The organism is Aquabacterium sp. T101, assembly GCF_057219775.1.
On sequence record NZ_JBXVVZ010000004.1, the window covers coordinates 222,062 to 276,912 of the forward strand.

At 71.9% G+C, this 54,851-nt stretch carries 53 protein-coding genes (2 of these 53 running past the window's edge); 16 read left to right on the forward strand and 37 right to left on the reverse strand.

Annotated features, from left to right (window positions below; genetic code table 11):
- On the forward strand, positions 1-314 hold the end of the coding sequence (locus AC2EAQ_RS12700; protein ID WP_484644376.1) for an amidohydrolase family protein. The gene continues 562 nt to the left of window position 1, outside the view; only the last 314 of its 876 coding nucleotides appear in the window; its start codon lies beyond the left edge, outside the window; its stop codon occupies positions 312-314.
- A 94-nt stretch (positions 315-408) separates the two neighbouring features.
- Here the strand turns inward: AC2EAQ_RS12700 and AC2EAQ_RS12705 are convergent, their stop codons facing one another.
- Positions 409-864, reverse strand: coding sequence for an SWIB/MDM2 domain-containing protein (locus tag AC2EAQ_RS12705; RefSeq protein ID WP_484644381.1), 456 nt, complete (start codon positions 862-864; stop codon positions 409-411).
- A gap of 332 nt (positions 865-1,196) precedes the next feature.
- Here AC2EAQ_RS12705 and AC2EAQ_RS12710 point away from each other — a divergent pair, with 332 nt between their 5' ends.
- Positions 1,197-1,553 (forward strand): phage holin family protein, encoded by a 357-nt coding sequence (locus AC2EAQ_RS12710; RefSeq protein ID WP_484644385.1) that lies wholly within the window; start codon positions 1,197-1,199, stop codon positions 1,551-1,553.
- A gap of 61 nt (positions 1,554-1,614) precedes the next feature.
- Here the strand turns inward: AC2EAQ_RS12710 and AC2EAQ_RS12715 are convergent, their stop codons facing one another.
- Positions 1,615-3,237, reverse strand: a complete 1,623-nt coding sequence (locus AC2EAQ_RS12715; protein ID WP_484644389.1) for a M48 family metalloprotease — start codon at positions 3,235-3,237, stop codon at positions 1,615-1,617.
- A 51-nt stretch (positions 3,238-3,288) separates the two neighbouring features.
- Here AC2EAQ_RS12715 and moaC point away from each other — a divergent pair, with 51 nt between their 5' ends.
- Entirely contained in the window at positions 3,289-3,795 is a 507-nt protein-coding gene (gene moaC, locus AC2EAQ_RS12720) for a cyclic pyranopterin monophosphate synthase MoaC (protein ID WP_484644394.1), read from the forward strand.
- Positions 3,796-3,824: 29 nt separating this feature from the next.
- Here the strand turns inward: moaC and AC2EAQ_RS12725 are convergent, their stop codons facing one another.
- Both AC2EAQ_RS12725 and tfpZ read right to left on the reverse strand, forming a co-directional pair.
- On the reverse strand, positions 3,825-5,543 hold the full coding sequence (locus tag AC2EAQ_RS12725; RefSeq protein WP_484644396.1) for a PglL family O-oligosaccharyltransferase: 1,719 nt from the start codon (positions 5,541-5,543) through the stop codon (positions 3,825-3,827).
- A gap of 4 nt (positions 5,544-5,547) precedes the next feature.
- Positions 5,548-6,321: a TfpX/TfpZ family type IV pilin accessory protein gene (gene tfpZ / locus AC2EAQ_RS12730; protein ID WP_484644398.1), complete on the reverse strand. Its 774-nt coding sequence runs from the start codon at positions 6,319-6,321 to the stop codon at positions 5,548-5,550.
- An 83-nt stretch (positions 6,322-6,404) separates the two neighbouring features.
- On the opposite strand from tfpZ, the gene AC2EAQ_RS12735 reads away from it, so the two are divergent.
- From AC2EAQ_RS12735 to AC2EAQ_RS12745, 3 genes are all read left to right on the forward strand, one after another.
- Positions 6,405-8,660 carry a tetratricopeptide repeat protein gene (locus tag AC2EAQ_RS12735; RefSeq protein ID WP_484644401.1) on the forward strand — a complete coding sequence of 752 codons (2,256 nt, stop codon included), beginning with the start codon at positions 6,405-6,407 and terminating at the stop codon, positions 8,658-8,660.
- 116 nt (positions 8,661-8,776) lie between these two features.
- The gene (locus tag AC2EAQ_RS12740) at positions 8,777-9,181 is read left to right on the forward strand and encodes a pilin (protein WP_484644407.1); all 405 of its coding nucleotides are present in this window, start codon (positions 8,777-8,779) and stop codon (positions 9,179-9,181) included.
- Between the two features lie 105 nt (positions 9,182-9,286).
- A complete protein-coding gene (locus AC2EAQ_RS12745; protein ID WP_484644412.1) occupies positions 9,287-9,613 on the forward strand; it encodes a hypothetical protein in 327 nt (108 codons plus the stop codon).
- A 25-nt stretch (positions 9,614-9,638) separates the two neighbouring features.
- Here the strand turns inward: AC2EAQ_RS12745 and AC2EAQ_RS12750 are convergent, their stop codons facing one another.
- From AC2EAQ_RS12750 to recA, 12 genes are all read right to left on the reverse strand, one after another.
- Complete coding sequence (locus AC2EAQ_RS12750) at positions 9,639-11,321, reverse strand: methyltransferase domain-containing protein (protein WP_484644416.1); 1,683 nt, start codon at positions 11,319-11,321, stop codon at positions 9,639-9,641.
- Positions 11,322-11,343: 22 nt separating this feature from the next.
- Positions 11,344-13,053: a tetratricopeptide repeat protein gene (locus AC2EAQ_RS12755; RefSeq protein ID WP_484644421.1), complete on the reverse strand. Its 1,710-nt coding sequence runs from the start codon at positions 13,051-13,053 to the stop codon at positions 11,344-11,346.
- A 16-nt stretch (positions 13,054-13,069) separates the two neighbouring features.
- Positions 13,070-13,759 carry a glycosyltransferase gene (locus AC2EAQ_RS12760; RefSeq protein ID WP_484644426.1) on the reverse strand — a complete coding sequence of 230 codons (690 nt, stop codon included), beginning with the start codon at positions 13,757-13,759 and terminating at the stop codon, positions 13,070-13,072.
- A complete protein-coding gene (locus tag AC2EAQ_RS12765; RefSeq protein WP_484644430.1) occupies positions 13,756-14,256 on the reverse strand; it encodes a DUF2919 family protein in 501 nt (166 codons plus the stop codon). The genes AC2EAQ_RS12760 and AC2EAQ_RS12765 overlap by 4 nt, the downstream gene beginning before the upstream one ends.
- Positions 14,257-14,288: 32 nt before the next feature.
- The gene (locus AC2EAQ_RS12770; protein WP_484644436.1) at positions 14,289-15,065 is read right to left on the reverse strand and encodes an MBL fold metallo-hydrolase; all 777 of its coding nucleotides are present in this window, start codon (positions 15,063-15,065) and stop codon (positions 14,289-14,291) included.
- 88 nt (positions 15,066-15,153) lie between these two features.
- Positions 15,154-15,846, reverse strand: a complete 693-nt coding sequence (locus AC2EAQ_RS12775) for an FHA domain-containing protein (RefSeq protein ID WP_484644850.1) — start codon at positions 15,844-15,846, stop codon at positions 15,154-15,156.
- A gap of 32 nt (positions 15,847-15,878) precedes the next feature.
- On the reverse strand, positions 15,879-16,667 hold the full coding sequence (locus AC2EAQ_RS12780; RefSeq protein ID WP_484644851.1) for a Stp1/IreP family PP2C-type Ser/Thr phosphatase: 789 nt from the start codon (positions 16,665-16,667) through the stop codon (positions 15,879-15,881).
- A gap of 170 nt (positions 16,668-16,837) precedes the next feature.
- Positions 16,838-17,770 (reverse strand): serine/threonine-protein kinase, encoded by a 933-nt coding sequence (locus AC2EAQ_RS12785; RefSeq protein ID WP_484644439.1) that lies wholly within the window; start codon positions 17,768-17,770, stop codon positions 16,838-16,840.
- Between the two features lie 136 nt (positions 17,771-17,906).
- Positions 17,907-18,800 carry a succinate--CoA ligase subunit alpha gene (gene sucD, locus AC2EAQ_RS12790; protein WP_484644443.1) on the reverse strand — a complete coding sequence of 298 codons (894 nt, stop codon included), beginning with the start codon at positions 18,798-18,800 and terminating at the stop codon, positions 17,907-17,909.
- 9 nt (positions 18,801-18,809) lie between these two features.
- Complete coding sequence (sucC, locus tag AC2EAQ_RS12795) at positions 18,810-19,970, reverse strand: ADP-forming succinate--CoA ligase subunit beta (RefSeq protein ID WP_484644446.1); 1,161 nt, start codon at positions 19,968-19,970, stop codon at positions 18,810-18,812.
- A 98-nt stretch (positions 19,971-20,068) separates the two neighbouring features.
- The gene (locus AC2EAQ_RS12800) at positions 20,069-20,593 is read right to left on the reverse strand and encodes a regulatory protein RecX (RefSeq protein ID WP_484644448.1); all 525 of its coding nucleotides are present in this window, start codon (positions 20,591-20,593) and stop codon (positions 20,069-20,071) included.
- 28 nt (positions 20,594-20,621) lie between these two features.
- Positions 20,622-21,665: a recombinase RecA gene (gene recA / locus AC2EAQ_RS12805; protein ID WP_484644451.1), complete on the reverse strand. Its 1,044-nt coding sequence runs from the start codon at positions 21,663-21,665 to the stop codon at positions 20,622-20,624.
- 138 nt (positions 21,666-21,803) lie between these two features.
- Between recA and AC2EAQ_RS12810 the strand changes: the two genes are divergently transcribed.
- Both AC2EAQ_RS12810 and AC2EAQ_RS12815 read left to right on the forward strand, forming a co-directional pair.
- Positions 21,804-22,475, forward strand: a complete 672-nt coding sequence (locus AC2EAQ_RS12810) for a response regulator (protein WP_484644457.1) — start codon at positions 21,804-21,806, stop codon at positions 22,473-22,475.
- A gap of 4 nt (positions 22,476-22,479) precedes the next feature.
- Positions 22,480-23,952 (forward strand): sensor histidine kinase, encoded by a 1,473-nt coding sequence (locus AC2EAQ_RS12815; protein WP_484644461.1) that lies wholly within the window; start codon positions 22,480-22,482, stop codon positions 23,950-23,952.
- Between the two features lie 7 nt (positions 23,953-23,959).
- On the opposite strand, the gene rodA is transcribed toward AC2EAQ_RS12815, so the two are convergent.
- Genes rodA through AC2EAQ_RS12840 form a run of 5 tightly spaced genes read right to left on the reverse strand, consistent with a single transcriptional unit; the run spans position 23,960 to position 29,657 of the window.
- The gene (rodA, locus tag AC2EAQ_RS12820) at positions 23,960-25,117 is read right to left on the reverse strand and encodes a rod shape-determining protein RodA (RefSeq protein ID WP_484644466.1); all 1,158 of its coding nucleotides are present in this window, start codon (positions 25,115-25,117) and stop codon (positions 23,960-23,962) included.
- 13 nt (positions 25,118-25,130) lie between these two features.
- Positions 25,131-27,101, reverse strand: a complete 1,971-nt coding sequence (gene mrdA / locus AC2EAQ_RS12825) for a penicillin-binding protein 2 (protein ID WP_484644471.1) — start codon at positions 27,099-27,101, stop codon at positions 25,131-25,133.
- Positions 27,102-27,103: 2 nt separating this feature from the next.
- The gene (gene mreD, locus AC2EAQ_RS12830; RefSeq protein ID WP_484644476.1) at positions 27,104-27,625 is read right to left on the reverse strand and encodes a rod shape-determining protein MreD; all 522 of its coding nucleotides are present in this window, start codon (positions 27,623-27,625) and stop codon (positions 27,104-27,106) included.
- A gap of 52 nt (positions 27,626-27,677) precedes the next feature.
- Positions 27,678-28,598 carry a rod shape-determining protein MreC gene (mreC, locus tag AC2EAQ_RS12835; protein WP_484644479.1) on the reverse strand — a complete coding sequence of 307 codons (921 nt, stop codon included), beginning with the start codon at positions 28,596-28,598 and terminating at the stop codon, positions 27,678-27,680.
- A gap of 15 nt (positions 28,599-28,613) precedes the next feature.
- Positions 28,614-29,657, reverse strand: a complete 1,044-nt coding sequence (locus AC2EAQ_RS12840) for a rod shape-determining protein (RefSeq protein WP_484644483.1) — start codon at positions 29,655-29,657, stop codon at positions 28,614-28,616.
- A 160-nt stretch (positions 29,658-29,817) separates the two neighbouring features.
- Here AC2EAQ_RS12840 and gatC point away from each other — a divergent pair, with 160 nt between their 5' ends.
- Genes gatC through gatB form a run of 3 tightly spaced genes read left to right on the forward strand, consistent with a single transcriptional unit; the run spans position 29,818 to position 33,058 of the window.
- Entirely contained in the window at positions 29,818-30,117 is a 300-nt protein-coding gene (gatC, locus tag AC2EAQ_RS12845; protein WP_484644489.1) for an Asp-tRNA(Asn)/Glu-tRNA(Gln) amidotransferase subunit GatC, read from the forward strand.
- Entirely contained in the window at positions 30,114-31,610 is a 1,497-nt protein-coding gene (gatA, locus tag AC2EAQ_RS12850; protein WP_484644494.1) for an Asp-tRNA(Asn)/Glu-tRNA(Gln) amidotransferase subunit GatA, read from the forward strand. The genes gatC and gatA overlap by 4 nt, the downstream gene beginning before the upstream one ends.
- Entirely contained in the window at positions 31,607-33,058 is a 1,452-nt protein-coding gene (gene gatB, locus AC2EAQ_RS12855; RefSeq protein ID WP_484644496.1) for an Asp-tRNA(Asn)/Glu-tRNA(Gln) amidotransferase subunit GatB, read from the forward strand. Before gatA ends, gatB begins: the two co-directional genes overlap by 4 nt.
- Before the next feature lie 21 nt (positions 33,059-33,079).
- On the opposite strand, the gene AC2EAQ_RS12860 is transcribed toward gatB, so the two are convergent.
- Both AC2EAQ_RS12860 and pyrE read right to left on the reverse strand, forming a co-directional pair.
- Positions 33,080-33,811: a hypothetical protein gene (locus AC2EAQ_RS12860; RefSeq protein ID WP_484644500.1), complete on the reverse strand. Its 732-nt coding sequence runs from the start codon at positions 33,809-33,811 to the stop codon at positions 33,080-33,082.
- A 22-nt stretch (positions 33,812-33,833) separates the two neighbouring features.
- Positions 33,834-34,523: an orotate phosphoribosyltransferase gene (gene pyrE / locus AC2EAQ_RS12865; protein WP_484644502.1), complete on the reverse strand. Its 690-nt coding sequence runs from the start codon at positions 34,521-34,523 to the stop codon at positions 33,834-33,836.
- A 22-nt stretch (positions 34,524-34,545) separates the two neighbouring features.
- Between pyrE and AC2EAQ_RS12870 the strand changes: the two genes are divergently transcribed.
- Complete coding sequence (locus AC2EAQ_RS12870) at positions 34,546-35,331, forward strand: exodeoxyribonuclease III (RefSeq protein ID WP_484644506.1); 786 nt, start codon at positions 34,546-34,548, stop codon at positions 35,329-35,331.
- 29 nt (positions 35,332-35,360) lie between these two features.
- On the opposite strand, the gene AC2EAQ_RS12875 is transcribed toward AC2EAQ_RS12870, so the two are convergent.
- Together AC2EAQ_RS12875 and AC2EAQ_RS12880 are read right to left on the reverse strand one after the other, a co-directional pair.
- Positions 35,361-35,750 (reverse strand): phosphopantetheine adenylyltransferase, encoded by a 390-nt coding sequence (locus AC2EAQ_RS12875; protein WP_484644508.1) that lies wholly within the window; start codon positions 35,748-35,750, stop codon positions 35,361-35,363.
- Positions 35,747-36,031: a hypothetical protein gene (locus AC2EAQ_RS12880; protein ID WP_484644510.1), complete on the reverse strand. Its 285-nt coding sequence runs from the start codon at positions 36,029-36,031 to the stop codon at positions 35,747-35,749. The genes AC2EAQ_RS12875 and AC2EAQ_RS12880 overlap by 4 nt, the downstream gene beginning before the upstream one ends.
- A 109-nt stretch (positions 36,032-36,140) precedes the next feature.
- Between AC2EAQ_RS12880 and AC2EAQ_RS12885 the strand changes: the two genes are divergently transcribed.
- The 3 genes from AC2EAQ_RS12885 (at position 36,141) to AC2EAQ_RS12895 (ending at position 38,409) form a co-directional block, all read left to right on the forward strand.
- Positions 36,141-36,881 carry a helix-turn-helix domain-containing protein gene (locus tag AC2EAQ_RS12885; protein WP_484644512.1) on the forward strand — a complete coding sequence of 247 codons (741 nt, stop codon included), beginning with the start codon at positions 36,141-36,143 and terminating at the stop codon, positions 36,879-36,881.
- Positions 36,882-37,019: 138 nt separating this feature from the next.
- A complete protein-coding gene (locus AC2EAQ_RS12890) occupies positions 37,020-37,697 on the forward strand; it encodes a helix-turn-helix transcriptional regulator (RefSeq protein ID WP_484644514.1) in 678 nt (225 codons plus the stop codon).
- A gap of 61 nt (positions 37,698-37,758) precedes the next feature.
- The gene (locus AC2EAQ_RS12895; RefSeq protein ID WP_484644516.1) at positions 37,759-38,409 is read left to right on the forward strand and encodes a Crp/Fnr family transcriptional regulator; all 651 of its coding nucleotides are present in this window, start codon (positions 37,759-37,761) and stop codon (positions 38,407-38,409) included.
- A gap of 27 nt (positions 38,410-38,436) precedes the next feature.
- Here the strand turns inward: AC2EAQ_RS12895 and AC2EAQ_RS12900 are convergent, their stop codons facing one another.
- From AC2EAQ_RS12900 to AC2EAQ_RS12910, 3 genes are read right to left on the reverse strand one after another with little or no spacing between them, the layout of a single operon-like run.
- Positions 38,437-38,940, reverse strand: coding sequence for a hypothetical protein (locus AC2EAQ_RS12900; RefSeq protein ID WP_484644518.1), 504 nt, complete (start codon positions 38,938-38,940; stop codon positions 38,437-38,439).
- Positions 38,937-39,929: a phosphatase PAP2 family protein gene (locus AC2EAQ_RS12905; protein WP_484644524.1), complete on the reverse strand. Its 993-nt coding sequence runs from the start codon at positions 39,927-39,929 to the stop codon at positions 38,937-38,939. Before AC2EAQ_RS12905 ends, AC2EAQ_RS12900 begins: the two co-directional genes overlap by 4 nt.
- Positions 39,930-39,986: 57 nt before the next feature.
- On the reverse strand, positions 39,987-41,762 hold the full coding sequence (locus AC2EAQ_RS12910; RefSeq protein ID WP_484644528.1) for a hypothetical protein: 1,776 nt from the start codon (positions 41,760-41,762) through the stop codon (positions 39,987-39,989).
- Positions 41,763-42,103: 341 nt separating this feature from the next.
- Here AC2EAQ_RS12910 and AC2EAQ_RS12915 point away from each other — a divergent pair, with 341 nt between their 5' ends.
- Positions 42,104-44,860, forward strand: a complete 2,757-nt coding sequence (locus AC2EAQ_RS12915) for a hypothetical protein (protein WP_484644530.1) — start codon at positions 42,104-42,106, stop codon at positions 44,858-44,860.
- A gap of 48 nt (positions 44,861-44,908) precedes the next feature.
- On the opposite strand, the gene AC2EAQ_RS12920 is transcribed toward AC2EAQ_RS12915, so the two are convergent.
- The 9 genes from AC2EAQ_RS12920 to AC2EAQ_RS12960 form a co-directional block, all read right to left on the reverse strand.
- Positions 44,909-45,877: a Bug family tripartite tricarboxylate transporter substrate binding protein gene (locus AC2EAQ_RS12920; protein WP_484644532.1), complete on the reverse strand. Its 969-nt coding sequence runs from the start codon at positions 45,875-45,877 to the stop codon at positions 44,909-44,911.
- A gap of 29 nt (positions 45,878-45,906) precedes the next feature.
- On the reverse strand, positions 45,907-46,896 hold the full coding sequence (locus tag AC2EAQ_RS12925; RefSeq protein ID WP_484644534.1) for an NAD(P)H-binding protein: 990 nt from the start codon (positions 46,894-46,896) through the stop codon (positions 45,907-45,909).
- A 28-nt stretch (positions 46,897-46,924) separates the two neighbouring features.
- Entirely contained in the window at positions 46,925-47,893 is a 969-nt protein-coding gene (locus tag AC2EAQ_RS12930) for a M48 family metallopeptidase (RefSeq protein ID WP_484644537.1), read from the reverse strand.
- Positions 47,890-49,500: an AmpG family muropeptide MFS transporter gene (locus AC2EAQ_RS12935; RefSeq protein WP_484644539.1), complete on the reverse strand. Its 1,611-nt coding sequence runs from the start codon at positions 49,498-49,500 to the stop codon at positions 47,890-47,892. The genes AC2EAQ_RS12930 and AC2EAQ_RS12935 overlap by 4 nt, the downstream gene beginning before the upstream one ends.
- A 44-nt stretch (positions 49,501-49,544) precedes the next feature.
- Positions 49,545-50,408 (reverse strand): anti-sigma factor family protein, encoded by an 864-nt coding sequence (locus tag AC2EAQ_RS12940; RefSeq protein WP_484644542.1) that lies wholly within the window; start codon positions 50,406-50,408, stop codon positions 49,545-49,547.
- Complete coding sequence (locus AC2EAQ_RS12945; protein ID WP_484644546.1) at positions 50,408-50,944, reverse strand: sigma-70 family RNA polymerase sigma factor; 537 nt, start codon at positions 50,942-50,944, stop codon at positions 50,408-50,410. Before AC2EAQ_RS12945 ends, AC2EAQ_RS12940 begins: the two co-directional genes overlap by 1 nt.
- A 62-nt stretch (positions 50,945-51,006) precedes the next feature.
- Complete coding sequence (locus tag AC2EAQ_RS12950) at positions 51,007-52,815, reverse strand: ABC transporter substrate-binding protein (protein WP_484644550.1); 1,809 nt, start codon at positions 52,813-52,815, stop codon at positions 51,007-51,009.
- Complete coding sequence (locus AC2EAQ_RS12955) at positions 52,812-54,635, reverse strand: ABC transporter substrate-binding protein (protein ID WP_484644554.1); 1,824 nt, start codon at positions 54,633-54,635, stop codon at positions 52,812-52,814. The genes AC2EAQ_RS12950 and AC2EAQ_RS12955 overlap by 4 nt, the downstream gene beginning before the upstream one ends.
- Positions 54,632-54,851 carry the end of an ABC transporter substrate-binding protein gene (locus AC2EAQ_RS12960; protein WP_484644557.1) on the reverse strand. Its footprint extends 1,634 nt past the window's final position, so only the last 220 of its 1,854 coding nucleotides appear in the window; its start codon lies beyond the right edge, outside the window; its stop codon occupies positions 54,632-54,634. Before AC2EAQ_RS12960 ends, AC2EAQ_RS12955 begins: the two co-directional genes overlap by 4 nt.

Consider the following 54,851-nt stretch of genomic DNA (forward strand, 5'->3'; position numbering starts at 1 on the left):
GCATCGGCGGCGTGCCGCTGCCGCGCGTGCGCGAGCTGCTGCGGCGTCATCCGTCGCTGATGGGCGAGCTGTCGTACCGGCCCGGCCTCACCACCGACGGCGGCCGCCTGGCGCCGGACTGGCGCGAGGCGATGCTGGCGCAACCCGAGCGCTTCCTGGTCGGGTCCGACACCTGGATCAACCAGCGCTGGGAGTACTACGAGGCGCTGATGGCCGATGCGCGGCGCTGGCTGGGCGACCTGCCGGCGCCCGTGGCGCGCCGCATCGGCTGGGGCAATGGCGCCGGCCTGTTCGGGCTGCCCGACCCCGCCTGAGCCGCGGCCCCCGATGAGCAACGCCGGCACGGGGCCGGCGCCGGCATGAAAAAAGCCGGCACGAGGCCGGCTTTCCGGATCGAGATCCCGCGCCTTACTTCAGGTGCGAGTTGATCATCTTGGTCATCTCGAACATCGACGCCTGGGCCTTCTTGAAGATTTCCTTCAGCTTGGCATCGGCATTGATCATCCGGCGGTTGACCGCGTCCTGCAGCTTGTTCTTCTTGATGTATTCCCAGACCTTCTTCGTCACCTCGGTGCGCGGCAGCGGCTTGTCGCCGACGATCGCGGCCAGCGCGGCCGAAGGCGTCATCGCCTTCATGAACGCGGCGTTCGGGGTGCGCTTCTTGGCGGGAGCCTTGGCGGCCTTCTTGGCCGGGGCCTTCTTCGCAGCGGCCTTCTTCGCCGGAGCGGCCTTCTTGGCCGGGGCGGCCTTCTTGGCGGGGGCCTTCTTCGCGGCCGTGCCCTTCACCGGCGGGCGGGTCCCGGTCTTCTTGGCCGGGGCCTTCTTCGCGGCCGGTTTCTTGGCCGCCTTCTTCGCAGTTGCCATTTCGATTCACTCCATCAAAGTGTTGTTGATGTGCCGGAGGCGGGAGGAGATCGCATGAATCTCCTTTCTCATCAACCACCGTGCGGCGCGAATGGTACTGCGGCCATAGAGGGAAATAAAGCGGTTTTCCCTCTGGAAATGCGGTTTGCGCCCTCTGCGAGCGCGCTTTTGTCGCGTGGCGGCGTCATTGCAGGCCCTTTCGCACCCCGTGCGCGCCCTCGGTGCACCCTCGTGCGCGCCCTCTGCGCACCCTTCTGATCGCCCTGTGCGAACACGATCCGACGCGCGGCGCGCGGCCTGCGGGCGTGCCGGCCGCGCGCTATGCTTTGCCGATGCTCAAGCTCATCGTCCGCTGGATGCTGCTGGCCGCCGCGCTGCTGCTGGTGGCCTATCTCTACCCCGGGGTGTCGGTCGCCAGCTTCGGCGCGGCCATGGTGGCGGCCCTCGTGCTGGGCCTGCTCAACACCGTCGTGCGGCCGCTGCTGGTGCTGCTGACCCTGCCCGTCACGCTGCTCACGCTGGGCCTGTTCCTGTTCGTGATCAACGCCCTCATGTTCTGGGCCGCGGCCGGCGTGCTGGACGGGTTCAACGTCACCGGCTTCGCCGCGGCGCTGATCGGCTCGCTGATCTACAGCCTGTGCGGCATGGTGATCGACGTGGCCGTCGAGCGGATGTTCAGCCGCGATTGACCCGGCCCGGGCCCGGTTCGCGGCTGCGCCCTCGCGCCCGCGCTCCCGGGTGGGCCAGCCGCTAGCGCGCGGGCGGCTCGTCGTCCGTCTCGCGGCCGGGGCCGCCGGAGCCGCCGCGCGAACCGCGGGCCTCGGCGATCTGCGCCCGCCGCCGCGCCGTCAGGTCGCGCAGCCGCGAATCGATGATCGACGACTCGATGAAGTCCGGTGCCACGCCGCCCGACCGGGCCTGGCGCTGGGCGGCGCGCAGGCGGTCGATCGCGCCGACGATGTCGCCGCGGGCGGCCTGGGCCTCGGCCTGGGCGCGCAGCGAGCGCAGCACCAGGCCCTGGGCCTCGGCCACCTGTGCCAGCAGCGACCAGGCGGCCGCGTCGGCCTTGTGTTCGGCCACCCAGGTCTGCAGCGACTCGACGCTGGCGCGCAGCGCCGGCGTGGCGCCGCCGCCGTCGCGCGACACCGCCAGGGCCGCCTGCGCGCGTGCCAGCAGCAGCGGCCGCGACGCGCCGGGATGCGTGTCGAACCAGGCCAGGGCGCGTGCCGTCTGGCCGCTGGCGAGCCACACCTGCGCCTGCGCCAGCCCGAGCGCGACGCGGCCCCGGCTGCCGATCGGCGCCGCGCCGGCCACGAGCGGCCCTGCCGCGTCGAGTGCGGCCTGCGCGCGCGCCGGCTCGCGCAGTTCCAGCGACGCGAGCGCACTGCCGTAGAGCGCGGCCACGCGTTCCGGGCCGGCCGCGCCGGCCGCGTCCAGCGACTGCAGGCGGCGCAGCGACTGCACCGACGTGTCCATCAGCACCCTCGAACGCGCCTGCATCAGCAGGTGGTCGAGCGGGGCACGGGGCGCCGGCCCGTCGGCGCCAGGCACGGCGTCGATGCGCGTGCGTGCCTCGCCGATGCGGTCGATCGTGAGCGGGTGCGAGCGCAGGTAGGGGTAGGCGCCGTTGTCGGTGAGCCGGTTGGCGGCCTCGAGCCGCTCGAACATCGCGGCCATGCCCTGTGGCGCGAAGCCGGCGGCCTGGTGCACCGCCCAGCCGATGCGGTCGGCCTCGCGCTCCATGTCGCGCGAGAAGCTGAGCTGGCCCTGCACCATCGCCGCCTGGCCGCCGACGATGGCCGCCTGCGCCGCGTCCGGGCTGCTGGCGCGGGAGGCCGCCAGCACGCCCAGCAGCATCGCGGCCACGCCCACCAGCGACTGCCGGCTCGAGCTGGCCAGGCCGCGCGCGATGTGGCGCTGCGTCACGTGCGACAGCTCGTGCGCGAGCACCGACGCCAGCTCGTCGGGCGTGCCGGTCATCGCGATCAGGCCCAGGTGCACGCCGACGAAGCCGCCGGGCAGCGCGAAGGCATTGACCGAGCGGTCGCGCACGAGGAAGGCCTCGAAGGAGAAGGCGTCGTCCAGGTCGGGGCCGATGTTGCCGCGCGCGCGCGCCGCGGCCACCAGCGGCGCCCACAGCGCCTGCACATGCTCGAGCAGCAGCGGGTCGTCGAGATAGGCCGGGTCGCGCCGGACCTCGGCCATGATCTGCTCGCCCAGGCGGCGCTCGGTGCCGATGGAGAAGTCCTCCGAGGCCGAGTCGCCCAGCGAGGGCAGGCGCACGGCGGGCGCGGTCTGCGCCACCAGCGGCGGCGCGGGCGCGGCGCAGGCCAGCGCGGCGGCCAGCAGCAGGCGGGGGCGGTATGGGGTCATGGGACGGCGTGGCTATCATGCACCCGCCGGATTGCTGCAACGTAAACGCGCATGTCTTCGCCGACAGGGCCCTCGGGCTCCCCCTCCCCGCTCACCCATTTCGACGCCCAGGGCCAGGCCCACATGGTCGACGTGGCGGCCAAGCCCGCCACGCACCGTGTCGCAGTGGCCGGCGGCCGCATCCGCATGCAGGCGGCCACGCTCGAGCTCATCGCCGGCGGCAGCGCGAAGAAGGGCGACGTGATCGGCATCGCGCGCATCGCCGCGATCCAGGGTGCCAAGCGCACGCCGGACCTGATCCCGCTGTGCCACCCGATCGCGCTGACCCGCGTGGCCGCCGAGTTCGAGCTCGACGCCGCGCTGCCCGGCGTGCACTGCCGCGTCACCGCCGAATCCGTCGGCGCCACCGGCGTGGAGATGGAAGCGCTGACCGCGGTGCAGGTCGGCCTGCTCACCATCTACGACATGTGCAAGGCCACCGACCGCGGCATGGTGATCGAGGACGTGCGCCTGCTCGAAAAGCGCGGCGGCAAGTCGGGCGACTGGCGCGCGCCCTGAGGCAGCGCCGGGGCATCGTGCCCCGGGGCTCAGCGCGTGAAGTCGCTCCAGCGCCAGGCGCGCTGCGGCGGCTGGCACTGGAAGGGCTTGTCGGTCACCGATGGGTCCTCGCAGGGCGCGAATAAGGCGGCCGAGTTGGCATTGCGGAACTCGCGCAGCCGGGCGGCCAGGTGGCGCGCCCGGTCGACGTCTCCGGCCGCTGCCAGGGCCTCGGCCCACGCCGCCATCAGGCGCGAGTCCAGCAGGTAGTGTGTCGCCCGGCCGAACTCGGCCGGCGTGACGTCGCTGGTGGTCACCAGCGCATAGTCGGCGTGGTGCGCGAAGAACCAGCTGCCGCGGCCGCTCTCGATGCGCACCGCCAGCGGCGCGGTGCTCTCGCCGGGGGCGAAGATCACCACCGCGCGACGGTAGTCGGCCGTCATCGCCAGCGCGCCGGCCAGCACGGCCAGGCCGGCGGCGCTCGCCCAGCGCCCGTCGGCCGTCGACGCGGCTTCGTCGGGCGCCGTCTGCGGGCCGGCGCCCAGGCACAGGCCCCAGGCCAGGGCCGTGGGCAGCAGGAAGTAGGCGTACCAGAGCGGGTACTCGAGCTGGCTGTGCAGCGCCATCAGCAGCACCATCACGAAGGCCGTGCGCAGGGCCGCGCCCTGCGCGCCGGCCGCACGTCGGCTGCGGTCGAAGGCCTGCCACAGCGCCCAGCCGAGCAGGCCCATCACCAGCAGCGTGACCGGCAGTCCCAGTTCCACCGCCAGCTGCAGCGGCAGGTTGTGGGTGTGGTCGAAGAAGGCCGGGTGGCGCGTCGGCGACGGCGTCAGCGTCCAGGCGAAGTTGAACTCGCCGAAGCCGACGCCGCGCCACGGGTGCTGCGCGATCAGCGCCAGCGTGTCGCGCCAGATCGAAAAGCGGCCGCCCGACGCGTCGCGCTCGCCCAGCCGCGTGGCCGCGCCGATTGCCGAAGGGCCCGACTGCGCCGCAGCGACCCACTCCAGCAGCCACCAGCCGGCAGCGCACAGCAGCGGCGTGGCCAGCAGCAGCGCCCGCACGGCACCGGACAGCCGGCGGTCAAGCAGGCCCCAGGCCGCCAGCACGCCCACGCCGAGCAGCCCGGTACGGGAGCCGGACAGCATCACGCCGAACAGCAGCAGCGCGGCCGCGGCCCAGGCCAGGATGGTGGCCAGCCGCGCGCGCGGCGTGCCGCGGAAAGCCTCGTGCAGCGGCACCAGCGCCGCCACCGACCACAGCAGCAGCGTGGCCAGGTGATTGGGCTGGCGCAGGTTGCCCACCGCGCGACCCGGCAGGCCCGAGCGCGCGATCCACTGGCCGTCGGCCCAGTGCGGCGCGAACACCTGCACCAGGGCCACGGCCACGCTGGCCAGCCCGACCACCACCCAGGCGGCATGCAGGGCCGTCAGCAGCGGCAGCGACGCGCGCAGGCTGGCACCCCCGGCGGCCAGCACCATCGCGGCCAGCAGCAGGCCGAACGCCGACCCGCCGAGCGCCCAGGGCAGCGAACCCATCGCCGACGACAGCGCCGCCATGGCCGCGACCAGGCCGAGCGCGCCCAGCAGCGCGGCCGAGCGCCGCACGGCGTCGCGCGCCGCGCCGGCACCCGCGGCCACCGCCACCAGCACGCCGCCCCAGCCGGCGATGGCCGCGGCCTGGTTCAGCGCCGTCGGCGAAGGCGGCTCGTTGAAGGCCAGCAGCGCCGGCACGCCGACGGCCAGCAGCAGGATCGGGGTGGCGGGATGCAAGCGGTCAGAACCCGTCGATCGGCAGGTAGCCGAGGATCTCGCCGCTGCGCCGGTCCACCAGGGCGGACCAGCCCGTCTGCCGCGCCAGCAGCGGCAGGTAGCCGACCTGCTCGGCGGGCCGGCCGGTGGCGGCGATGGCCTCGCGCACCTCGGCCTCGCGCGCAGGCTGTCGCTTGAGCAGGGGCTCGAACGGCTTGGCCGCGCGGGCCAGCGCTTCGCTGGTCTGTTCCGGCGGCAGCCAGAACTTCGGCCGCATGCCCACGTCCTCGCCCGCCAGCCCGCGGTCGATCGCTTCGAGCCTTTCGCTCGCGTCGGGCCTGCGCGTGGCCAGCAGGCGCGGGCCGGTCCACGACAGCGACGCCAGCGCCGGCGGGGCTGCCGTGAAGTCGGCCTGCGCCAGATCGATCGCCCGCACGACGCGCAGCCGGTCGACCTCGAGCGCCACCACCGCCGGGCGGGCCTGGGCCACCGTATGCAGGCCGTAGCCGAGGGCGGCGACCTGCAGCGCCACGACGACGGCCATGTCGCGCATCAGCTCGGCCCGCGGCTTGCGGCGATCGAAGACCGCGAAGGTGATCAGCGGCCCGATGGCCACGTCCACCGCCACCACCAGCAGGAACAGTTCGCGGCCGCCGGAGATCTGGCGGTAGGGCATGGGATACCACACGGCGAACACCAGCAGCGCGGCCAGCGCGGCCACCGCCAGGCTGAGCAGCAGGTGCACCAGCGCCGCGCGCAGCCGCTGGCCGAACTGGAAGGATGGGACCGCGCCACTCATCGAAACGCACTCATGTCGGGAATGCACGAAGGACGCGGCACACCGACCGGGCCGGCACCCACCCTCATGCGAAGATTCAAGGCATGAGTATTCTGAAGGCACTTGCCCGGCAGCTGGCGTCCAAGGCGACGGGGCGGCGCGTCAGCACGCCGACCCAGGTGCGCGAACTGATCGACCGGCGCGAGTTCGCGCAGGCCGACGCCGCGATCGCGGACCTGCCTGCCGACCTGCCGCGTCGCGACATCGAAGTCATGACGCTCCAGGCCGAGCTGGCCTTCCGCCAGTTTCGCGACGAGGACGCCGACCGCCTGTTCCGCAGCGTGCTGCGCCTCGACCCGGGGGCCGCCGGCGCCCACTACGGCCTGTCGCTGATGATGCATGCGAAGGGCGACATGGAAGCGGCAATGCGCCATGCCCAGTTCGCCATGAACCGGACCAACATGGAGCCGCGCTTCTGCGCCCAGCTCGGCCTGTGCCATGTGGAGCTCGGCAACTATTCGCCCGCGGCGGTGGTGCTTGGCCGCGCGACGCGCCTGAACGCGACCGACAAGTCGTCCTGGAACAACCTGGGCATCGCCCGACGTGCCGGGGGCAACCTGGACGCGGCACGCAAAGCCTTCCGGCGCGCGCTGGACATCGATCCGGAGTTCGCTGCGGCCCGCGCAAACCTGGAGGCCCTGGAGGAGGATCTGCGCCGCTACAGGCCCGTGCAGATCGGTGGTGCGGCCAAGCCCGAAGAACCCGCGCCGCAGGACCCGCTGCTGGCCGAGGTGCGCGCGCTGGCCGACGACGACCGGCTCGACGAGGCGATCGATGTCTGCGAACGGCTGTGCGTGGAACATCCCGATTCGCTGGCCTGCGTGACGGAGCTGTACCGCCTGTACAGCGACCTCGGCGACGTGCGGTCCGGCCTGGACGCGCTCGAAGCCTTCCGGGAGCGCCACCCCGAGGACATCGGGATCGTGGCCGAGCTGGGCAAGGCGCTCGGGCGCGAGCAGCAGCACCAGCTCGCGCAGCCCCTGCTCGAACGCGCGCTCGAGGGCCTGCCCGAGGACGTGAGCCTGTTGCTGTCGCTGGCCGACGTGAGGGTGGAACAGGGTCGCCATTCGGAGGCCGGGGCCCTGGTCGAGCGCGCCTTTGCCCTGGAGCCGACGCTGCAGATGAAGGGGCGGATGGCCTCGTCGCTGCTGCTTCGCTGCCGCTATGCGGAGTGCCTGCAGCTGGTGGAGGAGATCATCGCCGAGGAGCCGACCACTGCCGTCAACCTTGTGGGTGTGCGGGTCGACGCAATGGCGCACCTGGGGCGGCAGACCGAGGCGCTGCCGCTTCTCGACAAGGAGATCGAGCGCTCACCCTTCGTGCCGGGCCTGCGTTTTCCGCGTGCCGAGATCCGGCTGCTCAACGAGGAGTTCGGGCCCGGCTGGGACGACTACGCCTTTCGCAACCTCAGCTCGACGCGGCACCTGCGCATGGTGGCCTTTCCGCAGTGGAAGGGCGAGCCACTGGCGGGCAAGTCGATCCTCGTGCTGGCCGAGCAGGGCCTGGGCGACCAGGTCATGTTCGCGTCCTGCCTGCCCGACCTGCTGGCCCTCGGTCCCGCCCGCGTGGTGGTGGAGGTGGTCAAGCGCGTCGCGCCCACGATCGCCCGCTCGTTCCCGCAGTGCGAGATCGTGCCGACCAAGCAGGACGCCGGGCTGGAGTGGGTGCGCGACATCGGCGAGATGGACTACTTCGTGCCCATCGGTGACCTGCCGCGCCAGTTCCGCCGCACGCGAGCCGACTTCCCCGACCGCCGCAGCTACCTCGTGGCCGACCCGGGCCGGGTGGCGTACTGGCGCGACAAACTGGCCTCGCTCGGCCCCCGGCCGAAAATCGGCGTGTCCTGGAAGGGCGGCACCGAGCGCACGCGCACCGTGCTGCGCACGATGGGCCCCGCCCTGCTGGCCGAGCTCAAGGATGCGGCCGACGCCGACTGGGTCTGCCTTCAGTACGGTGACGTGACGCAGGGGCTTGGCGAGGCCGCGGCGGCGGGTCTGAAGCTGCACTACTGGAAGGACGCGATCGACAACCTCGACGAGTTCGCGGCCCTGGTCAATGCACTCGACCTCGTGGTCACGGTGTGCAACACGACCGTCCACTATGCCGGCGCGGTGGGCAAGGACGTCTGGGTGATGTCGCCCAAGGTACCGGAATGGCGCTACGGCCTGCGCTTCGAGTCGATGCCCTGGTACCCCAGCTCGCGCATGTTCCGCCAGCGCGTCGACGGCGACTGGGACGGTGTGCTGGCCGACGTGGGCCGCGAATTGTCATCCCGCTTCGGGCCCCGGCGCGGAACATGATCTTTGTCACGTTCGGACCGTTCCAAAGGTGACGTTTCTGGTCAGAACCCGGGTGGTTCGCTTCTTGCGATTGGATCGTGCGGCTAACGCACTACTACCTTGCAAGGAGCGGAACGATGAAGAAATCTATGCAACGCGGCTTCACCCTGATCGAACTGATGATCGTGGTGGCCATCATCGGTATCCTGGCGGCCGTCGCGCTGCCGGCCTACCAGGACTACACCATTCGCGCTCGCGTCTCCGAGCTGCTGCTGGGCGCTTCCGGTGCCCGCACGGCGGTGACCGAGGTGTGCCAGCTCAATGGCACCTGCTCGGCCGTCAGCTACGGCGCCGAGATCGCCACCACCAAGTGGATCGAAGACGGCACGATCTTCGCCAACGGCTCGATCCGCATCATCGCCGATTCGGCCATCGGCACCACGGCCCTGACCGTGCTGCTGGTTCCGTCGTGGACCGGTTCGACCGCCGACTGGAGCTGCTCGACCTCGGTGCCGCGCTTCGCGCCGTCGTCCTGCCGCTGATCGCTGCGGGCTGCACAAAGGGGGCGCTTCGGCGCCCCTTTTTCATGGCGGCCCCGGTGCGTTGAGGCACACTGCCGCCCTGGTGAACACGAGCCACGACTGCGTATGGGACTCATAGACAAGCTGCTGGGCAACGAGGCGATCGATGCCTTTGCCAAGTCACTGGCCGACGGCATCGCCAAGCGCTATCCGCCGTCGCTGGACAGCCAGCCGGGCAAGCGCCCGTCGGTGAACCGGATGACCCGGATCATCGAGGACGCCTGCAAGGACGCGGTGGAGTTCAAGTCGACCCAGAAGCTGGGCTGGCTCGGCAAGGCCAAGCTCGGCAACGCCTTCCGCTGGCAGCTCACCGAGCTGGGCTACCAGAAGGACTTCGTCGACATCGCCACCGAGGCGGTGGTGGTCCACCTCAGCTCGAACATCCAGCGATAGGCACCGGCCGGTCTGCCGGCGCGCGTCAGCGCAGCGGCTTGACCGCCACCACGCGCATGTCGCGCGGCTCGCGCAGCTTGTACTGCGCCGGCTCCTGGTGCGCCTGCTCCAAGCCCACGGCCTGCATCAGGTCGGCCAGGCTCTGCGGCGTGTAGCCCCAGCGGTGGACCATCAGCGGGTCCTTCCACTGCGGGTCGCCGTAGAACACCCACATCGAGCGCTGCCCGGCCTTGCCCGGTTGCGAAGCCATGTCGGGGTTGGCCAGGAAGGCCTCGCAGGCGGACTTCAGGTTCGGGCACTCCAGCACCATGCGGCCGCCCGGCTTGAGCACGCGCACCCACTCGCGCAGGATGTCCTCGACCTCCCAGCGCCAGAAGTGCTCGACCACGTGCACGGCCATGACCTCGTCGGCGTGGTTGTCCGGGAACACGCTCAGGTCGCGCAGGTCGCAGATCACGTCGGGCGACTTGCCGGCACGGGCCTCGACCACGTCCACGTTGACGTAGCCCGGCAGGATCTTGTCGCCGCAGCCCAGGTTCAGGCGGATGACAGGCGCCGCCGGCACAGCCGGCGCTGCGGCAGCCGCGGGCGCGCTGGCGGGCGGCATGTCGCGGCGACCGGCGTCGCCGGCGTTCAGGGTGAGCGCGCCCAGCCACTGCGCCGCCACGAAGGCCGCCGACGCGTTGTCCAGCGCGGCTTTCTGGCCGGCGCGGATGCGCTCCAGGTGCCGGTCGGGCTGGTCCAGGTAGGCGGTCAGCGCCTCGACGGGCCGGTCGGTCAGGCTCACGTGGTCGGCATACGCATGGTAGGTTGGCACCGGCGAGGCGATCACGTAGCGGCCCATGTGGAGCGCGTCGGTCAGGCGGTTGCTGGTCTTGACCAGCGTGCGCGTGTCTGCCTGGTCGGTGGGGATCAGCACCACGTCGGCATGGCGCACGGCCTCCCACTGGTCCTGCTCGGTCCAGCCGAGGAACTCGATCACCGCCTTCGGCGCATGCCGCTCGTTGAACGCGGCGATCGCCTTGTCGAGCTGCGCATTGGGCGCGGTCACCAGCGTCAGCAGCCAGGGCGTGCGCCCTGCCAGGGCGGTCAGCGCAGTGGCCCATTCGAGGACCGGCGCGAAGCTGGTGGCGTTGCCGCCGTACCAGATCATGCGCAGCCGCTGGGTGGCGCGGCCGCCGCTCAGCCAGGACTGCACCGTGCGGCGCACCAGCGGGTCGGACCGGTAGACGCGCGGCTCGGCGTGCGGCGAGCCGATCGGGTCGCCCACCACGCGCACCGGTGCCTGCGTGTGCCGTGCCACGGTGGCCGCCAGTTCCTGCGAGCCCACGGTGCACACGTGCGACAGCGCCGCGAGTGCGCGCCAATGGTCCTGCACCCCGAGTCGCGAGAAATGGTCGTCGCAGTAGTCGGAGACGATGCGCACGCCGCGACCGGCGGCGCGCTGCAGCTGCTGGCGCAGGCGCTCGGCGATCTGCCCGTAGCGCTGCGGGTCCTCGAATCCGAACTGCTTGGACACCACGATCGCGTCGGGCAGGTCGGTCTCGGGGCACTGCCAGGTGGGCAGCGATGCGAACGCGACGTCGTGCCCCATGCGGCGCAGCTGCGTGGCCGGCACGATGGCCCGGTAGCGCACCGAGGCGTAGGGCGACGACAGGCCGCGGTCCCAGTCGCCGGAGAAGGATTGGACAAGCCAGAGGATCTTCATGCGCGCTTTCGGCAACGGCGGGTCAGGACAGGGTCCGGGCCAGCGCGTCGAGGTCGACCCGCAGCTCGGCCTGCCCGACGTCCTGGCCCGGCTCGACCCGGGCATAGCTGCAGTGCAGGGCGGTGGGCTGGTGGTCGCAGGCCTTGGCCAGCCCTTCGAAGTATGGCGGACCGAGCGTGCTGCGGGCGTGCCGCGGCTCGAGCAGGGTCAGTCGCGCGCCCGGCGCGGCCAGCATCATCGACTGCATCAGCGGCCCGGCCAGGCCGACCAGGTGGGTGGCCTGGGCCAGCAGGCCGGCGCGCTCGGCGAAGCCCAGGCCCGCCAGTTCGACGGCCTCGAAGCCGAGCGCGTCCAGGCGCTCCCGGACCCGGTCGGCGTCGGCCAGACGGCTGGCGACGCCCGTGGGCGTGTCGGTGACGTAGAACCGCGTGCCCCGGGGCTGAAAGGGTTGACGCGCGTGCGGTGCCAGGGTGTCGCGCAGCCAGCGCGGCAGCAGGGTGTCGACCCAGTGGCCCGCGCCGAGCAGCTTGCTGGTCACCCACAGGTCCGCGAACCGGACGGGCTGGTCGCGCTTCACGCACACCCGCTCGCGGTCGCCGAACCCGAGCAGGCCGAACAGCTCGACCTGTTCGGCGGGCAGGTCGTCGCCGATCACCAGCGGCAGACCCGGCTCCAGCGCCAGGGCGCTGGCGATGCACAGCGACGCCATGTGCTCGAGCAGGTTGCGCACCGGGTCGGCGTGGCTGCCGACCAGCAGTGCCGGGCCGGCGTGCAGCGGCAGATCGGTCCGCAGCCGCAGCATCGCCTGGCTGTCGCACGTCATCAGCAGCGGGCTGTCCGGGACCTGGCGACGCAGGGGCGCGCGCCGCGGGGCCATGCCGGCCAGCACGATCTTCGGGCCCTGCAGCACCGGGATCCAGTCGAAGGCCGGGTCCACCGTCACGTCCTGCAGCGCGCCGGCCATCGGACGTCGGCCCGGGGCGCCGGCGCCGGGCACGCGCTGCGACGGCCGCGCGACGCGCGTGCAGGCATCGGCCAGGGTCAGCCACTGCATCTCGACGTCCACCCGGTCGGGCGGGCACGGGTCGGCCTCGGCCAGGAGCTTCACTGCCGCGGCCCGCTGCGCCGGCAGGGCGTACAGGCTCTGAGCCGCATCCAGCCGCAGTTCCTCGGTCAGGTCCGAAGCCGCCAGCAGCTTCGTCAGCGCGAACTTCACCTCCCCCGGCGGCACCTTGCCCTTGGGCGGGGCCGCCTTCACCACGGCCTGGATCAGGCGCAGGTAGGCCTCGGCGGGCGCGTCGGGCTGCGACAGCGCGACCCGGCGCCGGTAATGGATCGCCTCGCGGTGCTGGCCGAGTTGCTGAAGCAGTTCGGCCTTGAAGTAGGCCGTCTTCATGTCGCCCGGATCGAGCGCCTCGGCCTGGTCCAGCAGCGCGCGCGCGGTGTCGAAGTCGCCCTGCAGCGACGCGATGCGCGACAGCGTGGTCAGCGTGCTCGGGAACTGGGCGTCGTCGCGGTGGGGCGCGAGCACGGCGGCCGCCGCCGCCACGTCGCCGGAGGACAGGTGGGCGAAGGCCTGCTCCACCGCCGCCGCCTCGGCCTCGCGCAGGCGGGCCAGCTCTTCGGGGCTGCGCCGGGCGCGCACCGCCCGCGGCGCCGCGTCCTGCGGCCGCGCCAGCTCGTCCATCAACCGGGCCTGCCGCGTCAGCAGCTTGTCGAGGATCTTCTTCACGGGGGCTGGCGCCGCTTCAGGCCTTGCTGCGCGGACGCTGGTCCACGCGCAGCATCGCCTGGCGCTCGTCGAGCCAGGCCTTGGCATGCTCGCAGTCGAGGTACTCCTCGAAGTACGGCCCGCCGAGCGTGTAGTGCACGTTGGCCGCGTCGGGCATCGGGTCGCTGTAGCCCACGAGGTGGTTCCACGCGGCGGGGATCGAGCCGATCAGGCTGTCGTCGCCGAGCCACTTGAACTGGTGCAGCTGCAGGCCGGTGGCGGTGTTGACGTACTCCGGCGTCAGCGCCTTGCAGCGCGCGTTGTTGAACAGCATCACGCTGCTCCAGTTCTTCTTGCCGTAGGGTGTCTGCGGCTGGTTGAGGAACTTGACCGACTCGCGCGGGCGGTGGTCGTGCTGCACGCACATCACGGCGTAGCGGTCGTCGCGCAGCGCCCACAGTTCGGCGATGTCGCGCAGCACCAGCATGTCGCAGTCCATGAACAGCGACCAGCCCTCGTAGCCCGACAGCCAGGGCGTCAGGAAGCGCGAGAAGCTGAAGTCGGTGGACTGCAGCGACTCGCGCTGGCGCGTGAACACGCCCTGCAGGTTGCCCAGCGCCAGCGGCGTGAAGGCCACGGGCTGCGACGACCGCGCCAGGATGCTGTGCGACAGCACGTGCCAGGCGACGGTCTCGCGCTCGTCGAAGCCGATGAAGATGCGGATCACGGGCGGGGCTCCTTGGAGGGGTCGGCCTCGGGGGCCGGGAACTCGCTGAACAGCTGCGCGAAGAAGCGGTCGCGCCAGACGGCCAGCGCCACGGCGATGTCGATCAGCACGCAGCTGGCGAGGAACAGCTCGGGCCACAGGGCCCAGTCGTCGGCGTACCAGAGGATGTGCGCCGTCCAGCCGAGGTTGAGCAGGGCGGCCAGGGTCACGATGGCGCGGCCTCGGCGCCAGACTTCGCGCGCCCAGCGGCCGGCGCTGGGCACGCGCTGGAAACCTGCCGCCATCAGCAGCACGATCGGCAGCTGCACCAGCAGCCAGGCCCAGGAGAAGCCGCCCTCGCCCAGCAGCAGCACCGACTGCTGGGAGCGGCGCGCGGACGCGGTGACGATGATGATCAGGATCCAGTAGCGCGCCATCACCGCGAAGCCGAGCCACAACATGCCCGGCACGCGCAGCACGCCATGGCGGTCGACGTCGAGAAAGGCGCTGTCCTGCACGGTCCGGATGATAGGCGGCGGCAGGCGCCGGGTCAGAGCTCGAAGACCTGGCCGGTGGCCAGGGCCTGGCAGGCATGGCGCATCGGCAGCGCGCCGATCTGCGACATCACCGCGTCCACCTCGCCCGGCTTGATGTGGGTGATGTGCACCGCGACCTCGCCCTCCAGGCGGGACAGCTCCTTGGCCAGGGTCGTCGGGCACAGGTGGTTGCTGATGCGCGCCAGCTGCTGCTCGTCGTCGCTGAAGGCGGTCTCGATCACGAGGTGGGCGATCGTCATGCCGGTCAGGCGGCGCCACAGCGCGGGATTCGGGCCGGTGTCGCCCGTGAACACCCACGCACCCGGCGTCGGCGCCGGCCCGGTGATCGCGAAACCGACCGCCGGCACGGTGTGCTCGGCCGGCAGCACCTCGGCCCGGCGCGCGCCGAGCACGAGGCTCTCGCCGATCGAGAACGGCACGAACTCCAGCAGCGGATGCTCGGCGCTGGGCAGGCGCGTGAAATCGGGCCAGATGGCGCCGTTGAAGATGTGCGTGCGCAGCGCGTCGAGCGTGGCCGGCAGGGCGTGCACGCGGATCGGCGGGCGGCCGTGGCGCCGGCGCGAGACGCTGTCGGCCAGCAGCCCGATGCCCAGCACATGGTCCAGGTGCGAGTGCGTCACCAGCACGTGATCGATGCGCGTCAGCTCGTCGAGCGTGAGGTCGCCCACGCCCGTGCCGGCGTCCACCAGCACGTCGTCGTCGAGGAGGAAGGAGGTGGTGCGGCTGCCGGCGGCGATGGAGCCGGAACACCCGAGCACACGGATCTGCATGACGGGATTGTCCCCGGCTCCGACACCCTGCCCGGCGCAGGCCCGGGCGTCTACGTGACCGACTCCACGGCGCCGCGCGCGGCGCGCGTCAGAGCTGGATGAACTGCATCTGGGTGCCGGCCAGCTCGATCACGTCGCCGTTGCGCAGCTGGGCCGAGTCGCCCGCCAGCTGGGAGCCGTTGACCGTGGGCCGCGCCGAGCCTTCGACATGCGCCAGCACGTAGCCACCGGGCCGCTTGGTGATCGAGGCCACCTGCACGCCGGGCTTGCCCACCGTGGTGACGACCTTGGTGAGCATCACCTCGCGGCCGGCCGCGGCGCCGTTGAGCACCTTGATGGCCGCGCTGCCGGGCGAACTGGCCAGGCCGCCGAAGCCGGAGTTCGACGACGGCATCGTGTGCGAGAACGTGGCGCGGTCGGCCGAGCCCACCGAACCGCCCCCGACGGCGGCGCCGCCGGGCTTCATGATCATCGTCTTCTCGTAGTCGACGCCGTCCTCGACCAGGTACTTGATCTTGTACTTGCCGATCTCGACGGTGTCGTTGTGCGCCAGCAGCTGCTTCTTGACGGCCTTGCCGTTGATGTAGGTGCCGTTGGTGCTGTTGAGGTCCTCGATGAAGACGTCGGCGCCCACCATCTGCAGCACGGCGTGCTCGCCGCTGACCGCCAGGTTGTCGATGACGATGTCGTTGTAGGGGCGGCGACCGAGGGTCGTCTTGTCCTTGGTGATCTGGACTTCCTTGATCACCACGCCATCGAGCGAGACCACCAGCTTGCCCATGTTCGAGTCCTCGTTGTCCCGTCTAGTTGTGCTCAGCGTCGGAAGGGTGCCCACCAGGACTTGGTGCTGGCGGCCGGGCTGCCCGGCGCGCGGGCCAGGATGATGGCGATATTATCCTTGCCGCCTGCATCGTTGGCGGCCGCGATCAGGGCCGCGCCGGCTTCATCGAGGGATTCGTGGGCCTGCAGCAACTGCGACAGGGTCTCGTCGTCGAGCATGTCCGACAGGCCGTCGGAGCACATCAGGTACAGGTCGCCCGGATGCACCTCGTGCTGGTGGATCTCCAGCAGCACGGTGTCCTCCACGCCCACGGCGCGCGTGACGAGGTTCTTGTTGGCCGAGAAGCTGGCCTGCTCGGGCGTGATCAGGCCGGCGTCGATCTGCTCCTGCAGCAGCGAATGGTCGCGCGTGACCTGCATCAGGCGCCCGCCGCGCAGCCGGTAGGCGCGCGAGTCGCCCACGTGGCCGATCAGCACGCGCGTACCGCGGAACACCGCCACCACCAGCGTGGTGCCCATGCCGGCGTACTGCGGGTTGGCGTTGGCGGCATTGAAGATGGCCCGGTTGGCGTTGTCGACGCAGATGTCCATCGCCCGGCGCACCTCGGGGTCGGTGGCCGAGTCGCCCACCTCCTCGAGCCAGCGCCCCAGCTCGCGCTGGATGAAGGTGGTGGCCATGCCGCTGGCGATCTCGCCGGCGTTGTAGCCGCCCATGCCGTCGGCCAGCACGGCCAGCGAATTGCCGTGGTCGACGGTGACGGAGTCCTCGTTGTTCGAACGCGCGCGGCCGGTGTCCGTCGCGCAGAAGAACTCGATAGACAGGTGGGGCTGCGGCACGGCGGATGGTTCTGGACGTCGGCGCCCGTCGGTGCGGGGCGCGGTTGGAGGCGAAGGCGATTGTGCCTTGCCCGGGTGCGCCGGCCCCGTCCGGGCCGGGCCGGCCGCCGCCCGTTCGTGGTGTTTGCCCGCGTCAAACGGCACTGGCCCGACGCTCAGAACGCGGGGGGTGCGCACAGCCACAGCCGCTGCAGCCGTGCCTGGGCGGCCCAGGCGTCGCCATCGAAGGGGCGCTCGGCCGGGTCCTTGGCCAGCAGCGGCGCCAGCAGCTCGTCCAGCGCGGCGGGCTCGGCCAGGGCCGGGCGCACCGACGCCAGCGGCGGCGGCGGCCGCGTCGCCACGGCCTGCAGCAGCGCCCCCAGCCCCGGCTCGTCGAACGGCGGGCGGCCCGTCAGCAGCTCGAACACCAGCACCCCCAGCGCGTACATGTCGCTGCGGCCGTCCGGCCGGGCGCCGGCCAGCAGCTCGGGCGCCATGTAGGCCGGCGAGCCCAGCATCACGCCGCTGCGGGTGGACTGGGCGTCCGGCGCCCGCGACAGGCCGAAGTCGGTCAGCACCGCGCGCCGTGCCGCCGGGTCGTACACGACATTGGCCGGCTTGACGTCGCGGTGCACCACGCCCTGGCGGTGCGCATGCGCCAGCGCGTGGGCCAGCTGCTCGGCCACCTCCAGCACCGCGGCCTCGGGCAGCAGCCGGTCGGCCCGGGCGTAGCGCGACAGGTCGCTGCCTTGCAGCAGCTCCATCACCACGAACACGCTGGTGGCGAACTCGCCGCCGCCATGCACGCGCACGATGTTCGGATGCACCAGCTCGCTGGCGCGGCGCGCCGCGTCGAGCGAGGCCGCGCGAAGGTCGGCGTCGGGTTGCGGGTCGAGGATCTTCAGCGCCACGGCCTCGCCGCTGGCCTCGTCGATCGCGCCATACACGGCGGCCGAGGCGCCGCGGCCGATCAGGCGCTCGATGCGCACGCCGTTGAGCACGGTGCCGGCGGGCCAGCGGCTGGCCGGCCAGGGCTGGCCCGGCTGGGGCGCGGCGGGTCGGCGCCGGCCGGTCCAGCGCGCGAACCAGGAGCTTGTCGGGGCCGACATGGGCGTGGATGCAGGGTGCGGTCCACGTTAGCACGCCACCCGGCCCGCTGCGGCGGGCCGAAAGCGTGCGGTTTGTCACGCCCGGCGGGTTCGGCGCCCAGGCCCCGTCGCGGGTGGCCCAGGGCCGAGTCTCAGTTCAGAGCAGCGACTTGAGCAGGCGGCCCATCTCGGACGGGTTGCGCGTCACCGTGAACCCGCACTCCTCCATGATGGCCAGCTTGGCGTCGGCGGTGTCGGCGCCGCCGGAGATCAGCGCGCCGGCGTGGCCCATGCGCTTGCCCGGGGGGGCGGTGACGCCGGCGATGAAGCCGACCACGGGCTTCTTCATGTGGGCCTTGCACCAGCGCGCGGCCTCGGCCTCGTCCGGCCCGCCGATCTCGCCGATCATGATCACGGCGTCGGTGTCCGGGTCGTCGTTGAACATGCGCATCACGTCGATGTGCTTCAGGCCGTTGATCGGGTCGCCGCCGATGCCCACGGCGCTGCTCTGGCCCAGGCCGATCTCGGTCAGCTGCGCCACCGCCTCATAGGTGAGCGTGCCCGAGCGCGACACCACGCCGATGCGCCCCTTGCGGTGGATGTGGCCCGGCATGATGCCGATCTTGATCTCCTCGGGCGTGATCGTGCCCGGGCAGTTGGGGCCCAGCAGCAGCGTCTTCTTGCCGCCCGCGGCCTCCTTGGCCTTCATGCGGTTGCGCACCTCGAGCATGTCCTTGATGGGGATGCCCTCGGTGATGCAGATGGCCAGGTCGAGGTCGGCCTCGACGGCCTCCCAGATGGCCGCGGCGGCGCCCGCCGGCGGCACGTAGATCACGCTGACGGTGGCGCCGGTCTGGGCCTTGGCGTCCTTGACGCTGGCGTAGATGGGGATGCCTTCGAAGTCCTCGCCGGCCTTCTTGGGGTTGACGCCGGCGACGAAGCAGTTCTTGCCGTTGGCGTAGTCGCGGCACATGCGGGTGTGGAACTGGCCCGTCTTGCCGGTGATGCCCTGCGTGATGACGCGCGTGTTCTTGTTGATCAGGATGCTCATGACGGACCCTTACTTGACGGCGGCGACGATCTTGGTGGCCGCTTCGGCCATCGTGTCGGCACTGATGATCGGCAGGCCCGATTCCTTGAGCATCTTCTTGCCCAGGTCCTCGTTGGTGCCCTTCATGCGCACCACCAGCGGCACGGACAGGTTCACCGCCTTGCACGCGGCGATCACGCCCTCGGCGATGGTGTCGCACTTCATGATGCCGCCGAAGATGTTGACCAGGATGCCCTTCACGCTCTTGTTCTTGAGCATGATCTTGAAGGCCTCGGTCACCTTCTCGGCGGTGGCGCCGCCGCCGACGTCCAGGAAGTTGGCCGGCTCGCCGCCGAACAGCTTGATGGTGTCCATCGTGGCCATGGCCAGGCCGGCGCCGTTGACCAGGCAGCCGATGTTGCCGTCCAGGCTGATGTAGCTGAGGTCGAACTTGCTGGCCTCGATCTCGGCCGGGTCCTCCTCGTCGAGGTCGCGGTAGGCCACGATCTCGGGGTGGCGGAACAGCGCGTTGCTGTCGAAGTTGAACTTCGCGTCCAGGGCCTTGATGTTGCCGTTGCCTTCGAGGATCAGCGGGTTGATCTCGGCCAGGCTGGCGTCGGTGCCCATGTAGCAGGCGTAGAGCTTCTTGAACACGTCGACGGCCTGCGCCTTGCTCGCGGCGGGCACGCCGATGCCGTCGGCCAGCTCGCCGGCCTGCGCGTCGGTCAGGCCGGTGGCCGGGTCGACGAACACCTTGATGATCTTCTCGGGCGTCTTGTGCGCCACTTCCTCGATGTCCATGCCGCCTTCGCTGCTGGCCATGATCGCCACCTTCTGCGTCGCCCGGTCGGTGAGCGCGGCGAGGTAGTACTCCTTCTTGATGTCGGCGCCTTCCTCGATCAGCAGGCGGCGCACCTTCTGGCCTTCGGGCCCGGTCTGGTGCGTCTTGAGCTGCATGCCCAGGATCTGGCCGGCCAGCGTCTCGACCTCGGGCATCGAGCGGGCGAGCTTGACGCCGCCGCCCTTGCCGCGGCCGCCGGCGTGGATCTGGGCCTTGACGACCCAGACGCTGCCGCCGAGCTTCTGCGCGGCCTCGGAGGCCTCGCGGACGGAGAACGCGGGATAGCCGCGCGGTACGGGCACGCCGTACTGGCGCAGGACTTCCTTGCCTTGGTATTCGTGGATTTTCATGGGGCGGTCGCGGCGCAGTAGGCGCCGCTGTCGGAGGCGGTTGCGGGCGCGGGCGAATTTAGCATGGTGCGGCGCACCAAAACCGTGTCAGCGACGCGTCAGTCACCCGGCGGGTCGTCGTCGCCCCGGGCCTGCACGACGCGGCGGATCACGTCGGCCGAGAAGCCGCGTCCGGCGAGAAAGCGCATCTGGCGGGCACGCCCGGCCGCGTCGACCTCGACGGCGCCGTCGAACTTGCGTTGCCATACGGCGCGGGCGCGGTCGAGCTCGGTGGCCTTCAGGCGCCCGGCGGTGGCCTCGTCGAGCGTGGCGCCATGCTGCGCCAGTTCCTGGGCGATGCGGCGGTTGCCGTAGCGTGCGGCCCGCGCATGCACCCGCGACTCGACGAAGCGGGCTTCGCTCAGGTAGTGCCGGGCCGCGAGCCAGTCGAGCAGCGCGTCGACTTCCGGCCCGGGATCGGCATCGAGGGGCGGCGCCGCCTCAGAGGCGGCGGCCTGCTCTGCCGCGGCCCGGTCGCGCTGGCGCGCAGCGCGCATCAGCTTGCGCCGCAACTCGGCGCGGCTGTGCTCGCGCTGCGCCAGCCACTGCAGCGCGCGGGCCTTCAGCGACAGGGGCGGCGCCATCGCCGCCGGCCTCCGTGAGCGGCCGGCCTCAGGCGCCGTCGGCGCCGGCCGTGGGCAGCAGCGGGATGCCCATCGACTCGCGGACCTTGTTCTCGATCTCGACGGCCAGCTCGGGGTTCTCGCGCAGGAATTCGCGGGCGTTGTCCTTGCCCTGGCCGATCTTCTCGCCGTTGTAGGCGTACCAGGCGCCGCTCTTGTCGAGCACCTTGGCGTTGACGCCCATGTCGATGATCTCGCCCTCGCGGCTGATGCCTTCGCCGTAGAGGATGTCGAACTCGGCGGTCTTGAACGGCGGGCTGACCTTGTTCTTGACGACCTTGACCTTGGTCTCGCTGCCGATGACTTCCTCGCCCTTCTTGATGCTGCCGGTGCGGCGGATGTCCAGGCGCACCGAGGCGTAGAACTTGAGCGCATTGCCGCCGGTGGTGGTTTCGGGGTTGCCGAACATCACGCCGATCTTCATGCGGATCTGGTTGATGAAGATGACCATGGTGTTGGTCTTCTTGATCGTGGCGGTGAGCTTGCGCAGGGCCTGGCTCATCAGTCGGGCCTGCAGGCCGGGCAGGCTGTCGCCCATCTCGCCTTCGAGCTCGGCCTTGGGCGTGAGCGCGGCCACCGAGTCCACCACGACGAGGTCGATCGAGCCGGAGCGCACCAGGGCGTCGACGATCTCGAGCGCCTGCTCGCCGGTGTCGGGCTGGGAGATCAGCAGTTCCTGCAGGTTGACGCCGAGCTTTTGAGCGTAGCCGGTGTCCAGGGCATGCTCGGCGTCGATGAAGGCGCAGGTGCCGCCGGTCTTCTGCATCTCGGCGATGACCTGCAGCGTGAGCGTGGTCTTGCCGCTGGATTCCGGGCCGTAGATCTCGACCACGCGGCCGCGCGGCAGGCCGCCGATGCCCAGGGCGATGTCCAGGCCGAGCGAGCCGGTGGACACGGCTTCGATGGCTTCCACCGCCTCGCCGTCGCCCAGGCGCATGATGGAGCCCTTGCCGAACTGCTTTTCGATCTGCGCCAGCGCCGCCTGAAGGGCCTTGGCTTTCTCGGTGTTGAGGGCTTTGACGGGGGCGTCCATGGGGTCTCCGGCGGGTGGTTTGGGGGGCGGCGCGATTATGCGCGACAACTGGATATTCGTACAGGTACCCGCCTTCGTCAACCCCGGCGGGCCCGCGGTTCATAGAATCGGCTCCAAAGAGCCAAGAGGAGACGGCCGATGCGAGTCTTGATCGCCGAGGACGACCAGGTGCTGGCCGATGGCCTGCTGCGGTCGCTGCGGGCCGCGGGCTATGCGGCCGACCACGTCGCGTCGGGCAACGAGGCCGACGCCGCGCTGGCGTCGCACGAGTTTGACCTCGTCATCCTCGACCTGGGGCTGCCCAAGATGCACGGCTTCGAGGTGCTGCGGAAGTACCGCGCGCGCGGCGCCACGACGCCGGTGCTGATCCTGACCGCGGCCGACAGCGTCGACCAGCGTGTCAAGGGCCTGGACCTGGGTGCCGACGATTACATGGCCAAGCCGTTCTCGCTGCAGGAACTGGAGGCGCGGGTGCGGGCGCTGATGCGGCGCGGCCTGGGCACGGCCAGCAGCGTGCTCAAGCACGGGCCGCTGTCGTTCGACGCCACCGGGCGCGTGTGCTACATCAACGACCAGATGATCGACCTGTCGGCACGCGAGATCTCGCTGCTGGAAGTGCTGCTGCAGCGCGCCGGCCGCCTGGTCAGCAAGGACCAGCTCGTCGAGCGGCTGTGCGAGTGGGGCGACGAGGTGAGCAACAACGCCATCGAGGTCTACATCCACCGGCTGCGCAAGAAGATCGAGCAGGGCCCGATCCGCATCGCCACGGTGCGCGGCCTGGGCTACTGCCTGGAAAAGATTGCCGGCTGAGCGCGTGAGCGCCGACGACGCCCCGGCGACCGACACCCGGCCCCAGCGCTCGCTGTTCGGGGACATCCTCGACTGGCTGCTGGTGCCGCTGCTGCTGCTGTGGCCGATGTCGGTGGTGATCATCTGGCTGTCGGCGCAGAACATCGCCAACCGGCCGTTCGACCGCGAGCTGGGCGAGACCGCGCGCACGCTGTCGCGCCGCGTCACGCTGATGCCCGACGCTCGCGGCGCCAACCCGGTGGCGCGCATCGCGCTGACCGACGCCTCGGCGGCGATCCTGCGCGGCGACCAGCCGGACCAGTTCTACTTCCTGGTGCTGGGCACGCGCGGCGAGCGCATCGCCGGCGACCGCGAGCTGCCGGTGCCCGACGAGCCGCCGCAGGCCGACGGCGAGGTGCGTTTCCGCGACGACGACCTCGACGGCCGCACCGTGCGGGTGGCCTACCTGTGGATCCCCCTGCCGGTCGGCGGCGGCTCGACGCCGCCGCTGGTGCAGGTGGCCGAGACGCTGGACAAGCGGTCGCAGCTGGCCACCGAGATCGCCCGCGGCGTGATGTTCTCGCAGTTCGCGATCCTGCCGCTGGCGGTGGTGCTGGTGTGGTTCGCGCTGATGCGCGGCCTGCGCCCGCTGGACCAGCTCCAGCGCCGCATCCGCAAGCGGGCGGTGGGCGACCTGTCGCCGATCGACGAGCGCGCCGCCCCCGAGGAGGTGAGCCCGCTGGTGGGTGCGATCAACGAGCTGCTCGGGCGGCTGGACCGGTCGCTGCGGGCGCAGAAGCACTTCCTGGCCGACGCGGCGCACCAGCTCAAGACACCGCTGGCGGGGTTGCGCATGCAGGCCGAGCTGGCCCAGCGCGACGTCGAGCAGGGCGACCCCAAGGCGGTGAAGCGATCGCTGCAGCAGATCGCGCGCTCGTCCCAGCGCGCCGCGCACATGGTCAACCAGCTGCTGTCGATGGCCCGGGCCGAGGACGGCGGCGAGGTGCGCCGCGTGCAGTCGTTCAACCTGACGGCCCTGGCCACCGAGACCGTGCACGACTTCGTGCCGCGGGCGCTGGCCAAGGGCCTGGACCTGGGCTACGAGGGCCCGGCCGCCGGCGACGACGCGGCGCCGCGCATGCTCGGCGAGCCGGTGCTGGTGCGCGAGCTGATCCGCAACCTGGTGGACAACGCCGTGCAGTACACGCCCGGCGGCGGCACCGTCACCGTGCGCCTGCTGCCCGACCCCTACGGCAAGGTGGTCGTGCTGCAGGTCGAGGACAACGGCCCCGGCATCCCCGAGGCCGAGCGCGAGCTGGTGTTCCAGCCCTTCTACCGCGCGCTGGGCACCGAGGTCGACGGCTCGGGCCTGGGCCTGGCCATCGTGCGCGAGATCGCGGAGCGCCAGGGCGGCTCGGTCGAGATCGAGCCGACCCAGCCGCGCGGTCCGTCGCCCGGCACGCGGGTCAGCGTGCGGCTGCCGATGCAGCCCGGGTAGTCCGGCGCTAGCTCTGCATCAGGCGCTGGCTGCGCGCGATCGACATCAGGATGCCGATGGCCGTGCCCAGCGTCACCATCGCCGTGCCGCCGTAGCTGACGAAGGGCAGCGGGATGCCCACCACCGGCAGGATGCCGCTGACCATGCCCATGTTGACGAACACGTAGGTGAACACCGACAGCGTGATCGACCCGGCCAGCAGGCGCGCGAACAGCGTCGGCGCGTCGGCGGCGATCATCAGGCCGCGGAAGATGAAGAAGGTGAACGCCAGCAGCAGCACCAGCGCGCCGAGCAGGCCGAACTCCTCGGCGAACGCCGCGAAGATGAAGTCGGTGGTGCGCTCGGGGATGAACTCCAGGTGCGTCTGCGTGCCCTGCATGAAGCCCTTGCCGGTGAGGCCGCCCGAGCCGATGGCGATCATGCCCTGGATGATGTGGAAGCCCTTGCCCAGCGGGTCCTTGCCGGGGTCCAGCAGGGTGCAGACGCGGTGCTGCTGATACTCCTTGAGCAGCGGCCAGTCCACGCCGGGGGCGCAGATCGTGGGCTCGGTCACGATCAGCGCGACGATGCCCGCGCCGCCCAGGGCCATCACCGGCACGATCAGCTTCCACGACAGGCCGGCGAAGAACAGCACATACAGGCCGGCCGACAGGATCAGGATGCCGGTGCCGAGGTCGGGCTGCTTGGCCACCAGCAGGAAAGGCACCAGCAGGATCACCGCCGCGACCACCCACTCCGGGATGCGCAGCCGGCCCTCGCAGCGCTGGAACCACCACGCCAGCATCATCGGCGTGGCCAGCTTGAGCAGCTCGCTGGGCTGGATCACGGTGAAGCCGACGTGCAGCCAGCGCGTGGCGCCCTTGCGGCTGATGCCGAACAGCGCGGTGGCGATCAGCAGCACCACGCCCACGGTGTACAGCGGCACCGCCAGCGCCATCAGCCGGTGCGGCGGCACCTGCGACACGGCCCACATCAGCACCACCGCGATCGTCATGTTGCGCGCGTGGTCGACGAAGCGCGTGCCGTGGTCGAAGCCCGACGAGTACATCGACAGCAGGCCGAGCGCGGCCAGCAGCAGCACCGCGGTGGACAGCGGCCCGTCGAAGCTGAACAGCACCGGCCGCACGCGCTGCCACAGCGACGGCTGCTCGAAGATCGTGCTCATCGACGCGGGCTCCTCATGGCGCGGTGCCGCCCGCGATGACGGCCAGCGGCACGTCGGCGGCCGTGCGCGGCTTGCCCACCGGCGCGGTGGCACGGCCCTCGCGCGTGGCCACGATGTCCTCCTCGCTCGGGTACTGGCCCTGCAGCAGGTAGTCGAACACGCGCCGCGCGATCGGCGCCGCCGAGGTGGAGCCGAAGCCCGCGTTCTCGACGATGACCGCCAGCGCCACCGTGGGCGCCTCCAGCGGCGCGAAGGCCACGTACAGCGAGTGGTCGCGCTTGCGCTCGTCGGCCTTGATCTGGCTGTACTTCTCGCCCGCCTTCAGGCCGATGGCCTGCGCGGTGCCGGTCTTGCCGCCGCTGGTGTAGGCGGCGCCGGCGAAGGCCGCCCGCGAGGTGCCCTCCTTGGGCACGCCGCCCATCGCGTCGAGGATCACGGCCACCTGCTCGGGCTTGAGCGGCAGCGGGTCGAGCGCGTCGCTGGCCACGCGTCGCTGCTGGTTCGTCACCACGTCGTCGATGCGGCTGACCAGGCGCGGCTTGTAGCGCTGCCCGCCGCTGGCCAGCGTGGCGGTGGCCGACGCCAGCTGCAGCATGGTGAAGTTGTTGTAGCCCTGGCCGATGCCCAGCGAGATCGTCTCGCCGGCGTACCACTTCTGGTGCTCGGGCTTGGAGAACCGGCGCCGCTTCCACTCGGTGGACGGCAGGTCGCCGGTGACCTCGCCCAGCAGGTCGATCTCGGTGCGGCGGCCGAAGCCGAAGGGCTTGAGCTCGTCGTGGATCAGGTCCACGCCCATCTCGTTGGCCAGGGTGTAGAAGTACACGTTGCTCGAGCCGACGATCGCCAGCCGCATGTCCTTCGGCCCGGGGCGGTCGCTCTCCGGGCTGCCGAACACGCGGCCGCCGAAGCTGAACGTGAGGTTGTCCTGGATGATGGTGTTGGGCCCGCGCTTGCCGCTGTTCAGCGCCGCCATCGCCATGAAGGGCTTGTAGGTCGAGCCCGGCGGATAGGTGCCTCGCAGCGCGCGGTTGAGCAGCGGCTTGTCGATGTCCTCGTTGAGCTCGCGCCAGCTGTCGGCGTCGATGCCGTCGACGAACAGGTTGGGGTCGAAGGTGGGCTTACTGACGAAGGCCAGCACCTCGCCGTTGCGCGGGTCGATTGCCACCAGCGCGCCGCGGCGCTCGCCGAAGAGCTGCTCCACCAGGGCCTGCAGCTTGATGTCCACCGACAGCACCAGCGTGTTGCCGGGCGTGGGCGGCTGGTGCGACAGGCGCCGCACGGCGCGGCCGCCGGCGCTGGTCTCCACCTGCTCGACGCCGGTGCGGCCGTGCAGTTCGCGCTCGTAGGCCTGCTCGATGCCCAGCTTGCCGATGTACTCGGTGCCACGGTAGTTGGCCACGTCCTCCTCGGGCCACTCCTCCTGCTGCGCCTTCTCGGCCTGGTTGATGCGGCCGATGTAGCCCAGCAGGTGGCTGCCGGTGGCGCCCAGCGGGTAGTTGCGGAACAGCCGCGCCTTGACGTCCACGCCCGGGAAGCGGAAGCGTTGCGCCACGAAGCGCGCCACCTCCTCGTCGCTGAGCTTGGTGCGGATGGGCAGCGACTCGAAGCTCTTGCTGTCGTCCTGCAGGCGCTTGAAGCGGCGGCGGTCGCGCGCGGTGATGTCGATCACCTCGGCCAGCGCGTCGATGGTCTCGTCCAGCGGCTGCGTCAGCCGCGACGGCGTGATCTCCAGCGTGTAGGCCGAGTAGTTGTCGGCCAGCACCACGCCGTTGCGGTCGACGATCAGCCCGCGGTTGGGCACCACCGGCACCACCGCCACGCGGTTGGCCTCGGCCTGGGTGGCGAGCTTCTCGTGCTGGATCACCTGCAGGTACACCAGCCGCGCCACCAGCAGCCCGAAGCAGAACAGCACGAACAGCGCCGCGGCGATCAGGCGCGCACGGAAGCCGTCCAGTTCGCGTTCGACGTCGCGCAGCTCGGTCATGGCTACAGCGGGCGGTTCTCGTCCGGGTCGGGCGCGCGGCGCTGCGGCGCCAGCAGCACGAAGGTGGCCACGGGCCACAGCGCGGCTTCCAGGCAGGGCGCGATGAAGAAGGACCAGCCCGGGAACAGGTCGCCGGCGGCCAGCCGCACCACCAGCGACACCAGGTGCGCCGCGAGGAACAATGCCAGCACCTGGGCCGACTGCTGCAGCACCGGGAACCACAGGATGCGCCGGTGCAGCGCGATGGCCGCGAAGGCCAGCAGCGCATAGGCCAGCGCATGCTGTCCCAGCAGCGAGCCCTGGTGCACGTCCATCGCCAGGCCGAAGAAGAACGACACGCCGACGCCGACGCGGCGCGGCTGGTGCACCGCCCAGAAGGCCAGTGTCAGCGCCAGCAGGTCCGGCAGCCAGGGGCTGCGGCCCAGCGGCAGCATGTTGAAGGCCAGCGCCAGCAGCAGCGTCACCAGGATGAAGAACGGGTTGGCGGGCAGCAGCAGCGGGTCGCCGCGCGGCATCAGGCTCATCGCGGCGCCCTCCACCTTGCGGGGGCGCGCGCCGGGGTGGCGGCGGCCGGCCTCACTTGCGCGCCCTCACCGGTGCGCGCGGCGCCGACGCCGGCTCGGCGGCAGGCGGCGGCGGCAGCTGCACCCGCAGCGGCTCGAGCACCAGCACGTGGCGCACGCCGTCCACCGCGGCCACCGGCGCCAGCGTGATGCGCGCGAAGGCGCCCTCGGCCTGGCGGTCCACCGCGGTCACCCGCGCCACCGGCAGCCCGGCCGGATAGACGCCGTCCACGCCCGACGTGTGCAGCAGGTCGCCCACCTGCACGTCGGCGTTGGTGGCCACGAAGCGCAGCTCCATCGCGCTGCCCTGCGCCACGCCACCGAAGGCCGCGGCACGCTGCTGCGTGCGAACGTTCAGCAGCGGGATCGCGGCGTCGCGGTCGGTGAGCAGCATCACCTCGGCCGACAGCGGGTACACGCGGGTGACCTGGCCGATCACCCCGGCCTCGGTGACCACCGGCGCGCCGAGCACGAGGCCCTGGTTCAGGCCGCGGTCGATGTAGATGCGGCGCGAGAACGGGTCGGCCGCCTCGTACATCACCTGGGCCGCCTGGGAGCGCACCGTCAGCGACGGGGCCAGGCCGAGCAGGCCGCGCAGTTCCCTGTTCTCCGCGGCCAGCCGGTCGGCGGCGAGCGCGCGCTCGGCCTGCTGCGCGAGCTGGCGCCGCGCGGCGTCCTCCCCGGCCAGCGCGCTGGCCAGGCCGCGGAAGTAGTCGCTGCCGCCGACGACCATGTCCACCGGCACCAGCAGCGCGCGCTGGATCGGCGCCAGCGCCGCGGCGATCGCCGCGCGCACCGGGGCCACCACCTGCATGCGCGTGTCGGCCACCATCAGGAACACCGACAGCGCGGTGAAGAACACCAGCTTCGTGAACGCCGAGTAGCCCTGGCGGAAGAAGGGCGGCGGAGTGCGGTCGAGGGTGCCGAGGGGCACGTCAGGCCCCGGGGGTCATTCGGACGTGAAGATCGAGCCCAGGCGTTCCATGCGCTCGAGCGCCATGCCGCAGCCGCGCACCACGCAGGTCAGCGGGTCCTCGGCGACCAGCACGGGCAGGCCGGTCTCTTCCGCCAGCAGGCGGTCCAGGTCGCGCAGCAGCGCACCGCCGCCGGTAAGCATCATGCCGCGCTCGGCGATGTCGGCACCCAGCTCGGGCGGGGTCTGCTCGAGCGCGTTCTTCACGCTGGAGACGATCTGGTTCAGCGGGTCGGTCAGCGCCTCGAGGATCTCGTTGCTGCTGATGGTGAAGCTGCGCGGCACGCCTTCGCTGAGGTTGCGGCCCTTGACTTCCATCTCGCGCACCTCGCTGCCGGGGAACGCGGAGCCGATCTCCTTCTTGATCGCCTCGGCCGTCGGCTCGCCGATCAGCATGCCGTAGTTGCGGCGGATGTAGTTGATGATGGCTTCGTCGAACTTGTCGCCGCCCACCCGCACCGAACCCTTGTAGACCATGCCGCCCAGCGAGATGACGCCCACCTCGGTGGTGCCGCCGCCGATGTCCACCACCATCGAGCCGGAGGCCTCGGCCACCGGCAGGCCGGCGCCGATCGCCGCGGCCATCGGCTCCTCGATCAGGTAGACCTCGCTGGCGCCGGCGCCGAGCGCGCTCTCGCGGATGGCGCGGCGCTCGACCTGGGTGCTGCCGCAGGGCACGCAGATGATGATCCGGGGGCTCGGCCGCAGCAGCGAGCGCGGGTGGACCATCTTGATGAACTGCTTGAGCATCTGCTCCGTCACCGTGAAGTCGGCGATGACGCCGTCCTTCATGGGGCGGATGGCCTCGATGTTGCCCGGCACCTTGCCCAGCATGGCCTTGGCCTCGGCGCCCACGGCCTGGATCGTCTTCTTGCCGTTGGGGCCGCCCTCGTGGCGGATGGCGACGACGGAGGGCTCGTCCAGCACGATGCCCTTGCCGCGCACGTAGATCAGCGTGTTGGCCGTCCCGAGGTCGATGGCCAGGTCGGTGGAAACGTAGCGACGGAACGATGCGAACATGGCGGGGAACCGTGGCCCTGGGTGAGGCCGCACTTGCAAGAAAACCCCCGGCCGCACTGAGCGGGCGAGGGTTCGTCGATGGGCGGGGATAATACCCCAAGCCCTCCGGCCTCCCGTGCGGGAATGCACTGCCGGTTTCACCTTTGCACCCCGTTTCAACATGTCGCTGACCCCCGCCGACGTGAGCCGCATCGCGCATCTGGCCCGTCTCGAACTGAGCCCGGCCGAATCCGACGCGATGCTCGGCCAGCTCAATGGCTTCTTCCGCATCGTCGAGCAGATGAGCGCTGTCGACACGCGCGGCGTCGAGCCGCTGTACACGCCGCTGGCCGCGGTGCAGCCCGCCGCGCTGCGCCTGCGCGACGACGCCGTCACCGAACCCGACCAGCGCAGCGCCAACCAGGCCAGCGCGCCGGCGGTCGAGGACGGCCTGTACCTCGTGCCCAAGGTGATCGAATGAGCGCTGCCGTGCACACGCTGGGCGTGGCCGCGCTCGGCCAGGCGCTGGCGCGGCGCGAGCTGTCCAGCGAGGAGGCGGTGCGCGAGCTCGCCGCCCGTGCCACGGCGCAGGCCGGGCTGGGCGCCTTCGTCCACCTCGACACCGACGGCGCGCTGGCGGCCGCCCGGGCGGTCGACGCCCGCCGCGCGGCCGGCGAGGCCCTGGGCCCGCTGGCCGGCGTGCCGATCGCGCACAAGGACATCTTCGTCACCCGCGGCCAGCCCACGACGGCCGGCTCGCGCATGCTGGCGCGCTATGCCAGCCCGTTCGACGCCACCGTGGTCGAGCGCCTGGCCGCCGCCGGTGCGGTGAGCCTGGGCAAGCTCAACTGCGACGAGTTCGCGATGGGCTCGTCCAACGAGAACTCGGCCTACGGCCCGGTGCGCAACCCCTGGGACCCGGCGCGCGTGCCGGGCGGCTCGTCCGGCGGCTCGGCCGCGGCCGTGGCCGCGCGGCTGCTGCCCGCGGCCACCGGCACCGACACCGGCGGCTCGATCCGCCAGCCCGCGAGCTTCTGCGGCATCACCGGCATCAAGCCGACCTACGGCGTGTGCTCGCGCTGGGGCATGGTGGCCTTCGCCTCCAGCCTCGACCAGGCCGGCCCGCTGGCCCGTTCCGCCGAGGACTGCGCGCTGCTGCTGTCGGCCATGAGCGGCTTCGACGCGCGCGACGCCACCAGCGCCGAGCGCCCGCCGCAGGACTTCCATGCCCGCATGCGCGCGCCGCGCGAGGGCGCCACCGCGGCGCGGCCGCTGGCGGGCCTGCGCATCGGCCTGCCCAGGGAGTTCTTCCCCGCCGCGCTGGCGGCCGACGTCGACGGCGCGGTGCGCGCCGCGCTGGCCGAGTTCGAGAAGCTCGGCGCCACGCTGGTGGACGTGAGCCTGCCGCGCACCGAGCTGTCGATTCCCGTCTACTACATCATCGCGCCGGCCGAGGCCAGCTCCAACCTGGGCCGCTTCGACGGCGTGCGCTACGGCCACCGCGCCGAGCGCTATGCCGACCTGATGGACATGTACAAGAAGAGCCGGGCCGAGGGCTTCGGCGCGGAGGTCAAGCGCCGCATCATGATCGGCACCTACGTGCTCAGCCACGGCTACTACGACGCCTACTACCTGCAGGCGCAGAAGCTGCGCCGCATGATTGCCGACGACTTCCAGCAGTGCTTCGGCCAGTGCGACGTGATTGCCGGCCCGGTGGCGCCCACGGTGGCCTGGAAGCTCGGTGCGCAGGACGACGACCCGGTCAAGGCCTACCTGGCCGACATCTTCACGCTGCCGGCCAGCCTGGCCGGCCTGCCCGGCATGAGCGTGCCGGCGGGCTTCGGCGAGGGCGGTCTGCCGGTGGGCCTGCAGCTTGTGGGCAACTACTTCGACGAGGGCCGGCTGCTGCATGCGGCGCACGCGTTCCAGCAGGCCACCGACTTCCACGCCCGGGCGCCGGGGGGTGCCGCATGAGCGCGCCCCAACTCGTGCGCGGCTGGGAGGTCGTGATCGGCTTCGAGACGCACGCCCAGCTGTCCACCGCCAGCAAGATCTTCAGCGGCGCGCCCACCGCGTTCGGCGCCGCGCCCAACACCCAGGCCTGCGCGGTGGACCTGGCGCTGCCCGGCGTGCTGCCGGTGATGAACCGCGGCGCGGTCGAGCGCGCCATCCGCTTCGGCCTGGCCGTGGGCGCGCGCATCGCGCCGCAGTCGATCTTCGCGCGCAAGAACTACTTCTACCCGGACCTGCCCAAGGGCTACCAGATCAGCCAGTACGAGATCCCCGTGGTGCAGGGCGGCTCGGTGGACATCGTCGTGGGCGACGTGCGCAAGACCGTGCGCCTGACGCGCGCCCACCTCGAGGAGGACGCCGGCAAGTCGCTGCACGAGGACTACCACGGCATGTCCGGCATCGACCTCAACCGCGCCGGCACGCCGCTGCTGGAGATCGTCACCGAGCCCGACCTGCGCAGCTCGGCCGAGGCCGTGGCGTATGCCAAGGCGCTGCACACGCTGGTGGTGTGGCTGGGCATCTGCGACGGCAACATGCAGGAAGGCAGCTTCCGCTGCGACGCCAACGTGTCGGTGCGCCGCCCCGGCCAGCCCTACGGCACGCGGCGCGAGATCAAGAACCTGAACAGCTTCCGCTTCCTGCAGCAGGCAATCGACTTCGAGGTGCAGTGGCAGATCGACCGCCTGGAGGACGGGCTGGCGATCGAGCAGGCCACCGTGCTGTTCGACCCCGACAGTGGCGAGACCCGCGCCATGCGCAGCAAGGAAGACGCACAGGACTACCGCTACTTCCCCGACCCCGACCTGCCGCCGCTGGTGATCGCGCCCGACTGGGTCGAGCGCGTGCTGGAGGCGATGCCCGAGCTGCCGGCGGCGATGGCTGCGCGCTTCGAGCGCGACGACGGCCTGTCGGCCTACGACGCGGCCATGATGGCGCAGAGCCTGCCCTTCGCGCGCTACTACGAGGCGGTGCGCAGCGCCTGCGGCCAGCCCAAGCTGGCGGCCAACTGGCTGATGGGCGAGGTGTCCAAGCGCCTGAACGCCGAGGGCCGCGAGATCGACGCCGCCCCGGTGCCGGCCGCCGCCCTGGCGGCGCTCATCGGCCGCGTGGTCGACGGCACCGTGTCCCACAGCGGCGCGCGCCAGGTGCTCGACGCGCTGTGGTCGGGCGAGGGCGCCGAGGTCGACGCCGTCATCGCCGCGCGCGGCCTGAAGCAGATGAACGACAGCGGCGCGCTCGAGGCCATCGTCGACGCCGTGATCGCCGCCAACGCGAAGTCGGTCGAGGAGTTCCGCGCCGGCAAGGACAAGGCCTTCAACGCCCTGGTCGGCCAGGTGATGAAGGCGTCCAAGGGCCAGGCCAACCCCGCCCAGGCGGGCGAGCTGCTGCGCCGCAAGCTCGCCGGCTGACCCGCGGTCGCCGGCGCGGGGTCAGCGGCTCTGCGACGCCGACGGGCGGGCCGGGCGCGCGGCCTTGGGGTCGGCGGCCGGCGTGTCGCCGGCCATCACCACGATCGACCCCGGCGCGGCACCGGCCCACAGGCGCTTGAGGTGCGCCAGTTCCAGGTCGTAGCGCCGGCCGATGCGTTCCAGCTCGGCGCGCTGCTGCGTCTGCGCGTCGCGCTGGGCGGCCGCGGCGGCGTCGTTGGCGTCGAGCTGGGCCTTCAGGGCCGAGGGCAACTGCTTGCCCTTGTAGAACTCGGTCTCGTCGATCAGGGGCTTGCGTTCGCGCTCCAGCTCGGCCAGGCGGGTTTCGGACAGCCGCATCGACGCGCGCACGTCCTCCAGCGCCGACGTGCGCGCCTTCTGGTGCTCGGCCTCGGTCGGGAAGCGCTGCAGCAGCAGCCGGTCGCGCCGCACCGCCTCCAGGCGGGCCTCCCGTTCGGCGGCCGCCTTGCGGTCGCGCGCTTCCTTTTCGGCCCGCTCGTCGGCGGTGAGCTGCGGCGGCACGATACGGATCAGAGTGCCGTCGCCCGACAGCACGCGCTGCTCGCGGTCCATGCACTCGCCGATCAGCCGGTCGGACGTGAGGGTGCGGCCGGCGGCATTGGTGCAGGTGAACACCTGCCGCAGGCTGGCCTGCGCCCAGGCGCCCGCGGCCACGGCGGCCAGAAGCGCCGCCAGCGCGGCCCGGGGGGCGAATCGAAGGGCAGAGCGGTTCATCGGCTGGGGCTGGTTGGACAGTTCAGACGCCGTAGCGTTCCCGGTAGGCCGCAACGGCCTCGGTGTACGGGGTGAGCGAGCTGTCACTTGTAACGCGCAGATAGTGCAACAGGTCTGACAGGGTCGCAATTGCGCAGACCTCGAGCCGGAGCTGCGCCGTGATGTACTGCACTGCCGAGGTCGGTTGATCAACCCCGCCCTCGGCGCCCTTTTCCTGCCGGTCCAGCGCGATCGCCACCCCGACCGGCGTGGCGCCGGCCGCCGAGATCATCGCGATCGACTCGCGCACCGAGGTGCCGGCCGAGACCACGTCGTCCACGATCACCACCCGGCCGCGCACCGGCGCGCCCACCAGGGTGCCGCCCTCGCCGTGGTCCTTGGCCTCCTTGCGGTTGTAGGCGAAGGGCACGTTGCGGCCCAGCCGCGCCAGCTCGACGGCCACCGCCGAAGCCAGCGTGATGCCCTTGTAGGCCGGGCCGAACAGCATGTCGAAGTGCAGGCCCGAGGCCAGCAGCCGGCGTGCATAGAATCCCGCCACGCGGCCCAGCTTGTCCCCGTCGTCGAAGCCGCCGGCATTGAAGAAGTAGGGCGACAGCCGGCCGGCCTTGGTCTTGAACTCGCCGAAGCGCAGCACCCCGGCCTGCACGGCGAACTGGACGAACTCCTGCGCCAGCGGGTCTGCGGCGGGCTGAGTCGGCTGCGGCTGTGTCATCGAACCTTCCCCTCGGAGCGCCATGTTTCGCCTCGTCTCGCTCAACCTCAACGGCATCCGGTCGGCGGCCGACAAGGGCTTCGTGGCCTGGGCGGAACGGGCGGGCGCGGATTGTATCGGCGTGCAGGAGGTCAAGGCCCAGGCCGAGGACGTGGCCGGCCGCTTCGACCAGGTGGCCGGCCTGGACGGGCACTACCACTTCGCGCAGAAGAAGGGCTACTCGGGCGTGGGCCTGTTCACGCGCAAGGCGCCCAGCGACGTGAAGATCGGCTTCGGCTCGCGCGAGTTCGACGCCGAGGGGCGCTGGGTCGAGACCCGCTACGACACCGCGAAGCGCAAGTTCAGCGTGATCAGCTGCTACTTCCCCAGCGGCAGCTCGGGCCCGGAGCGACAGGAGGCCAAGTTCCGCTTCCTGGCGAAGATGTACCCGCACCTGGTGAAGCTCAAGGCCGAGCGCGACTTCATCCTCGTGGGCGACGTGAACATCGCGCACAGGGAGATCGATCTCAAGAACTGGAAGAGCAACCAGAAGAACAGCGGCTTCCTGCCCGAGGAACGCGCCTGGCTCGACAAGCTGTTCGGCAAGGCCGGCCTGGTGGACGTGTTCCGCACGCTCAACGACCGCCCCGAGCAGTACACGTGGTGGAGCCAGCGCGGCCAGGCGCGCGCCAAGAACGTGGGCTGGCGGCTGGACTACCACCTCGCCACGCCCGCTATCGCCGCCAAGGCCCGGCGCGAGGAGATCTACCTCGCCGAGCGCTTCTCCGACCACGCGCCGGTGGTGATCGACTACGACTTCAAGCTCTGACGCGGCGGCGGCCGCGCCGGGGCGTTCGGTCAGACGGCGGCGCGCGGCGCGGCCGGCGCCAGCCACAGCACGCTGGCCAGGGCCAGCAGGGGCAGCAGGGCCACGTCGATCCACCACACGCGCTGCAGCGCGGGCGCCAGGCCCGACGGCGCCAGCAGCACGAAGCCCAGCACCGAGACCCAGGCCGCCACGAGCGCCAGGCCCTGCCATGCGGGCCGGAACGCGGCGGCCACCAGCAACGCGCCCAGCAGGCCGAACAGCAGGGCCCGGTGGCGCATCATCAGCAGCAGGTCCGGGTTCTCGATGCGAAGACCGTACAGCTGTTCCAGCCGCGCGGCCCCCAGCACGCCCAGCAGCGGCAGCAGGTGCACGCCACCGGTGACCAGCAGCACGGCGCCGATGGCCAGGCGGCGGCTCATCGACGGCCCCACAGCAGGTAGGCCAGCAGGCCCAGCGAGCCGCCCGCGAGCGTCAGCCCGATCCAGGGCCACCAGGGCCGGCCGCGCGCGCGGCATTCGCGGGCCACGAAGCCCATCGCGATCGTGCAGGCGATCACCAGGTCGATCGTGATCTGCGTGCTGCCGATGTTGGCGAAACCGCCCTGCCAGATGCCCAGGTAGCCCACCTGCAGCAGGACCCAGATCGAGAAGGCGCCGAACGCCAGGGCAATGATCCAGACCAGGGGCGACAACCAGCGCATGCATGCTCCTCGAAGTGACGACGGACCGCACTGTCGGGCCCCCACGGCATGCCGGCAATGACCTGCGGGGTCATCGCGCCCACCGCTGCGCTCCCCTATCCTGCGGCCCATGCATCCGCTTGCCGCCCTGCGCCGCCAGCGGCGCGTCAGCCAGCTCGAGCTCGGCCTGCGCGCCGGCGTGTCGCAACGCCACCTGAGCTGCATCGAGACCGGCCGGGCCCGGCCCTCGCGCGGCACCCTGCTGGCCCTGCTCGACGCGCTGGACGCGCCGCTGCCCGAGCGCAATGCGGCGCTGCTGGCCGCCGGGCTGGCCCCGGCCTACAGCCAGCACGCGCTGGACGCGCCGCAGCTGGGCCCGGCCCGCGACGCCCTGCAGCAGATGTTGCACGCACCGGGCAGCCCGCCGGCGCTGGTGATCGACGCCGAGTGGAACCTCGTGATGGCCAATGCCGGCGTGCAGCGCCTGCTGGCACTGCTGGGACTGCCCATGCCCGAGGGCCCGGCCAACCTGCTGGACTGGCTGCTCGGCGGGGCCGGCCTGCGCGGCTGCCTGATCAACGAGGACGAGGTCTGCGGCGAGGTGCTGCACCGCGCGCGGCGCGAGGCGCAGCATGTGCCGGCGCTGGCGGCGCGGCTGCAGCGCCTGGCGCCCGACGTGCCGCCCTGGCCGGCGCCGGCCGTGCACACGCCCTTGCTGCTGACGCGCCTGCGCTCGAGCGCCGGGGAACTGCGCCTGTTCTCCATGTTCAGCAGCTTCGGTGCCCCGCTGGACGTGACGCTGGCGTCGCTGCGCATCGAGCACCTGTTCGCCGCCGACGCGGCCACCGCGGACGCGCTGCGCGGCGACTGAGCCCGCACCGCACCGGGCGGAGGTGAATCCGTCACAACCTGGACGGTGCAGATTCACCGCCCGCGCGACGGGGCGGCTCCTATCGTGACGACACACCCTGCCGACCCGTGCAGGGGTCGCCACGCAGGAGGACCCGCCATGCTCTTCGATCCGCTGTCGCCCCAGGCCGGCGTCGAGGCCCCGCCCGCCGCGCCCGGCCCGGCCGCCGCCCACCCCCCGGCCGGCGCCGCGCCCTGGATGGCCCGCATGCTCGACGAGATCGACTACGGCATGCTGTTACTGGCCGAGGGCGGCATCGTGCTGCATGCCAATCACCTCGCGCGCAGCGAACTGGACGACACGCACCCGCTGCAACTGCTCGGCCGGCAGCTCCGGGTGCGCATGACCCAGGACGTGGCGCCGCTGGCCGACGCGCTGTCGGAGGCCGCACGCCGCGGAAAGCGCAGGCTGCTCGCGCTGGGGCAGGGCTGCCGGCAGATCAGCGTCGCGGTGGTGCCGATGGGGGTGGACGAGGCCGTTGGTGCCCTCACGCTGCTGGTGTTCGGCAGGCGGCGCCTGTGCCCCGATCTGACGGCGCAGTGGTACGCGCGGGACCAGGGTCTCACGCCGGCCGAGGCGCGCGTGCTCGAGGCGCTCTGCGAGGGCTACAGCCCGAAGACCATTGCCCAGATCCAGGGCGTGGCCCTGTCCACCGTGCGGTCCCAGATCGGGGCGATCCGCACGAAGACCGGCACGGGCAGCATCGGCGCGCTCGTGCGCCAGGTCGCCGCGTTGCCACCGATGGTCACCGCGTTGAGGGGGATGACCCTGCAGTGACGCGCGCACGGGTTGGCTACCATGGTGCCGACGGCCGGGTTCTCCCACCGGCCCAGGTTCCATGGCCAGCCCGCCTGCACCCCTTCCTGACGACGCACTGCCGCCGGCCCTGCGCACTCTGGCGGCGCGAGGGGTGCATCGGAGCTACCGCAAGGGCACGCTCATCATCGAGGAAGGGACGCTGGGGGACACGCTGTACCTCCTGCTGGCCGGGCGGGTCCGGGCGTATTCCAGCGACGGGCGGGGCCGCGAGATCGTCTACGCGATCCACTCACCGGGCGACTATTTCGGCGAGATGAGCCTCGACGGCGGGCCGCGGTCGGCCAGCGTGGTGGCCGAGACGGCGTGCACCTGTGCGGTCCTGACGCGCCAGACGCTTCGCGACCACATCCGTGCCGAGCCCGAGTTCGCGCTGACGATGATCGAGCGGCTGATCCGCCGCGCCCGGCTGGCCACGGCGAGCGCGCGAAGCATGGCCCTGCTGGACACCTACGGCCGCCTCGCCGCCCTGCTGGAAGGGCTGGCCGAGCCCCTGCCGGACGGGCAGCGCGTCGTCTCCGAGCGCCTGACCCACGCCGAGCTGGCCGCGCGCATCGGCTGCTCCCGGGAGATGATCAGTCGCCTGCTGAAGGACCTGGAGCGCGGCGGCTGGCTGCAGGTGCAGGCTCGCCACCTGGTGCTCGGGCCGCGGCGGCTGCCGGCGCGCTGGTAGGCAAGGCCGGCGCGCCGCGCGGGCCCTTCACCGAGATGGCATGAAGGCGGGCCCCGTGCCCGACAAGGCCTCGAGCGCGCGTTTCAGTCTGGCCACCGCCTGCTCGGGGGTCTCGCCCTCCTTGATCTTCACCGAGTCCCGAACGCCTTCAAGCAGCGTGTCCTTCAACGAAGCGTTGATGATCCCCGTGAACTTGACCGTCACGGTATGGGTCGCTGCGGTTTCACGAGACCGGTCGAACGGCGTCAAGGTCAGCCCCGGAATTCCCGGGGCTCCGGGCATCGCGATGACCAGGCTCTGCTTGTCGCCCTCCTTGACGGCCAGTGCCAGGGTGACCGATGCCTCGCTGATCAGCAGACTCGCCGGCCGCCCCTGGCCTGCCTGGTGGACCTTGGCGGCCTCGAGGGCGTCGAGCAGCTGCCTCAGCGCGGCATCCACCTCGACCTGACTGGCTTGCACCGGCGGCCGGGTGGAACAGCCCGCGGTCAGCGCGGCCACCGCGAGAGCGATGGCGAATGCATGGATCTTCATTTCAGTTCTCCTCTGCAGGCATCGACCAGTTGGCCCCAGCGCGGCGCGGCTTGGCGCAGACCGGGCGACAGCAGCCATCGCCCCAGGGCCTGCCCGAGCCGCGTCCCGGCCTCGGTGTCCGCCACGGTGTGCAGGCCCGCGGCCATGCGGTTGTCGGCCAGGCGTTCTGCCACCGCCCCCAGGTAGCGGGCCTGGTCGGCGTTCGCCCCCAGAAGGTCGATCAGCACGGTGGCCAGTGCATGCGCCGTGGTGGCATGCCCGCTCGGGAAGCTGGCGTGGCCGGGTACCGGCACCCAGGGCAGGTCGGGCAGATCCAGGACAACGCTCGGGCGCGCCACGTTCAGCCCGTGCTTGATCCGGTAGAGCGGCCCGGCGACCACCGCAGACACCAGCTCCATCAGCTCCACGGTCCGGTCATGGAAGTCCGGCTCGAGCCCGGCTTCGAGGGCCAGCGTCAGTTCGAGCCGGGTGGCCTGCGCGATGACCTCCACCAGTCGCCCGGCGTCCTTCGGCTCCGCGGCCCGGTCCAGGCAGTCGCGGGCCTGCCGCGCCAGTTCGATGTCGCTGGGCACGGTGGCGCTCCAGGCGGCAGCCCCCTGCAGCGTCACGCTGGCCGAAGGCGCGGAGACGTCCACGACGATCATCGACTCCAGGTCACGGGCCAGGGTGAAGAGCCAGTTGCGTGCCGACTGCTGTCCGCGGTCCACCCGGCCACCGCCTCGTCGCGCGGGCACTGGCCGCTGGCCGTGCCGGCCGTCGACCAGGTAGGCGTGCAGTGCCGCGTTGCCGGCATGCAGGGCCGGATCGATGTCCGACTTCTCGCCGCGTCGCACCTCCCAGAGTGCGCGGTTGATCGAACCCTGCGGCGGCTCCCCGGTGCCCTTCATGGTCACGCTCTGGGGGCCCAGCGGCGGCTCACCGGTGCCGAGGGTTCGACCGGAAGGCGGGCGCAGGGGCGGCTCGCCGGTGCCAAGGGGATCGAGGGACATGCGTCTTCTCCTGCAGGGGTTGGTGGGTAAGGGGGAAGCCTCCGGTCAGGGCGGGGCTCATGCGGGAATGCCGGCCTCTCTCAGTGCCTGGGCCTCTCGGGCGACCTGGGTCAGGTCCGCGCCGGCGTGGAAATCGACATAGCGCTGCACCGATGCCGCAGGCTGAAGCGCCAGGTAGGCGGCGGCGCTGCGCCGGGCCCCGTCGAGGTCACCGTACGCGGCCTGGGCCAGGATCAGCTGCACCCAGCCGGGCAGGTGGGTGGCGTTGGCGCGCAGCGAGCGCTGGGCCCGGGCGACCGCTTCCTCGTGGCGCCCGGCGATCCGCAGCGCCAGCGAGGCGAAGGTGTCGAAGAAGTAGGCCATCGGGTCCAGCGGCGACAGGGCGCAGGCGCGCTGGGCCGCCTCGACGGCCTCGGGGCCCCGGCCCAGCAGGGCCAGTGCATTACCGCGGAACAGCCACGCCAGGGGTTCGCTGGGGTTGTGACGCAGTGCGAGATCCACGCCGGCCAGGGCCGCCGCGGGCTGGCGGTCGACGTAGGAACACAGGTGAGCCTGCAGGGCGGCCGCCAGCGCGTTGGCCGGATCCAGGTCGAGCGCGCGTCCGATGTGGCTGCGCGCCCGGGCAATGTCGGCGTCGCGATCTCGCGAGCGGCGCTGGGGCAGCTGCAGGAAGTGCCACTTGGCCATCCAGGCGCGGGCCGCCGCGGCGCGCGGGTGGCGTTCCACGAGATGCTCCAGGGCGAGGAACGATCGCTGGTGTTCGTCCGACGCGACCCTGTGCATCAGCGAGATCGCATGCAGCAGCAGCGAATACCCGCGCAGCGATGGCAGCGCGGCCTCCCGGGCACTGCGCCACTCCAGCAGGAGCACGGCCTGCGAGGCCTCGCGCGCCACCCGGCATGCCAGCCGGTCTTCCGAAGTCAGCAGATCGTCGACCGACAGCGAGGCCTCGCGCGTCCACACGGGCTCGCCATCGGCCTCGGTCGTCAGCTGAAGGCTCAGGCGCAACGCGCCCGACTGCCGAACCAGCGAGCCCGACAGCGCGTAGTCGGCGCCCAGCCTGCCCGACAGGTCGGCCGACGACAACCGCCGGTCCGCCAGCGCGCTGGACGACAGTGCCGAGAGCACGCGCCACCCGCTGCAGGCCGACAGGGTGGCCACGAGGTCGTCGACGAGCACGCGCGCGACGGCCCGGTCCGCCTCGTCGGCGGCGTCGATCGACAGCGGCAGCACCACCAGCGTGGGCACCAGCGAGGACTCGGGACCGTCGGTCGTCGGCGGTCGCGTGGCCGGCCGCGACGACCGGACCCGGAACGCCCGCAACGGACCCTCGATGTGCTTCACGTAGCACAGGCCGAGGTCTTCGATCTCCGCGTCCCAACCGTCGAGCAGTTGGTCCCGCGCGGCATCGGACAGCACCACGTCGCCCGGGCGGGCCAGGGTGGCAAGGCGGGCGGCCAGGTTGACACCCTGGCCATAGATGTCGAGGGCGTCGATCACCACGTCGGCCTCGTGCAGGCCCATCCGCAGCGCCAGCCCCGATGGCATCGAGTCCGCCAATGCATGCAGGGCCAGCGCGGCGGCCACGGCCTGCCGGACATGCTCGAACTCCAGCAGCATGCCGTCGCCCAGGCTCTTCACGAGGCGCCCCGCATGGGACGGCAGCACCGTCGCGCGGGCGTGGTGCACGAAGCCGCGCCAGACGTCGATGAAGCCGGCCTCGTCCTCCTGCATCCGGCGCACGGACTCCACCACGTCGACGATGACGACAGCGCGCCGGGCCCGGGTCGGCTCGGGAGGGGTCCAGAAGTCCGTGGTCGTTGGGTCGGTCATGGAGCGGCGCGAGGGCGGGCCTGCGTCCGCATTCTGGTGGAGGACACGCCCCGCAGGGTGTGTCGACCGCCAGCGGTGTCCACAAACGAGAGGACGTCGGGCGCCTTCATCCCCCCGCCAGCCGATGCCGGCGGTGCCTGCGCTGCCTACAACCGGCCTCGGGACACGCGGTGTGTCCGGTTGCATGGAGCACAAGACATGAACATCGATTCCAGAAGGCGGACGTTTCGTTCGGCGGGGGCGTTGACACTCGCCGCAGCGCGGAGGATGTGCACGCGCGATGGCCCTCCTACAAACCGCACCCTGGACACGCGGTGTGTCCGTTGCATGGAGCACAAGACATGAACATCGATTCCAGAAGGCGGACGTTTCGTTCGGCGGGGGCGTTGACACTCGCGGTGCTGGCCGCAGCCTGCGGCGGCGGTGGCGGCGGTGGCGACGACGCGCCGCCCGCCGCCAGCGCGGTCACGTTGCCGGGCCGGGTGGCCGTCGGCCCGATCCAGGGCGCCACCGCCTGCTACGACCTCAACGACAGCCGCGCCTGCGACACGGGCGAGCCGCGCAGCGCGTCGCCCAGCGACGCCGCGGGCAACTTCACCATCCAGGTCGACGCGGCCGTCGCCGGACGGCACCGCCTGATCGTCGAGGTGCCGGCCAGCGCGGTCGACGCCGACACCGGCCAGCCCGTGGGCACGGCGTTCGTGCTGGTGGCGCCTGCCACCGGCAGCGGCGGCGCGCAGGCGGTGTTCGTCAGCCCGCTGACCACGCTGGTGCAGCAGCAGATGGACGCCACGGGCCAGACCCGAGCCGACGCCGCGGCCTTCGTGCAGGCGCAGGCGGGCCTGCCGGTGTCGCCGCTGGCCGACTTCACCGCCGCGCAGAACGCCGACAACGCCCGTGCCGCGCTGACGGCCAAGCTGGTGCTGCAGACGTCGCAGCAGCAGGCGGCCGCCGTGGCCTCGGCCGTCGGCCAGACCGACCTGTCCGGCGCGCCGGTGACGCAGGCCGACGTGTCCCGGGCGGTGCAGGCCCGCGTGATCGCCGCGCTGCCCAGCATCGGTGCCGCGGCGGCCGACCCGACCCTGGCAGCGCTGACGGGCACGGCTCGCGAGCAGGCGGTGATCGCCGCTGCGGCGCAGGTCGTGGCGCAGATCGCCTACACGCCGGAGCAGGTCCGCTTCGATGCGTGCCTGGTGCGCCTGCCGCAGGTCGCCGTGGGGGCGCCGTCGGCGGGAGCCAACATGCCGGCGCTGCAGTACACCGACGCCCAGAACTGGTTCTATCGCGCCAACGTCAGCACCGAGGCGGACAGCACGCCGGACGCCAACGGCCAGACGCGCTACTACAGCCTGCGCACCCGCATGGCGCCCTATGCCAACCTGCCGCAGCGCGGCGTGGCCGAAACCGTGGCGCGGACCTTCAATCCCGAGCTGCACTGGAACGGCAGCGCCTGGGTGGACTGCCGCGTCGGCCAGCGCGACCGCAGCAGCGTGCGCGACGCCCAGGGGCGCGGCACCTACACCTTCTGCGACCGCCACGAGGTCGGCACCAGCCAGCGCGCGGACGTGGACATCGCCGGCCAGTCGCTGGCGTCGGTGTGGACCAACCGTCTGCTGCCGGCCGCGCAGCAAGCCGGCCTCGTGGGCGTGTGGACCCTGCCCGACGTCGCGCTGCTCGGCAACGGCGTGTTCCCGGCCGGCTCGCGCCTCGTGCTGCAGACCAACACCATCACCGACAGCGCGGTGACCTACAACACGGTGGACAGCAACCGCGTGGGCGTGGCGACGGCCGACGTGTCGCAGGGCGGCGACGGCCGCACCGGCTCACCCGCCTGCGCCGCGACGACCACCCAGACCGTGGGCATCACGCTGGAACTGATGGTCGAGCGCAACCCGGGCCGCCCCTGCATCTTCGGGCCGACGACCGACGCCAACGGCACCAGCCTGGACCCGAACGAGATCTGGGGCAACACCAGCGTCAGCCTGGGCACCTTGTCCGGCAACACGCCGCCGCCCGCCGGCACCGGCACGCACTACACCACCAACCGACTGCTGCGGGTGGCCTTCACCGGCGGCCACGCCACGCTCTACCTGTCGTGCCTGCAGCGCACGTCCAACGCCGCGTCGCGCAACTGCACGCCGCTGGGCACCGGCACCTTCTCGATCGCCCCGCTGGGTGACGCCCGCATCATGACCTTCGCCAACCTGCCGCCCGCCGCGCAGGCGATGGCGACGCAGCGCGTGTTCGTGGAGCGTGGTGGCCAGGTGTGGTTCGGCTACCGGCTGCGCGTGGGATCGGTCAACGCCTCGGTGCGGCTGAACCTGCCGGCGGCCAACGCGGTGCTGGAGCAGCTGCGCCTGCCCGTGATCGCGCCCACCGACGCGCCCCAGCCGCTCACCGGCGCCAAGGCCGCCAACGCCAGTCGCCTGGCCGGCGTGTGGTTCTTCGAGGACGCTGCCGGCGCCGGCCTGCTGCGGTTCGACGCGTCGGGCCGCTATGTCACGGCAATCACCGACGCGCCGACCGGCCGCACCCAGCCGGGCGTCGAGCTGGGCTGGTTCGAGATCGACGGCAACGGCCGCGCGCAGCGCGTGCTGCAGGTCGACAGCAATGGCGAGGACACCTTCTCCCACAACCTGGCGAACTCCACCTTCGCGGTGACAGCGGACACGCTGTCCCGCACGATCGATGGCGTCACGGAGTCGGTGCAGCGCTTCCCTGACAGCGGCTCGGGCCTCGTCGGGGTGTGGTCGACGTCGGCCACCGACCTGGCCGCGCCGACCTTCGCGTTCCTGCCCAGCGGCCGGATGATCTCGGTGCATCCGTATGCCGAGACCAGCGGCCCGTGCGCGGCGAGCCGACAGGGCTCCCCGGGCGTGGAAGCGGCGCCCTACACGTTCAACGCGGCCACCGGCGCCCTGGCGATCGGCCCCCGCACGCTGGACACCACTGGCTGCACGGGGCTGTGGGACAGCACCGTGGACCCGGCCGATGCGGTCTTCCAGACCACGGCGACGATCGCGGCCGACGGCCGCTCGATCGTGCTCACCCTGCCCGAGGGCGGCACCGTGACGCTGTTCCGGATCCCGGTGCGCTGACCGGTCCGGGGGTGGAGGGGGCGGTCCGCGGCGGGCCGCCCCTTTCGCTCATTGCGCCTCGATCTTTGCCTCGCGGATCGCCTTTTCCCACTTGGCCGTCTCCAGCTTGTTGCGCTGGGCCAGGGCCTCGGGCGTGCCGGGCTCGACGGCAAAGCCGTTGGGCGCGAACTTGTCCTGCACGTCCTTGCTCGCGGCAGCGGCGTTGATCGCCGCATTGAGCTTGGCGATCACGTCCGGCGGCGTGCCGGCCGGCGCGAACACCGCGAAGTAGGCGATCAGCTCGTAGTCCTTCAGGCCGAGCGCCTCGTTCACCGTGGGCAGCTCGGGCACGGCCGCCGCGCGCTTGGTGGAGGTGACCGCCAGGCCGCGGATCTTGCCGGCCTTGTGCTGCGGCACCGTCACCGCGAAGTCGGCCGAGAACATCATCACCTGGCCGCCGATCAGGTCGGTCATCGCCGCCGGGCCGCTCTTGTAGGGGATCGGGTTCATGCGCACGCCGGCCATGCTGGTCAGCATCTCGGCCGACACCTGCTGCGACGTGCTCGCGTAGGCGAAGCTCACCTCGCCCGGCTTGGCGCGCGCCAGGTCCACCAGCTCCTTGAGTGTCTTGGCCGGCACGTCGTTGTTCACCGCGATCATCAGCGGCAACGAGCCGATGTAGCCCACCGGCGCGAAGGCCGTGTCCTGGTCGTAGGGCAGCTTCTTCATCAGGTACTTCAGCGCCGCGTTGGTGCTGTTGGTGCCCACGAGGATGGTGTAGCCGTCGGGCGCGGCCTTGGCCACGATGTCGGCGCCGAGCATGCCGCTGGCACCGGGCTTGTTGTCCACCACCACCGGCTGGCCCAGCGTGGCGGCCATCTTCTCGGCGAAGACGCGCCCGATCTGGTCGGTGGCGCTGCCGGCGGCGAACGGCACCACGGCGCGGATCGGCTTGTTCGGGTAGGCCTGGGCCATCGCGCCGGCGCTGCACAGCAGGGTGGCGCCGAGCACGGCAAGGCGGCGGTTGATCAGCTTCATCTCGTTGTCTCCTTGGGGGAAAAGCGGGGTCAGAACACGGCGTGATCGCCGCGCTCGGGCGCGGCGGCGCCGCGGGCCAGCGCGGCGTAATGGTCCCACAGCGTGCGGCTGCCCGCCGACGGCGTGGCCTGCGCGTCGTAGCGCCCGGCGGCGGCGTCCCACACCAGCATCGACTCGGTGGCGTAGTAGCGGCCGATGCGCGCCAGCTCGGCCTTGGCCGCCAGCGCGGGCACCACGCGCCCCGCGGCGCCGAGCAGCGCGACGATGCCGTCGAGCAGGCCCACGGGCACCTGCCGAAAGCGCGGCGGCCGGCCGAGCAGCGCGAACAGCCGCTCGCCCTGCTCGCGCGGCGTGATCGCCGGGCCCGGCCCGCCGATGGGCAGCACCCGGTTGCGACGCTCGGGCCGGTCCAGGCAGTCGGCCAGGTAGTCGGCCAGGTCCTCGTCGGCGATCGGCTTGCAGGCGGTGAGCGTGCCGTCGCCGAACAGCAGGTAGGGCCGGCCCTGGCGCACGCGCTCGACCTGGCCCGACAGCGACTTGAAGAACGCGGTCGGCCGCACGATGGTCCAGTCGATGCCCGACGCCATCAGCGCCTGCTCGAACGCCAGCTTGGCGTGCTGGAACGCCAGGCGCGGCTTCTGCACGCAGATCGCCGACAGCAGCACCATGTGGCCGACGCCGGCTGCGCGTGCGGCGTCGAGGGCCTGCAGGTGGGCCCGGTGGTCCACCGCCCAGGCGTCGGCCGGCGCGCCGGTGCGCGAGGCCAGGCACGACAGCAGCACGTCGAAGCGCTCGCCCGCGAGGCCGTCGCGCGCCAGCGAGGCGGCATCGCAGGGGTCGCCGAAGCGCAGCTCGGCACCGGGGAGCAGGGCGCGCGTGGCGTCGGGGGCGAGCCGGCCGCCTGCGCCGGCGCGGGGCCGCACCAGGCACACCACGCGGTGGCCGCGGGCCACCAGCGCGGCCACGGTGGCGCGGCCGATGGTGCCGGTGGCGCCGAGAACGAAGACGCGCAGGCTCACCCGGGCCTTTTCCGCGCGGGCCGAGGCGTCAGCTGGCCGCAGGCGACGGCGGTGCGAAGCTGCGGTCGGGCCGCGGCGCCCGCGCGAACAGCGGCTCCACCTTGGGCAGCTTGCCCTGGATGTCCTTGATGCGGGTCTCGCCGGCCGGGTGGGTGGACATGAACTCCGGCGGCGCGCCCTTGTTGGCGGAGAGCATCTTCTGCCACAGCGTGACGCCGGCGCCGGGGTCGAAGCCGGCGCGCGCGGCCAGCTCCATGCCGACGATGTCGGCCTCGCTCTCGTCCTCGCGGCTGAACTTCAGCGTCAGCAGCTGCCCGCCCATGTTGAGCAGGGTGTCGCCGGCGGCGCCCAGGCCGAACAGGCTGGACACCAGCGACGCGCCGATGCGCGTGGCCGCGGTCTTGCCCATGCGCTCGCGCGCATGCTCGCGCAGCGCATGCGCGATCTCGTGGCCCATGATCGCCGCCACCTCGCCGTCGGTCAGCTGCAGCTTCGACAGGATGCCGAAGTAGAAGGCGATCTTGCCGCCCGGCATGCAGAAGGCATTGAGGTCCTTGCTGCCCAGCAGGTTGACCTCCCAGCGCCACTGCCGCGAGCGCGGGTTCCAGGGTTCGGCGAACGGGATCATGCGCTGCGCGATGTAGCGCAGCCGCTGCACCTGCGGATGGCCGTCGGGCGCCAGTCCGCGCTGCTGCGAGGCCTGCCTGAGCATCTGGGCGTACTGCTGTGCGGCGGCCTGCTCCACCTGCTCGGCCGGCACGAGCTTGGTGAACTTGCTTTCCTTGCCGACGTCGCGGCGCACGCCTTCTTCGGCCTGCGCGGCCGACTGCTGCGCCAGGGCCAGGCCCGGGGCGGCGGCGCCCAGCGCGCCGGCGGCCATCAGCCCGGTGAACAGGCGGCGCGAGTGCAGCGCACAGGCGCAGCCGCGGCCATGGGCCAGACGCGGCAGGTCCAGGTGGGCATCGGTGCGGAAGTCTGTGGATGCAACGGCGGTCATCGGGACGGCTCCTCGGGGGCGGCGTCCAGCGCCCTGACGCTGGTCCGCAGCCACCACAGCAGCGCCAACGCCGGCGCTGCCGCGATGGTAGACACGATGAAGAAGGCCGGCCAGCCGATGGACTCGGCCAGCACGCCGGCCAGCGGCCCCACCCACACCCGCCCCACCGACGCGAAGGCCGACAGCAGCGCGTACTGCGTGGCGGTGAAGCGCTGGTTGGTCAGGCTCATCAGGAAGGCCACGAAGGCCGCCGTGCCCATGCCGCCGGAGAGGTTTTCCGCCGTCACCGCCACCAGCAGCGCGCCGTCCACCGGGGTCGGCGCGGACAGCTTGACCACCACCCAGTCGAAGGCCGGGATGGTCACCGCGCCGAGGCTGCCCTTGGCGCCGACGGCCAGCCACCAGAACGCGAGGTTGCTGGCCATCTGCAGCACGCCGAACAGCATCAGCGAGCGCCACAGCCCGAGCTTGAGCATCAGCGCGCCGCCGGCCAGCGCGCCGGCGATGGTCAGCCACAGCCCCAGCACCTTGTTCACCACGCCCACCTCGGCCGGCGTGTAGGCCATGGCCTTGAGCAGGAAGGGCGTCAGCAGCGACCCGGCGAAGGCGTCGCCCAGCTTGTAGAGCACGATCAGCACCAGGAACGCGACCGCGCCGCGCTGGCTGAAGTAGCTCGACAGGCCCGACAGCAGGGTGTCGAAGCGGGCACGCCGCGCGGCCCAGGTCGCCAGCGGCAGCGTGATCGCGATGCCCGCCAGCAGCGACACCAGGTCGGCCCAGCGTCCCTGCAGCGCGGGCGGCAGGCTGCTGCCCTGCCACAGTGGCGCCATCGCGGCGCGGACCCCCGGCGCGAGCAGGCGGTCGGTGAGCAGGTAGCCCACCGCCACCGCGGCCACCACCGCCAGGAAGCCGAGCAGGTCGTGGCGCGCCGCGCCGGGCGCCGCCGCGCCTGGCGGCAGCGGCGGCGGGGGCGGCAGCCGCGGCAGCAGCGTGGCCGACAGCACCGCTGCGGCCACCATCAGGCCGGCCATGAAGCGGTACACCTCGGGCCAGGTCCAGCCGCCGCCCTGCTGGGCGTCGGTCCAGATCAGCGCGATGCCGCCGGACAGGATCATCGCGGCGCGGTAGCCGGCGATGTTCAGCGACGCGCCCATGCCGCGCTCGGCCGGCGGCAGCATGTCGGTGCGATAGGCGTCGATCACCACGTCCTGCGACGCCGACAGGAACGCCACCGCCACCGCCATCAGTGCGAAGGCCTGCGTGGCGCCCTTGGGCGACAGGCCGGCCAGCGCGAACAGCGCCGCCGCCAGCAGCAGCTGCGTCAGCACCAGCCAGCCGCGGCGCCGGCCGAGCCACGGCAGGTCGAAGCGGTCCATCAGCGGCGCCCACAGGAACTTGAAGGTGTAGGGCAGGCCCACCAGCGACAGGAAGCCGATGGTGGCGACGTCCAGGCCTTCCACCGACAGCCAGGCCTGCATCGCCTGGCCAGTCAGGGCCAGCGGCAGCCCGGAGGCGAAGCCCAGCAGCACGACGACGGCCGCGCGGTACCACGCGGCGGCGCGGCCTCTCGGGGCCGGGCCGGGCGGGACGGCGTCGCTCAGGGGCATCGGGGGATTCTAGGCAGCCACCCGTGCGCGGCCGGCCCGGGCGCTCAGCGCGTGGGTGCGGGTGCGGGTGCAGGTGCCGGCGGCGTCGTGCCCGGGGGCGTGGCGGCGCCCGCCGCGTCGTGCTGCTGGTACACCGCATGCGCCAGCGCCAGCAGCCGCTCCTTGGGCAGCGCGCCCACGAGCGCGCAGCCGATGCCGGGCTCGACCCAGTAGAACATCCCCAGCGTGCCCTGCTGCGAGTAGCGGAAGGTGGTGGGCGCGTCGGCGTCGGGCTTGCGCAGGTAGACGGTGACGCGCTCCTTGGTCAGCGGGTTCTCGTACATCAGCTGCGCGCTCTTGCCGTTGGCGTCGGGCAGCAGGCGCCCGCCCATCAGCTCGAAGCCCTCGCTGCGCAGGTCGAACAGCTTGACCGGAATGTCGATGCGCCGCGTCAGCCAGCGCGCCAGGTGCTCCTCCTGCGCGCGCACCTCCACCGGGTGGCGCGGCTCGGGCGTGAAGACGCTGTGCGCATAGGCCGCGCGCTGCACCCAGCCGGCCGGCGTGCCGGCCTGCGCGGTGGCCACCAGCGCGGCCGTGCGCTGGCTCTGCCATTGCCAGGTGGCCACCGAGCCGACCAGGCCGCCGGTGACGAGCAGGCTGGCGGCGATGGCGGCCTGCACGCGGCGGCCGCGCCGCGCGCTGGCGCGCAGCACGTCGAGCTGGCGATCGGGCACCGGCTCGCCGCGCACCGGGTCCAGGCGCGCGCGCAGCGCGTCGCGGTCGGCAGCCCACAGCCGCACGCGGGCGGCGGCCTCGGGCTGCTCGCGCAGCCAGGCCTCGACGCGCTCGCGCTGCGGGCCGTCGCCCTCGCCGTCGAGCCAGGCCGACAGGTCGGTGTCGGTGAAGTCGGTGCGGTGGCTGCTGCTCATCACACCACCCTGCGCAGGTCGGGCCGCGCGGCGGCGGCAGGACGCACGCTGCCGTCGAGGAAGGCGCGCAGCGCCACGCGGGCGCGGCTCACGCGCGACATCACGGTGCCCTCGGGCACCTGCAGCACCTCGGCCGCCTCGGCGTAGCTCAACTGCTCCACCAGCACCAGCATCAGCGCGCTGCGCTGGTCGGGCACGAGGCGCGCCAGCGCGTCGGCGAGGTCGATCTGCAGGCCGACGTCGGGCTCGTGGCTGCGCTCGCGGTCCATCGCCTCGGTCATGCGCTCGGGCGCCAGCACGTCGAGGTGGCGGTCGCGCCGCAGCGCGTCGAGCCAGGCGTTGTGGGCGATCGCCAGCAGCCACAGCACGAGGTCGCGCCGCGGGTCGAACTGGTTCCAGTGGTTCAGCGCCCGCTCCAGCGCCGTCTGCACCAGGTCGTCGGCGGTGGCGCTGTCGAACACCAGCGACCGCGCATAGCGCCGCAGCCGCGGGATGGCGGCGAGCAGCTGCTGGCGGAAGGCGGTGGGGGCGGTCATGGGCGGCGGTCCGTGCCGAGGATACGCCGCTGGCCACCCCGGCCTTCCATCGGGTGCCCGATTCAGGTGGCTGGCACGTCCACGAAGCGCCAGATGTCACGCATGAACGGGTGGCGCCAGTAGTGCCGGGTGCCCGGCTGGACCAGGTCGAGCGAGATCCGGTGCGAGTGCACCTTGAAGGGCATGTAGGCCACGAGGGTGTCCTTGGCCTGGCGCATCACGGCGTCGCGCTCGGGGCCGTCGGGCAGCACGAGCTGGCGCTCGTAGAGGCGGTCGAAGGCCGGCAGCATGAAGCGCGGGTCGTTCGATTCGCTGGCGTTGGGGCCATAGGCGATGGCCAGGAAGAAGCCGCCATCGGGCGAGGTGGCGCTCCAGGCATAGCCCCACATCATCAGCGTGCCGGCGCGGCTCTTCTTCAGCAGCTCGGGCCACGTGCTGATGTCGAATTCCATGCGCAGGCCCACCGCGTCCATGCAGCGCTTCCACAGCTCGTTGTTGGTGCGCGAGCGCTGGTCGGACTGCGACGACATGCGCAGCACGAGCGGCCGGCCGTCGGGCAGCTCGCGCCAGCCGTCGCCGTCGCGGTCGACGTAGCCGTACAGGTCGAGCAGGGCCTTGGCACGCGCGGGCGAGTAGTCGCTCATCTCGCTCTTGTAGGCCGGGTCGTAGCCGGAGGTGAAGGGCGAGATGGTGGACTGGGCGGGAATGGCCAGCCCGCCCAGCACGCGCCGGATGTAGGTGTCGCCGTCGAAGGCCAGGCCGATGGCGCGGCGCAGCGCCACCTTGTCGGGCGTGTAGCCGCCGACCACCGGGTCGTCCATGTAGAAGAAGCTCATGCCCATGTCGGGCTGCAGGCTCTTCTGCAGCCGGATGCCCTGCCGCGCCAGGTAGGGGGCGAGCGTGCCGTTGGGCGCGGCGCGCGGCGCGTAGGGCCCGGGCAGGGCCAGCCATGCGTAGTCGCCGTTGAGGAACGACAGCCAGCGCGGCTGGTCCTCCTCCACCACGTCGAGCTGCACCTCGTCCACCAGCGGCAGCACCTTGCCGGCCAGGCCGGCGGCGATCTCGCGCGCGAGCGGATCGTCCGCCGGCGTGCCCTCGTAGCGCTGGCCGCGGAACGTCGGCGAGCGCTCGAGCACGATGCGCGAGGCGCGGCGCCAGCTCTTGAGCCGGAAGGCGCCGGTGCCCACCGGGTGCGCACCGATGTCGTCGCCGTAGTGCTCGACCACCTCGCGTGCCACCGCGCCGAAGTAGGTGGGGTCGGCCATCACGTAGACGAAGCGCGGGTTGGGCACGCCCAGGGTCACGCGCAGCGTGTAGCGGTCGAGCGCGCGCACGCCTTCGACCGGCGCGTCGTAGTCGAACGGCTGCTTCGTGGCCAGGGCCCGCTGGCGCAGCTCGGTCAGCCCGGGCAGCTTCAGCGACTCGTAGATGTAGAGGTCGCCCGAGGCGTACTTCGGGTCGTAGAAGCGCTTGATCGCATACACGTAGTCGGCTGCGACGAGCTCGCGGCGGCGCCCCTTGAAGGCCGGGTCGTCGTCGAAATAGATGCCCGGTGCGATGCGCACCGTGAACACCTTGAAGTCGGCCGAGGCCTCGGGCAGGGCGGCCGCGGTGGCCAGCACCAGGCGCGCCGGACGCGCCAGGTAGTCGTAGGCCAGCGGCGCTTCCAGGATGTGTGCGATGACGATGCTGGAGTTCCGGTCGCTGTGGATCTGCACCGGGTCGAGCGAGGTCTCCGGCGACGTCAGCGGCAGGCGCAGCACCTTGCGGCCGCCGGGCCGGCCGGCGACGCCGCCGCCCTGGGCCGATGCCAGCGTCGTGGCGCCGGCCAGGGCGCCCGCGGCGAGGACGGCGCGACGCCCGAGCTTCACTGCGCCGCCTTGGCCGCCATGTCCACGTCCACCAGGTGCCACCACTCCTGCCAGAACAGCGGGCGCCGGAAGCCCACCACCCAGGGGTGCCAGATGTCGGTGGAGATGCGGTGGTGCAGTGCGCGGTAGGGCATGTACACCGCGCCGATCATCTTGGCCTCGCGGAACAGGGCCTCGCGCTCGGGGCCATCGGGCAGCATCGACAGGCCGCGGTAGACCTCGTCCATGCGCGCGTTGCGGAAGCGGGCCATGTTCTGCCCGCCCGCCTGCGTGGAGTCGAAGCGCTGCAGCGAACCCTGGCCGTCCGGGTCGGCGGCGCTGCCGGCCAGGGCCCAGACCTGGAACTTGCCGGCGCGGCCGGCCTTGAGGTTTTCCGCGAAGGGCTGCACCAGGAAGGTGGTGCGGATGCCGATCTTCTCGAGACTCTTCTTCCACAGCAGGTCGATCTCGCGGTTGATCTGCTCGGGCTGCGTGGTGCGCACCAGCGACAGCGGCTGGCCGTCGGGCAGCTCGCGCCAGCCGTCGCCGTCGCGGTCGGCGTAGCCATACAGGTCCAGCAGCGCGTTCGCGCGCGCCGGGCTGTAGTCGCTCATCTCGCTCTTGTAGGCGGGGTCGTAGCCGGTGGTATGCGGCACGACGTTGGACTGCGCCGGGATCGCCTGGCCGCGGCGGATCAGGCGGATGTCGCGGTCGTTGTCGTAGGCCAGCGATATCGCGCGGCGCAGCGCCACCTTCTCCGGCGTGTAGCCGCCGACCACCGGGTCGTCCATGTTGAACATGATGAAGCCGGTGTCGGAATTCACCTGCCGCGACGCGCGGATGCCGCGCTTGGCGAGGTTGGGCGCGAGCTTGCCGTTGGGCATGGCCTGGGTGACGAACTCGCCGGGCAGGCTGCCCGCATTGGTGCCCAGGATGTCCGTCTGCCGGTTGAGGAATGACAGCCAGAAGGGCTGCGCCTCGGGCACGATCGACACGCGCACCTCGTCGATCAGCGGCACGCGCCGGCCCTTGAAGCGCGCCAGCAGCGCCTGGCCCTCGGCGTCGTCGGCGGCGGGCTCGGCGTCGTAGAAGCGCTCGCGGTACTCGGGGTTGCGCTCGAGCACGATCAGCGAGCTGCGCCGCCACTGCTTGAGCCGGAACGGCCCCGTGCCCACCGGGTGCTGGTCGATCTTGTCGCCGTAGAACTCCACCACCTCGCGCGCCTGGGCGCCGAGCAGGTCCGATCCGGCGAGCAGCCCGTTGATCAGGCGCGGCCGCGGGTCGGTGACGCGGATCTGCAGCGTGTAGCGGTCCAGCGCGCGCACGCCCTCGATCGGCGCGTCGTAGTCGAAGGGCTTCTTGCTGTCGAGCGCCGCCTTGCGCACGTCGGCCAGGCCGACGATCTTGTAGGTGTCGATCCAGCTCCACAGCGGGCTCTTGTTGGCCGGGTCGGCGATGCGCTGGAATGGATAGACGAAGTCCTGTGCCGTGACCTCGCGCCGCGCGCCCTTGAAGGCCGGGTCGCTCTGGAAGTAGATGCCCGGGCGCAGCTTGACGGTCCAGGTGCGGTAGTCCGCCGACACCTCCGGCATGGCCGCGGCGATCAGCGGCCTGACCTTGACCGGACGCGCGAGGTGGTCGTATTGGTAGAGGGCCTCGAAGATGTGCGGCGTGACGGTGCGCGAGTAAAGGTCGCTCACCTTGGCCGGGTCCAGGCTCGACTCGGCGCTGCGGAAGGCGAGGTGGAGCACCTTGCGCGGGGCGGCGTCCTGCGCCGCCGCGGCGGTGACGGCCAGCGCCGCCAGCGCGGTGACCAGGGTTCGGAGGATCCGGGGCGTCATGGGCGGGGGGGCTTTCGGGTCATGTCGATGTCGATCATGTGCCACCACTCGTTCCAGAACAGCGGGCGGCGGAAGCCCACCACCCAGGGGTGCCACATGTCGGTGGAGATCGGGTGCACGGTGCCCCGGTAGGGCAGGTAGGCGGCGGCGATCTTCTTGCCCTCCAGGAACAGGGCCTCGCGCTCGGGGCCGTCGGGCAGCGCGGACATGCGGTCG

Bases quoted from the DNA above. Each gene is read 5' to 3' on its own strand.
- AC2EAQ_RS12705 (WP_484644381.1), bottom strand. From the start codon at position 864: ATGGCAACTGCGAAGAAGGCGGCCAAGAAACCGGCCGCGAAGAAGGCC.
- AC2EAQ_RS12710 (WP_484644385.1), top strand. From the start codon at position 1,197: ATGCTCAAGCTCATCGTCCGCTGGATGCTGCTGGCCGCCGCGCTGCTG.
- AC2EAQ_RS12715 (WP_484644389.1), bottom strand. From the start codon at position 3,237: ATGACCCCATACCGCCCCCGCCTGCTGCTGGCCGCCGCGCTGGCCTGC.
- moaC (WP_484644394.1), top strand. From the start codon at position 3,289: ATGTCTTCGCCGACAGGGCCCTCGGGCTCCCCCTCCCCGCTCACCCAT.
- tfpZ (WP_484644398.1), bottom strand. From the start codon at position 6,321: ATGAGTGGCGCGGTCCCATCCTTCCAGTTCGGCCAGCGGCTGCGCGCG.
- AC2EAQ_RS12735 (WP_484644401.1), top strand. From the start codon at position 6,405: ATGAGTATTCTGAAGGCACTTGCCCGGCAGCTGGCGTCCAAGGCGACG.
- AC2EAQ_RS12740 (WP_484644407.1), top strand. From the start codon at position 8,777: ATGAAGAAATCTATGCAACGCGGCTTCACCCTGATCGAACTGATGATC.
- AC2EAQ_RS12745 (WP_484644412.1), top strand. From the start codon at position 9,287: ATGGGACTCATAGACAAGCTGCTGGGCAACGAGGCGATCGATGCCTTT.
- AC2EAQ_RS12750 (WP_484644416.1), bottom strand. From the start codon at position 11,321: ATGAAGATCCTCTGGCTTGTCCAATCCTTCTCCGGCGACTGGGACCGC.
- AC2EAQ_RS12770 (WP_484644436.1), bottom strand. From the start codon at position 15,065: ATGCAGATCCGTGTGCTCGGGTGTTCCGGCTCCATCGCCGCCGGCAGC.
- AC2EAQ_RS12775 (WP_484644850.1), bottom strand. From the start codon at position 15,846: ATGGGCAAGCTGGTGGTCTCGCTCGATGGCGTGGTGATCAAGGAAGTC.
- AC2EAQ_RS12785 (WP_484644439.1), bottom strand. From the start codon at position 17,770: ATGTCGGCCCCGACAAGCTCCTGGTTCGCGCGCTGGACCGGCCGGCGC.
- sucD (WP_484644443.1), bottom strand. From the start codon at position 18,800: ATGAGCATCCTGATCAACAAGAACACGCGCGTCATCACGCAGGGCATC.
- sucC (WP_484644446.1), bottom strand. From the start codon at position 19,970: ATGAAAATCCACGAATACCAAGGCAAGGAAGTCCTGCGCCAGTACGGC.
- AC2EAQ_RS12800 (WP_484644448.1), bottom strand. From the start codon at position 20,593: ATGGCGCCGCCCCTGTCGCTGAAGGCCCGCGCGCTGCAGTGGCTGGCG.
- recA (WP_484644451.1), bottom strand. From the start codon at position 21,665: ATGGACGCCCCCGTCAAAGCCCTCAACACCGAGAAAGCCAAGGCCCTT.
- AC2EAQ_RS12810 (WP_484644457.1), top strand. From the start codon at position 21,804: ATGCGAGTCTTGATCGCCGAGGACGACCAGGTGCTGGCCGATGGCCTG.
- rodA (WP_484644466.1), bottom strand. From the start codon at position 25,117: ATGAGCACGATCTTCGAGCAGCCGTCGCTGTGGCAGCGCGTGCGGCCG.
- mrdA (WP_484644471.1), bottom strand. From the start codon at position 27,101: ATGACCGAGCTGCGCGACGTCGAACGCGAACTGGACGGCTTCCGTGCG.
- mreD (WP_484644476.1), bottom strand. From the start codon at position 27,625: ATGAGCCTGATGCCGCGCGGCGACCCGCTGCTGCTGCCCGCCAACCCG.
- AC2EAQ_RS12840 (WP_484644483.1), bottom strand. From the start codon at position 29,657: ATGTTCGCATCGTTCCGTCGCTACGTTTCCACCGACCTGGCCATCGAC.
- gatC (WP_484644489.1), top strand. From the start codon at position 29,818: ATGTCGCTGACCCCCGCCGACGTGAGCCGCATCGCGCATCTGGCCCGT.
- gatA (WP_484644494.1), top strand. From the start codon at position 30,114: ATGAGCGCTGCCGTGCACACGCTGGGCGTGGCCGCGCTCGGCCAGGCG.
- gatB (WP_484644496.1), top strand. From the start codon at position 31,607: ATGAGCGCGCCCCAACTCGTGCGCGGCTGGGAGGTCGTGATCGGCTTC.
- AC2EAQ_RS12860 (WP_484644500.1), bottom strand. From the start codon at position 33,811: ATGAACCGCTCTGCCCTTCGATTCGCCCCCCGGGCCGCGCTGGCGGCG.
- pyrE (WP_484644502.1), bottom strand. From the start codon at position 34,523: ATGACACAGCCGCAGCCGACTCAGCCCGCCGCAGACCCGCTGGCGCAG.
- AC2EAQ_RS12870 (WP_484644506.1), top strand. From the start codon at position 34,546: ATGTTTCGCCTCGTCTCGCTCAACCTCAACGGCATCCGGTCGGCGGCC.
- AC2EAQ_RS12875 (WP_484644508.1), bottom strand. From the start codon at position 35,750: ATGAGCCGCCGCCTGGCCATCGGCGCCGTGCTGCTGGTCACCGGTGGC.
- AC2EAQ_RS12880 (WP_484644510.1), bottom strand. From the start codon at position 36,031: ATGCGCTGGTTGTCGCCCCTGGTCTGGATCATTGCCCTGGCGTTCGGC.
- AC2EAQ_RS12885 (WP_484644512.1), top strand. From the start codon at position 36,141: ATGCATCCGCTTGCCGCCCTGCGCCGCCAGCGGCGCGTCAGCCAGCTC.
- AC2EAQ_RS12890 (WP_484644514.1), top strand. From the start codon at position 37,020: ATGCTCTTCGATCCGCTGTCGCCCCAGGCCGGCGTCGAGGCCCCGCCC.
- AC2EAQ_RS12895 (WP_484644516.1), top strand. From the start codon at position 37,759: ATGGCCAGCCCGCCTGCACCCCTTCCTGACGACGCACTGCCGCCGGCC.
- AC2EAQ_RS12900 (WP_484644518.1), bottom strand. From the start codon at position 38,940: ATGAAGATCCATGCATTCGCCATCGCTCTCGCGGTGGCCGCGCTGACC.
- AC2EAQ_RS12905 (WP_484644524.1), bottom strand. From the start codon at position 39,929: ATGTCCCTCGATCCCCTTGGCACCGGCGAGCCGCCCCTGCGCCCGCCT.
- AC2EAQ_RS12910 (WP_484644528.1), bottom strand. From the start codon at position 41,762: ATGACCGACCCAACGACCACGGACTTCTGGACCCCTCCCGAGCCGACC.
- AC2EAQ_RS12915 (WP_484644530.1), top strand. From the start codon at position 42,104: ATGAACATCGATTCCAGAAGGCGGACGTTTCGTTCGGCGGGGGCGTTG.
- AC2EAQ_RS12920 (WP_484644532.1), bottom strand. From the start codon at position 45,877: ATGAAGCTGATCAACCGCCGCCTTGCCGTGCTCGGCGCCACCCTGCTG.
- AC2EAQ_RS12930 (WP_484644537.1), bottom strand. From the start codon at position 47,893: ATGACCGCCGTTGCATCCACAGACTTCCGCACCGATGCCCACCTGGAC.
- AC2EAQ_RS12935 (WP_484644539.1), bottom strand. From the start codon at position 49,500: ATGCCCCTGAGCGACGCCGTCCCGCCCGGCCCGGCCCCGAGAGGCCGC.
- AC2EAQ_RS12940 (WP_484644542.1), bottom strand. From the start codon at position 50,408: ATGAGCAGCAGCCACCGCACCGACTTCACCGACACCGACCTGTCGGCC.
- AC2EAQ_RS12945 (WP_484644546.1), bottom strand. From the start codon at position 50,944: ATGACCGCCCCCACCGCCTTCCGCCAGCAGCTGCTCGCCGCCATCCCG.
- AC2EAQ_RS12955 (WP_484644554.1), bottom strand. From the start codon at position 54,635: ATGACGCCCCGGATCCTCCGAACCCTGGTCACCGCGCTGGCGGCGCTG.